A 57671-nucleotide genomic window follows, 5' to 3' on the forward strand; every position below is an offset into this window, starting at 1 on the left:
ATTTTAGCATCAAAATCCTTATGAGACATTGTTATTCTGTTTATACTATTTTGGATTTCTTCACTTTGTAAAAGCTCTATTGCCGCAAGGGCTACTGAGCAGGCTATAGGATTGGCAGAATAGGTATGCGCATGAAAAAAGGCTTTACCAATCGAATCATCGAGAAAAGCATCATAGATTTCCTGAGTACAGCTTGTTACTGCCATAGGAACGAAACCTGCTGTTAAAGATTTAGACATTGAAATAATATCTGGTTTGGTTTCTATATGATCAGAAGCAAATGTTTTTCCGGTTTTTCCGAAACCTGTCATTACCTCATCTGCAATGGTAATAATAGTATTGTCTTTACAGATAGCAAGAATTTGATCCAGATATCTCGCTTCGAACATATGCATTGCATTGGCTCCCTGTACCAGTGGCTCATATATAAAAGCAGCTACTTCATGAGTTGCAATACATTCTTGTAATTCTTTTATAACACTATCAATATTTTCAAAATTTGGAGTAGGAATACGTTTAACATTTATAAAAAAATCTTCAAAAGGACCATTATAAACCGATAATCCCGAGGCAGACATTGCCCCAAAAGTATCCCCATGAAAACCATCTTCAAAAGCGATAATTGTATTTCTTTTTTCACCTCTATTAAAATGGTATTGTAGTGCCATTTTAATTCCTACTTCATTGGCTGTAGAACCATTATCAGAAAAGAATATCTTTTCTTGATTATCTGGTAATATTTTGATTAATTCTTCAGATAATTTTATAGCGGGCTCATGTGTAAAACCAGCAAATACAATCTGATCCAGCTGCTGCATCTGATATTGTACTTTTTCTAAAATATAATCATTACAATGACCATACATAGCAGTATACCAGGATGCAATCCCATCAATATATATATTCTCATCTTCATCATAAAGCAAAGCTCCTTTTGCTTTTATAATTGGTAATGCTTCGGGATGTATTTTATGCTGGGTGAGCGGATGCCAAAGATGTTTTTTATCTCTTTCTTTTAAAGTCATACAAGTGTCGCTTCCGCGAAAGCGAAGATTTTTTAGTGAATATTAAAGTGATTTTAATTGATCTCTAAACAGTTCTGCATATTCTGAAACTACCATTTTATCAAAATAAGGTTCATTGTCAATTCTTCCTATAACTGGGACTCCTGTCATTTTTTTTATGATACTTTCAGTAGTTTTATGTGCTGCCCCATTAAAAATAATAGATACGTTATATCCTTTTTCTTTTAAAATCTGGATGGTCATTAAGGTATGATTAATACTCCCCAAATAATGCCTTGAAACTACGATAACATGGTAATCAGACTGTATTAGATCCAGGATCGTATTGTTATTATTTAATGGCACCAATAATCCTCCGGCACCTTCAATAATCAAATCATTATTGGTTTTGGGAAGTGTTATTTTATCGATTTCAATAGAAATCTGATCAATTTCTGCTGCAGCATGCGGACTCATCGGCGTTTTTAAGGCATAGCTATTGCTATGAAACTTAGATTTCGAATTAGACACCAATTCTTGTACTTTATCGGTATCCGAATATTCTAAATCTCCTGCCTGTATTGGTTTAAAGTAATCTGCCTGCAACGACTCGACCACAATTGCAGAAGCTATCGTTTTACCTACTTCTGTGCCTATTCCTGTAACGAATATTTTTTTATTCATTTTTAGTCAAATTTGTGATTACATTCTTCACATCTATATTTCGTTTTTTGATTAATTGGTAATAGAAGCAAAAGAAAAAGAACCAAACTTTTAAAACTGTCAATCGTCGAATCCAGAACTATTTTTTCTCCATTACATTTTGGGCAAGAAATAGATTCTCCTTGATCATCTATAGCATATTTTTGTATACTTTCTATAATCTGAAGTGCTTTCTGTTCGTCTTCTGCTTTTACTCTCAATTTAACACCTCCAATAGCATTACTAACCAAAGGATCGGTATCGATCGTATGCATATCCATAGTAAAAACCTGGATTCCTTCTGATTCTATTCTCCCTTTGATGATCAAAGCTTCTGCCGAATATTGAAAAACAGCAACCGTTTTAAATGTTTCGCTCATATGCGTACAAAAGTAGCAAGTAGTTCCAAGACTTCCGAGATTTCTTCTTTAGAATTATAAGAATGTAAACAAAAGCGCAATCGTTCTTTACCTTGTGGCACAGTAGGTGACAAAATTGGCTTGACATCAAATCCTTTTTCCTGGATTTGGTTTGCAATTTTTTTTACATTTTCATTACCCGAAATAATACAGCAATGTATTGCAGAATTACTTTTAATAAATCTTGATGTTAGATGTTTGGATTCAAGCTCTTGGGTAAAAAAAGTAATATTTTCAATAAGTTTTTCAATTTCAGGTGTACATTTAAGTTCTTCATACGCCATTTTGATGGTTGCAATAGAGTGTGGTGGTAATCCGGTAGTATATATAAAACTTCTACAAAAATTTACTAAGTATGTCTTTAGATCCTTTGACCCTAAAATCACTGCGCCATGACAACCTAAAGCCTTACCAAAGGTATTGATCCTTGCAAAAACCCGGTCTTCTAGCCCTAATTTCTGAAGTAGCCCTACGCCATAATCACCAAACGCACCAGTTGCATGTGCCTCATCTACAATAAGGTGGCAATTGTATTTCTGACAAAATGCTATTAAAGATTTTAAGTCTGCACAATCTCCATCCATTGAAAAAACCGACTCTGTAACGATATATATTTCCTGATCACTGCTCGCATTTCGATTTCGTTCAACCTGAAACTTTAGATTTTCTATATCATTATGCTTAAATTTATAAGACTTGGCATTACTCATATGCATCCCGTCTCTAATGGAGGCGTGAATTAGTTCATCATAAAAAATAACATCTCCTCGTTGCGGTACTGCAGAAAAAAAACCAAGATTAGCGTCATACCCAGAGTTAAAAATTAAAGCCTCTTGAGCATTATGAAAATCTGCAAGCATTTTTTCTGTTTCTACGTATAATTTATGATTTCCGGAAAGTAAACGAGAACCCGTCGCTCCATTTTTTTGCCTTATTTTTTTAACCAGTAATCGATGTGCTCCTTCAAAAATAGTTTTTGAAGACGCAAATCCCAGGTAATCATTAGACGAGAAATCGATCAACCCATTAGAATCGGTTAATAGCCGAAGAGAGTTGTTTTTGATACGATTATCTAGTTTTTGCTTTAGTTTTCTGGAAATCATGTTTCAAAGATACCACGAGGTTTTAGAAACCAAAAATTAAAAAATAGGTTTTTTTAATAAAAAATTATCGTTTATCAATAATTTCAATATATTTGTTATCGTTTAACGATAATAAAAATGGAAACAAAACAAGTTTTAAATGCAATGAAAATAATATCCTGGGTTATATTCATTGGTTTATGTATTAAGTTGGGAGCAATACTTATTTCGAGTACAATAAGTCTTTTTGTAAATGAAGAAGCTGCAGAAAATTTATATTTAGGTTTAGATTTATCAAACCTTTATAGCTTTTCTATTCAGTATTATATCATGCTTCTATCACTAATTATTTCTATACTGGCCTTTAAGGTTTATATGTTTTATTTAGTAATTAAAATTTTTTCAAAGATTGATTTTGATAAACCATTTACTCCTGCTGTAGCACATCTAATTTCCAGTATTAGTTACGTTTCATTGTGGATAGGTTTATTAGCCTATTTTGCAACCAGATATAGTAAAAGGTTATTAAAAAAAGGGGTGGTTTTTGAATACGATTTTGGAAGCTCAGAATTCCTTTTTATGGCAGGAATTATATTCATCATTGCATTGATTTTCAAACGAGGAATTGAAATTCAGTCAGAAAACGAATTAACAATATAATTATGAAAATGTTCGGAAAAAAATCAGTATCAACCCTATTATTTTATATCGCCAAAGCGACTGCCATCGGATACGGGATTTTTCTATTATTTATCGTATTTGCTATAGTAACTAATTCTTTTCTAAGTATCTCTGATCATAATTTTCAGATTAAAATTCCTTTTACCAACTCGGTAATAAAGGGAGCATACGAAATCAATACATTTTTGTCGATTATTATGTTTTTCTTGTTTTATGTATCATTTTTCTATGTCTTATCACTTGTTTTTAAAACTTTTAAAGCAGAAATCCTATTTTCAAAAAATGCAATACAGCATTTGACTTATTTTACAATTATAAATTTATTCTTTCCCATATTATATGGTAGTATTCGGTTACTTATTTTTCAAGGTGGAAATTTTAATGACTTTTATGCAGTCTTTTTACACATCATATTAGGTATTTTTGCTCTTTTTATTGCAACTATATTTAAACAAGGGGTTCAATTGCAGGAAGAAAACGAACTAACAATATAACTATGCCAATACTTGTAAATCTTGATGTGATGCTTGTTAAGCGAAAAATGAAGAGTAAAGAATTGGCAGAAAAAATTGGCATTACCACTGCTAATCTCTCGATACTTAAATCCGGAAAAGCGAAAGCTATACGTTTTTCGACACTAGAAGCCATTTGTAAGGTTTTGGATTGTCAGCCATCTGATATTTTAGAATACACAGAAGAATAAATTTATATCTAGAATTAAGTAATCTCAATTTTCTAAACCACTCATTATAGACAATGATCATATGTCATTGCCTAAGAAAACTATTGTCTAATCTTAACTCGAAACAAAAATGAAAAAGATTAAAAAATGGAAATTATTCCTACTTTATCCACTACTAGGAATACTTACTTTAATTCTCATAATTATAGTTTACAAACTAGATCAGAGTACAGTTATATTAACCAAGAATGGCATTTATAAAACACTTCAGGTACCAGTAAAGTCAAAATTCATCGAGTTTAATGCTAATTTGGCTGGTGCTGCAGACGGCCCAACATTTGATAATGATTTTATTGAAGGCCCAATTGTTACCTATCAAAAAGACAATACCATATCTGTAGATTGGTACCAAAACGATGAAACACATCACAAAACATATGATTCTTCTATTAAAAATTTCACTATTGACACTAAAAATCAAATTCTAAATTTCTCTCTACCAGAAATTAAAATACCCGTTACAGAAATTACCACTACTCCTGATAAGGTTGTCTTTATTAGTGACATTCATGGAGATTATGAATATATGGATACTCTTTTAAAAAACCTTAAGGTTATTGATTCTCTTGGTAATTGGTGTTTTGGAGAAAACTATTTGGTTATTGCAGGCGATATGGTTGATCGTGGAACTAAAGTAAGTACAGTACTCTGGAAAACAGTTCGGCTTTCGGAACAGGCAGAATTAGCTGGAGGAATGGTTCATTATCTACTCGGAAATCATGAACAGTATATTCTAAGAGGTAATTTCAGTCGAGTAAACCCTGCTAATTTGTTTGCCATTCAGCAGATGATGTCTTTTAAAGATGCTTTTTCTAATAAAACATATTTAGGACAATGGTTAAGAACACGACCTATACTACTAAAAATCGGAACCACTCTAATTACTCATGGAGGAATTAGTCCCGAAACTGCAGCAAAAAAATATACTATAAAACAAATAAATCAAGCTATTTGGGATTATTGGGATAACAAACCTATTGATGAAAATCTTAAGGAAATTATATTAGGAAAAACAGGAGTAACTCAATATAGAGGCTACATAAGACAAAATGATAAAATTAAAAAATCTTCAAAAAAAGAAGTAGAGGAGATCCTTAAAACTTATAATGTATCTCATATCATTGTCGGGCATACTAATGTACCTACTATTAAACCTCTTTATGATGAGACTATATACGACATTAATGCCATTGAAACATCTCCGCAGGCATTAGTATTTGAAAACGGAATCCCGAAAATCGTGAATACCCGAATTATAAAAGAAGAAAAAGCACCACAAGTATATTCAAGGGATTTTTCTTTTTTCAAAGCAAATGATTTGAAGATGGTAGCATTAACAATCAGAAATATTGTTAAACTTTCTAGTATAAGCCATCCTTATTAAAAAGTTATCTGAAAAGAATTATAATTAATACCTATATTTGAGTTTCATCATCATTTCACACATAAATCATAAGCCAATCATAATGAAACTAGTACAGTTATTAATTGTAATACTATGTGTTCAATTCAACTTCTCTCAATCAAAAAACCAATATCGCATATCTTTTGAAAATGCTGTTCATCATGAAGCTAAAATACAAGCTACATTTTCTGATCTAAAAACAGCCACTATTTCTTTGCGAATGAGCAGAACATCACCTGGGAGATATGCCCTACATGAATTTGCCAAGAATGTTTATGATGTAACGATTACAGACAGTCAAGGTAAAAAAGTTATGGTTACCCGCCCTAATCCTCATCAATGGGATGTTTCTGGTCATGACGGTACAATTAAAGTATCTTATACGCTATTTGCAGATCGTGGAGACGGGACGTATTCTCAAATTGATGAAACCCATGCACATCTTAATATTCCTGCTACTTTTATGTTTGCTCCAACGCTAAAAGACAGAGCTGTAGAAGTAACTTTTAATACTAGAAAAGATCTAAACTGGAAGATTGCCACGCAGCTTTTCCCTGTTGGAAATCATAAATATACAGCTCCTAATCTACAGTATTTTATGGATAGCCCTGTAGAAATTAGTAATCACTCACTAAAAGCATTTACTGTTAAATCCGAAGATTCAGAATACACCATACAATTTGCATTACACCACTTGGGAACCGAAGAAGAAGCTAATACTTATTTTGAAAAAGTTAAAAAAATAGTACTACAAGAGAAAGAAGTGTTTGGAGAATATCCAAAATTTGACAACGGAACCTATACTTTTTTGGCTTGTTATATGCCCAATGTGTCTGGCGATGGAATGGAACATAGAAACTCTACTATCCTAACCAGTACTCGCAGTCTTGCCAAAGAGGGAATGGATAGAAATATAGGAACTGTTTCTCATGAATTTTTTCATGCGTGGAATGTAGAACGTATACGTCCAAAAACATTAGAGCCTTTCGATTTTGAAGCCGCTAATATGTCTGGAGAATTATGGTTTGCAGAAGGATTTACCAGTTATTATACTGGATTAATTTTATGCAGAGCAGGTATCATAAGCCAGGAAAAATATATTGAAGGACTAGCCAGATCGTATAATTATGTATGGAATTCTCCTGCCAGAGCCTATTTTAATCCTACAGAGATGAGTTACCAAGCTCCTTTTGTAGATGCTGCAACATCCGTAGATCCTGTAAATAGAGGAAATACATTTATCTCTTACTATTCCTATGGCAGTATGCTAGGGTTAGCCCTGGATTTATCTCTAAGAAACTATAAAGACCATCTTACTCTAGATGACTATATGAAGCTTGTTTGGCAAAAATATGGAAAGACTGAAGTCCCATACACAGAAGAACATCTGTTAACTACACTACAGGAATATGCAGGAGAGTCGTTTGCTAATGAGTTCTTTACTAAATATATCAATAATAGCCAGGTTCCCGATTATAAAACTCTATTTGCTAGTTTTGGAATTTCAGTGGTTAACAATCCTAAAAAGGTCTACTTTGCAGGAGTACCCATAAAGTATGAAAATAACAATGCTTTTATCTCTGATTATCCCAAAAAGGAGTCTCCTGCTTATATAACGGGATTAGATAAAGATGATGTTATTCTAACGATAGATAAAGATGCTATTACAGATGAAAAACAATTAGCTGAGATACTAAAAAAGTATACCCCTGGCGAAAAAGTAACGATAACCTACAAAAGGTTAGGTAAGGAAGTAAAAACTGAAATGACTTTTACTGCACATCCAGATGTTGAAACCAAATTACTACAAAACGCTAGTAAAGAAGCTATAAATAAACGTGAAAACTGGTTAAAAGCTAAATAATATACAATGAATATAACGTACACTGTTATTAGTTCTGAAGTAGAATTGCAACAGATTTTAGTGCTTCAGCGTGATAATCTACCGATTTCAATTTCTCAAACAGAAAAAGAAGCAGAGGGTTTTGTTTCTGTGCAACATGATCTTGATATTCTAAGAAAAATGAATAGCAAACAACCTCATATCATTGCTAAGGACGGTGATAAAGTAGTTGGGTATGCATTGTGTATGTTAAAAGATTTTAAGGATGATATAGAACTCCTAAAACCTATGTTTTCTATCATCGAAAACCACTTAGATTCTTCGATATCCTATGTAATAATGGGACAAGTATGTATTGATAAAGCCTATCGTAAACAAGGGATTTTTAGAGGTTTGTATCAAACCATGAAAACTGAATTACAAGACAAATACAATCTCTTAATCACCGAAGTAGCCTCAAATAATTCACGTTCTTTACAAGCACATTATGCCATTGGTTTTAAAACATTAATCACTCATGAATCAAATGGTATAGAATGGCACCTTATTCATTGGAACTGGGCGTGATACTAGACGCTCTTCTATTCTCTAAACCATATCCTAAGTCTTTTCCTTTTTGTACTCTGGGAATACCCTTGGTCATCCATTTAGGAGCAGGCTCACCTTTTAAATAATAATCAAAAAACTGCATCATTCTGATAGAAAGGTCCTGCTTGTTTTTTACTTTTTTCAGATTATGGGCTTCCTCATTATACACCAGTAGCCATACCGGTTTTTGTAATCTGCGCATTCCCATAAACATTTCTATACCTTGATAATAAGGTACTGCCCCATCGTTGTCATTATGCATCATTAGTAATGGAGTTTCTATTTTAGGGATACCAAAAAGTGGTGAGTTTTCAATATAAAGATCAAATCCATCCCATAGATTTTTACCTAGTCTACTTTGTGTTCTTTCGTATTGAAATGCTCTACTCAATCCCGATTTCCATCTGATTCCTCCATAAGCAGAAGTCATATTACTTACTGGAGCACCAGCCATTGCTGCCTTAAACTTATTAGTAACGGTTACCAGATATGCCACCTGATATCCGCCCCAGCTTTGCCCTTGTATTCCTATATTATCTCTATCTATATATCCCAATTCTTCTAATGCTTCTACTCCCGAAACTATACAATTATATGCACTGGCTCCTGGTTTACCTTCGTCATATACGATATCAGGAACAAACATGATATAATCATTACTTACCAAATAGGATGGGTTTACAATAGAAGCACTGGGTCTGGGCATATGATAACTACGATAGCTATCGGATCGTTTTTCATAAAAATAAGTGATCAAAGGGTATTGTCTTGAAGGGTCAAAATCTTCGGGTTTATAAATAATACCCTCTAGTTTTTTACCATCGTATGTTTTCCATGAAAATAACTCTGCAGTTCCCCATTTAAAATCTTTTTGATGTGGATTTACTACTGTTATTCTCTCAGAATTTTGAAAAGTATTTGTAGTTATATAAAGATCAGAAAATGTAGTGAAGTTTTGTTTTCTATAGCTATACACTTCGGCATTCTTTGCTTTTTTATAAGAGCTAATACGAAATTCTGAAGGCCTGATTTTTTCAATCAATTTTCCTTTTCGCAAAGTATACAACCCAGAAGCTTTTGTTACTTTATCAAAACTCGTAATGAGTAATTCTTTATTACAATATGTTGCTTTGTTTTTTTGTTCAGGGTCCAACATTTCTGTTCTATACTCAACATTGTTTTTCCTTCCGTTTTGCGTAAGATTTATTGGTTTTTCTTTTCCAGAAAGAGAAACTTGCCAAATATCAAATTTATCATAAATCAATGCGTTTCCTCTTGAATCAAATCCCCCAAAACCATAAGGAGAGGGTAGAGAAGGATGATCATCATCTTCATCATAAAATGCTACATCCAACTCGTTGGTAAGGTTTGTTTTTTTCAATGCAGATAAATCAATCGAAAACCAATGTTTTTCTTTCATGTCATAATGCAAAGCATATTGTCCATCTGGAGAAAGAATAGGCTGTCTCCCTTTGTTTTTAAGAATCAAATGTTTATTTCCTGTATTGGTATTAATCACATAATAATCTTTTGTCCATGGATAATCCCACGACCGCATTATATCATATGGAGATGTTGTTGCCCCTATTATATATTGTTGTTCCTTATTTTTATCAAAATTTAGCGTTTCGATAGTGTGATCCTGAATATGAACATATTGGTTAGATTTGGTATCATAGTATGATAAAAATGCTTTTTTATTAAGTTGTTCAAACTTTGATTTCTGTTCTGGCTGAATCAATTTATCCTGCCAGTTCCAAACATCTACCTGTGGTATTTCATCTTTTAATAATGTAGTATCTTTTGAGTATACTACTTTTGGCTTTGAATAAAAATATAACCTATCTCCATTATCAGAGAAAAAAGGCGTTTGATCTTTACTCAATTCCCAGTTCTCTCTAAGGTTTTTATCCGGAGTATTTACAAGCTCTTGCAGTTTACTATTTTTATAATAATACAACTCAAACCTTAAGGAGTCTATTGCCGTAGAATCAACTGCAGATAGATAGACAAATTGATTTCCATCTTTATATACTGCCAGTTTATCATAAATATATTTTGTAGTATCAATAGCTATTTTTGCTCCAGACGTTAAGTTATACTCATAAACTCCAATATCTTTTTGTTTATCCTTTTTATTTTTTAACGTATAATAAAATGTTTTTCCTTTCTCGGGTAGAATAAAATCTTTTATTTGATGAATCGTATCTTTTTGTTTTGTTTTTAGATTGTAAACCAAGGCATAATTCTGTTTAAATGCCATTGGAGCATTGTTGTCTATACTATCGTTTTTTTGTTCGGATAGGTTTTTTTTCTTTCCTATTCTCTTTTTTACTTTTTTAAAATTTTCAACGACCAACCAACCTTCTTGTTTTTTAGGCATTTTATATTTCTTCACCCTTAAGATAGAATCATAAATAGTATTATTTTTTACATCATAGATAAACAATCCATCTTTAGTTCTATCCTCTTTTTTTATTTCTTTCTTTTTCTCTGTTCTGGTGAGTTGATATTTAGGTCTTTTCTTAAAAACTACATAGTTTTCATCTGAGGATATTGAAGTATCATATCCATTAGGGTACTTAAATTTAGTTTTATTTTGAGTATTATATATCTCTATATAGCCGTCTCCTCTTTTGGTATTGGTTTCAATAGTAGATACAATTAATTTCCCTTTATCTGATACTTTAACATCAGTAATATTTTTCCATAAATCGTAGTCAGCATGAGTCAACGTTTTTTTCTGAGCAGAAATCAATGAGGTGCTTAGTATAACTACAAAGGTGATTAGTCTTTGAATCATATGTAAGGTTTTAACATTAGAGTGATTAATATGCTCTCGAAAAGTATAAAACCTTTTTACCAAAAAAGGCTGTTTAACATAATTTTATCTAAAAATCAATGATTTAGATTAACTATCACTCAATTATTAATCATTTCCAAAAATTTACCTATATATTCTTTTTCGTAATCAAATAGTGCTTTAATATGCTTGCCCTTTACTTTCCAAAATTCGGTATTATCTTTATTTGAAGATTCGTATAGTTTTTCACCCAATTTATATGGAACTTGTTTGTCATTATGACTGTGTATTACCAATACAGGTTTTTTGATTTTTTTGATTTCTTTTTCTGCAGGAAAATCATTATTCATTAACAAAGGTACAAGTGCTTTAAAGTTTTCCATATGTAATGCATTTGCATATACTTTTCCGATATCAGGAAAGGAACTAAACGTACCTTCTACAATAAGACCATCTATTTTCTCTTGTCTTTCTGCGGCATTCATGATTGCAAAAGCACCTCCTAATGATTGTCCCCAAATAATGATAGGAGTGTCTACAACATCTTCATGCTTTATTATTTCATCAAAAACATAAAGAGCATCTTTTTTTAGTTGTACAGAATTATCTGCTGTTCCTGTAGATTTACCAAAATTTCTTCGCTCAAAATTAAATACCTGAAACCCCTTATTTAATATTGATTTATAATATTTCTGAGATGACATTAAATGCATTCCTTTTCCCGAATAATGTATAATTGTTCCTATAGGAGGAATAGAGGAATCTGGCTTAAAAAGCACTGCATGAATCTTTACATTTTTATCTATCTCATAATAATATTCTTGATGAGCATACTCGGTTTGAAAACTATCATATGCAAGCCCATTAGTTTTATATATCATTGTATCAGTAAATCTCGAAAATCGAATCCACAAAACAGTTATAATGAGAATAGAAATAATGGTTACCGCCAACCATTTTATTGTTTTTACTATTTTTTTCATAAGTGTAATTTTTAATTAATGACACAAATGAAAAGAACTCGGTATTCTGAAAAAAAATAAAGTTATCGCTACTTACTTTTTGTGGTAAACAAATACATTTTGGGGTGAAATACTATTAACTCTTGGCTAATTAATAGTGTTTTTTACAGATGTAAAGTATGTTTTTGATACAGGAATATAGTCTTCAATATTTTTTAACTGAAGTTTTGCATTTTGAGCATTTCCTTTTAATAAAATAATAAAATCTGGATTAATTAAATATGACCTATGTGCTTTGATTAAGGATGAAAGCTGTTTTTCTATATTTGTTAAGGTATTTCTAAGCATTTTCTCTTTCAATAATTCTTCTTCTACATAATATATATACACATAATTATCTTCAGATCTAACATAGACGATAGATGTTTCTTCTACAGAAAACAACTCCTTTTTTAATGTACCTTTCAACTTAATTTTTGATTGTTCGACAGGAGGTTTTCTCTTTTCTGACATCACATTATTCATCGATTTGTAATAGCTTCTCAATAAAACCGTGACTACAAACATAATGACACCAAATCCGAGAAACACCATTTTAAACCAGTTTAAAAACAAAATTAAAGTAAGTCGTTCTGGTGTTTTATTGATAATCACTTCTGTGTAGAAAAAAGCAATTATAATGGCGATAATTATAAAAAATAAGCAAAAAATCAGTTCTTCTATCCATTTCCAGATTTTGAAACGTAAGTAATATCCATTAGAAAAAATTACAGCAATCAAATAGGTGAAAAATATAATAACTCCATATCCTGTAAAGTAGAGGGTTTTAAAAGGACTTGTAAAATTATTAGATCCTAATGGGTGTAGAAAAACAATAATAAACACTACTATTATGCCTAGAATGGCAGCAATCAAAAAGTGGTATCTAAACGATATTGAATATGGACATGATTTATTTAAAAGCATAAAAAATCCCTATTAAATTATTAATAGGGATTAAATATATAATAAAAAAACCTTAATTAAGTACTGTGCTAATCTGCAAGTACAATAACCTTATTATCTTTCATTTCGATAGTTCCCGAGGTAATAGAAAGTAGTGTTGCTCCATTTCCACCTTTGGTGAATTTATCAGCAACTTCTTCTTCTAGATTCATCTCACCATACACTTTTACATCTCCTTTTCCTAGTAAAGAAACAATAGGTGCGTGATTATCTAACATCTGAAACTCTCCATTTATTCCTGGCACCGCAACCGAAGTTACTTCACCGCTAAATAATATTGCTTCTGGAGTTACTATTTCTAAATACATATTTTTAAGTATTGAGTATTGAGCAATTAGTATTTAGACAATAATGAGAAAGAAATTAATCTCACTACTCAATTACTAACTCCTCACTACTGTTTTATGCCTCTGCTAACATTTTTTCACCAGCTTCTATAGCTTCTTCGATTGTTCCTTTAAGGTTAAATGCTGCTTCTGGCAGGTGATCTAATTCACCATCCATAATCATTGTAAATGCCTTAATGGTATCTTTAATATCTACTAAACATCCTGGTATACCAGTAAATTGTTCTGCTACATGGAATGGTTGAGATAAGAAACGTTGCACACGACGAGCACGTCCTACAGCTAATTTATCTTCTTCAGATAGTTCTTCCATACCAAGGATAGCAATAATATCCTGTAATTCTTTATAACGTTGTAACAACTCTTTTACTCGTTGTGCACAATTGTAATGCTCATCACCAAGAATGTCTGCAGTAAGGATTCTAGAAGTAGAATCTAATGGATCTACCGCTGGGTATATCCCTAGCTCAGCAATTTTACGTGATAATACTGTTGTTGCATCTAAGTGGGCAAATGTTGTTGCTGGTGCAGGATCGGTAAGGTCATCTGCAGGTACGTAAACTGCCTGTACAGATGTAATCGATCCTTTCTTTGTAGAGGTAATACGCTCTTGCATCACACCCATCTCTGTTGCTAATGTTGGTTGGTACCCTACCGCAGATGGCATACGTCCTAGAAGTGCTGATACCTCAGAACCTGCTTGTGTAAAACGGAAGATATTATCTACGAAGAAAAGTACATCTTTTCCTTGTCCATCTCCAGCTCCATCACGGAAATATTCTGCTATAGTAAGACCCGATAATGCTACACGTGCACGCGCCCCTGGAGGCTCATTCATTTGTCCGAACACGAAAGTAGCTTTAGATTCTTTCATTACTTCTTTATCTACTTTAGAAAGATCCCATCCTCCATTTTCCATAGAGTGCATAAAATCATCTCCGTATTTGATAATTCCAGATTCTAGCATTTCACGAAGAAGGTCATTACCTTCACGTGTTCTTTCTCCTACTCCTGCAAATACAGAAAGACCACCATGTCCTTTTGCAATATTATTAATCAACTCCTGGATAAGTACTGTTTTACCTACACCAGCACCACCAAATAATCCAATCTTACCTCCCTTTGCGTAAGGCTCAATAAGATCAATTACTTTAATCCCAGTAAATAAAACTTCTGTAGAAGTTGATAAATCTTCAAATTTAGGAGCTTGACGGTGAATTGGAAGTCCTTCTTTTCCTGCTTTAGGAAGATCACCAAGACCATCAATCGCATCTCCAATTACATTAAATAGACGTCCATATACATCACCACCTATTGGCATTTGGATAGGAGCTCCAGTTGCAACTACTTCAATTCCTCTGCTTAATCCATCACTGGAATCCATTGCAATAGTACGCACAGTATCTTCACCAATGTGAGACTGAACTTCTAACACTAGTTTACTACCGTCTGTTTTGTTAATTTCTAACGAATCATAAATCTTTGGTAATTCAGTACCAGCTGCGAATTCTACATCGATAACCGGACCTACAATTTGAGATACTTTACCTGTAACTTTAGACATTATATAACTATTTAATGTTTAGTATTTAACTATGTTAAAAAAATCAAGTACTCAACCATACTGAATACTAGCTTTTTTCAGGCTGCAAATATAGTCTTTTAAAATGAAAAAAATAACTCAATTTCTTTAGTTTTTTTTAAGTAGTACTTTACTTCTTTTTTCTACTCCCATAACATCTCTTTTTTTATGGTTATATGGCAGGTTTGAATTGTTTGAATGAATTAGTTTTTCGAAATAAATATTTATCCTTATTTTTAGATAAAACTCATTAAATGGAAACTTATGCAACAGCATTAAGCTATGCAATACCTGGCTTTATTGTACTTATACTTATCGAATATTTAATTAGTAGATGGAAAAAAATACCAGTTAATGAAGGTATGGATACAATTTCGAGTATTAGTTCTGGTATCACAAACACGCTCAAAAGCCTGATAGGCCTTACTGTTATTATTCTAAGCTACGAATGGATGGTTGAACATCTGGCTTTAATAGAAATTAAATCTACAATTTTGATATATATCTTAACCTTTATCGGGTTGGATTTTGTTGGCTATTGGTCTCACCGTTTTAATCATACTATTAATGTATTCTGGAACCGACATATTATACATCACAGTAGTGAAGAATTTAATTTAGCATGTGCTTTACGTCAAAATGTATCGGCAATAGTTGCTATTTATTTTTTTCTATATATCCCATTAGCATTAGTTGGAATCCCTGCGCATATAGTTGCATTTGTTGCTCCTATTCATTTCTTTGCTCAATTTTGGTATCATACCCGACTAATTAACAAAATGGGGTTTTTAGAGCATATTATTGTTACTCCTTCTCATCACAGGGTTCATCATGCTATTAACGATGAATATCTGGATAAAAACTATTCTGAAATATTCATTTTCTGGGATAAACTTTTTGGAACTTTTCAAGAAGAATTACCAGACAAACCACCGATTTATGGTGTGAAAAAGCCAGTAAATACCTGGAATCCTTTTTTTATCAATTTTATGCACATTTGGGGAATATTAAAAGATGCTTGGAGAACCCGAAATTGGCTTGATAAAATTAAGATATGGTTTATGCCAACAGGATGGCGACCAGAGGATGTAAAAGAAAAATATCCTATACAAATTATTACTAATCCTTATTCCCGACAAAAATATAAAACAGAAAGTTCATTGGTACTAAAATTGTGGTCATGGGTGCAGCTTGTAATTACAGTAGCACTTATGTATTACTTGTTGATTAGTGTTGGAGATCTGGAGTTTATCCAAATTGTAAACTACTCTATCTTTCTAGGGGTATCAATATTTGCTTATACATCTCTAATGGATCGACATATAATTTCTTTGTTTGCAGAATGTATTAAGCTTGCAATGGGATTGTATTTTATACTTTACTATGGTAGTTGGTTTGATATTGATATCATTTTTCAGGGAGCTACATTTGTAGTTTTAGGATATATACTTATATCTTTTTTACTTTCTATATATTTTCAATTAATAGAAAGAAATTATAATTCTCATTCTATTCGGCAAACAGCATAAAAAAAACCCACTTTAGAGTATCTATAGTGGGTCTTATTATTTTAGATTACACGTTCTATTTTAACAAAGCCGAATAAAAAGTTGGGTAATCTACTGCTTTTACCATTGGCAGATTAGAACCGTATGTAGCATTTATAGACTCTATTGCTTTATTTACTAAAAAAGCATAGCCTCTAGCTGTAGGGTGTACTCCATCTAAAGAAAAAGCACCACCAAAAACCAAATCATCCTGTAGTAAAAAATCATCAAACATAACTCCGTTTTCTGAAGCTTCTTTAAGAATTGTATTTGCATCTACAAATGCTAAACCAGCTTGCTGTATTGCTGTACTTATTATGGTATTAAACGTAGTAGTTGCTGCAGATATTTCCTGTTGTTCTGCAGGTATTAACACCCATTTATCTTCTAAAGGAACTGAAACTCCGTTTATTAATAATGGATTTCCTCCAACGGTAGTACCGATAAAAGAAGAACTTGGTAATATTAATAAATCCTCTGCGGTAGCATGCCTGTAATTTGGCAAACCAGACCCGGTTAGATTTGTCAGACTTTCATCTTCGATTACAACTGCATTTTGCCCTGCTGCAAATTCGATTGTTCTGGCTTTTCTTTCTGCCTCATCAATTCCTCCAAGGCCTTCTATTTGCAACAAACCTGCATTATAGGCTGCATATCCCTGATTAACAGCTCCTGCTGTTGCAGCATCTAGAGGAACGGGGTTATAAGGTACAGTTGTAAAATGCGGTATAGATGTTACATCAGGAATATTAAACGCTACTCCTTTTGCTTGACCAGAAGTTAACGTGGTAACTATCGCATTATAAGCCTGTGTAAATATAGTTTCATCTGTAATCGGATCTGTACCATCTCCTCCCGACAAAGCATATCCCAGGACATCGTTATTACCGATCCACAATGAGAAAAATGTTGGATTCTGAGCCATAGCATCTCCGAGTACAGATGCTGTAGGGCCAGAAGCAATTCTCACAAAATAAGGATTAGCCATACTTGGTAACCCTGCCACGTTACCATATCCTGCTGCTGGCAAATGAAAACTTTTAGCTCCAGGAATTCCCATATTATTAAAAGGTCCTGATATTATATTTGTTATTTCTGTGGTAGGTATTTCTGGAGTATCATCCCCCGGAGTGGTTCCTAATAATCGTGGTCCCGATTCATTAGGCGGATCAGGATTTGGATCGCTATAAAAATAAAACCTCGGGTTTAAAGTAGGGGTTCCTGCTACCAGGGCTCCTCCTATATTATCATTCATTAAAGGCTGTGTAAATTCTCCTCCTCCTGCCAGAGCAAATTGCTTTGCCAAAATATTAGGCATCGAATTTTCCTGTCCAGCAATAAACAAGGCTCCATCGGTAAATCCGGCAGCCAAAGAATTTCCTAAGGAAACATATTTTGAAAAATCTGCATTCCCAGAGGTAATTACCACTTCTCCTCCTGTAGTAGAGGCATCATCATCTGATTCGCAAGAAATACATCCAAAAATTAACAGGAGTATTAACCATTTATATTGAGTATTCATTTGTTCTTTTTTTATTGTTTTTTAATCGTTGCCTACAAATTGTTTATTGACAAGCCTATGTAATACTGGGATCCAATAAATCCAGTTCCAAATGCCGTAAAATATTCATCTCCTCCAATATTAGTCGCGCCAACTTTAAGAGTAGTTTTCAGTTTTGGAATTTTATAATTTATCTGAGCGTCGATTACCGAGAAAGATGGTACATTACCATCCCCAAATGAAGCTTCCCACAAGTAGTTATCAGTCCAACGGTAACTAGTGTTAAACCCAAAATTTTCAAACAAATTTGTATGTCCAAACGTAGCTTTTACTTTATGCTTTGGTGTATTAAAATTAGTTCTGAAATCAGGGTCTTTATCTTTATCAAAATCCTGTTCGGCGTAAGTATAGTTAACACCTAAATCAAAATTTCCCGGAATCCTAGTATTTACACCAATTGTAGCTCCAAAAGATTTTATGTCTACATCTGAGTTTGTATATGCTTGATACACTTTAAAATCATCATTCTGTAATGCAAGAAGTGATAATGTTCCGTCTCCTACCTGACCGTAATATGGCACTAACACATTTTCGGTTGATATAAAATCTGTATACTGGTTATAATACCCACTTAAATCAATAACAAATTTCTTTATTTTACCACGATACCCTATTTCGAAAGCAGTAATTTTTTCTGGCTCTACAAGGGTTGCACCAGAAGCTTCTGGTGCTCCATTTGTCACAGAACTTGCCGAAAACGAATTTTCATAAGCTGCTCTACCTGTTATTGTAACAGCATCAGACCCTACAATAGTTTCACCTGCTCCGCTTAAATCATCAAATGATCTTACATCCCTATCTAAATTATCTCTTGCTGATCCAACCAATATTGCGCGTCCTACATCTAGACCAATATATAAATCCTGTGTAGTTGGGTTTCTAAACCCTGTTTGTACAGAGGCACGGATATTATGATTTCGCTCATTACCCAAGGTATATCCTATTGATAATCTAGGTGATAAATTACCATCAAATAATTCAGATTTATCATACCGTATAGATCCTGTTACTTTTACTCTTTCATCTGCAAATTTTTTCTGAATTTGTGTATATGCTCCATATTCAGAATACCTAATTGGTCCATCAAAATCCGTAAAGATTGTACCTGAAGAATTCAATTTATATTCTCTAAATGATCCTCCCACCTGAATATCTGCAAAATCTCCTGTAATATGACTTAAGTTATAGTTAACATCTACGTGTCTTAACTGAGAAGCGTCTTGAAATTTTGATCCTGTTAATAGATTGGGATCACTGGTTACTGCTTTAAAGGCTTGTTCGAATTCTGGTGTTCCTGGTATAAAACGACCTGTATCGGCTGTTTGTCTCCCAATAAGATGCGCTTGCTCTGGCAATTGGCCCGCTAATGTTGCCTGTACAAAAGCTCCTGCATATTCTCCAAACCAAGTTTGATCATCTTTCCATTTTCTATTAATATTAATCCCGGTAAATCTTGTATCATAAGAATCTCCCGCACTTTCATCTGTTAAATATCCTCTAACAAAAAAATTATTGTTTTTAAATTCTAATTTATGTTGTTGCAAGAAAAAATTACGAATCGAATATCGATTTGCTCCTTGATAAATTGTAGTTCCTCTACCTACTTTTCCGTTATAAATAACTTCAAAATCATTAGCAAATGGCCTATAGTGTAATGCTGCATCAAATTTTATACTTTCTGCTTTATTAGCATTTAAATCTTGCTCATTATACCCTGTTCTACTAACACTTTCGTCTGGCAGCAAGTTTTCGGCTCCAGCTGGTAAAATCCCTCTATTTACAAGAGCTTCTCCTACACCTCTTATATTTGTACTCACCTCATCACCATACACATTAAGACCGTCATAATTAGGGTCTGATCTATCTGTAATTGGATTTAAAACATTAACGGTATTGGTTGCAAACCAATCTGTACCTCGCAGATACGAGAAATTAGCTTTTGCGGCGAATTTCTCTGAGAACTTATGCGCAAGCCTAATTCCATAATCATAAAACTCATTATCTCCTGCTGCTTCTTGTGAGGTAATTCCTCCTTTAAAATATGCACTAATCCCATGATGATCAAATGGGTTTTTACTTGTCATAAACAGAATTCCGTTAAAAGCATTTGCTCCATATAATGCAGAAGATGCTCCAGGCAATAGTTCTACACTATTGACATCTAATTCTGTCATCCCTAACAGGTTTCCTAATACAAAATTAAGAGCTGGTGCTGTGTTATCCATTCCATCTACCAATTGCACAAAACGCGTATTGGCAAAATCTGCAAAACCTCTAGTATTAATTGATTTAAATGTTAAACTGTTAGTATTGATATCTACTCCTTTAAGATTTTCTAATCCATCATAGAAATCTACTGAAGGTGTATTTTTAATTTCTTTAATTCCGAAACGTTCAACACTCACTGGGGATTCGAAGATACGCTCTGGTGTTCTGGAAGCCGAAATAATTACCTCATCAAGCTCTGTACCTTCTTTCAAGACAATAGTTAAATCTGTAGTTTGTGAAGATATATCTATTGATGAGGATTCAAACCCTACAGAACTGGCTATTATTGTAAAAGGGGGTGATTCCTGGACTGTTAAAGTAAAAATACCGTCAAAATCTGTTACTGTTCCCGAAGATGAGTTTTTTAATGTAATATTAGCTCCAGGAATAGGCTGGTTACCATCATCAACAACCTTTCCGCTAATTGTTGTTTGTGCAGTAGCAATAATGCATACCATCATCATTATTACTAATGTAATTTTTTTCATGCCCCTAAGTTTTAATAGTTATGACAACAATATACGTTTTTTTAACAATCCATCAATAAAATAGCCAAAATTTTGTGATTTCATTATTCAAAAAACCATTATACAACATTATCATCATTTAGTAGTTTTTATCTATTATTCTACCTCTAATAAAAGCTAAAAACCCTATCCGAAAATTTTCAGATAGGGTTTCCATATTTTAATTGATCTCTATTTAAGAGAACTCTTTATTCTACAGTTACAGACTTTGCAAGGTTTCTTGGTTGGTCTACATTTTTATCCAACATTACAGCAATATAATACGATAATAATTGCAGCGGTATCGTTGTAAGAAGAGGTGTTAAAAATTCTTCTGTTTCTGGTATTTCTATAACATGATCTGCCAGTTCTTTCACAGTAACATCTCCTTCTGTAACAATCCCGATAATCTTTCCTTTTCTGGATTTAATTTCCTGAATATTACTTACCACTTTATCATAGTGTCCTTTTTTGGTCGCTATTACAACAACTGGCATTTGTTCGTCAATTAATGCAATTGGTCCATGTTTCATTTCTGCCGCCGGATATCCTTCTGCATGTATATATGATATTTCCTTTAATTTTAATGCTCCTTCTAAAGCAACAGGAAAATTATAACCTCTACCTAAATACAGGAAATTTTTTGCGTCTTTATAGGTATCTGCAATAAACTTAATATGATCATTAGACTCTAAAGTCTTTTTAACTTTTTCTGGAATTCGCTCTAATTCCTGCAGGTAATAATGAAAATCACTATTAGAAATTGTTCCTTTTCTCTCTGCTAGTTTTAATGCTATTAAAGATAGTACTGTTATTTGAGTAGTAAATGCCTTTGTAGAAGCAACTCCTATTTCTGGTCCGGCGTGGGTATAAGCTCCTGCGTGAGTTTCTCTTGAGATTGAGGACCCTACCACATTACAGACTCCAAAAACAAAAGCTCCATTTTCTTTAGCAAGTTTAATTGCAGCCATTGTATCTGCTGTCTCACCACTTTGTGATATTGCGATTACAACATCATCTTGATGTATTACTGGGTTTCGATATCTAAACTCTGATGCATACTCTACCTCGACAGGTATACGAACCAATTCTTCAAAAATATATTCTGCTACTAAACCAGCATGCCATGAAGTACCACAAGCAATAACAATAATACGTTTTGCATTTAATAGTTTAGCAAGATTATCATCGATACCTGCCATTTTTATAATCCCTTCTGCAACTCGTATTCTACCTCTATAGGTATCGCTAATCGCATTAGGCTGCTCATAAATTTCTTTGAGCATAAAATGATCATATCCTCCTTTTTCTATCTGCTCCAGGTTAATTTGCAGTTCTTGCAAATATGGATCTACAAGTTTATCGTCTTTAATATTCCTTACCTTAACTCCCTTATTCCTTCTCACAACCGCCATTTCGCCATCTTCGAGGTAAATTGCATTATTTGTATATTCTATGAAAGGAGATGCATCAGAAGCAATAAAAAACTCATCCTCACCAACTCCAATAGCTAGCGGGCTACCCAATCTTGCGACAACAATTTCATCTGGTTTTTGCTTATCAAAAATAGCTATTGCATAAGCCCCTATGGTTTGATTTAAAGCAATTTGAACTGCTTTACCCAATTTTACATTTTCTTTAGTTTTTACATCTTCTATAAGATTTACCAACACTTCTGTATCGGTTTCCGAAGTAAATGTATACCCTCTATTAATCAACTCTTTACGAAGAGCATCATAATTTTCTATGATTCCGTTATGAATAATTACCAGATTACCCGAGTTAGAATAATGTGGATGCGAATTCACATCATTAGGAACCCCATGTGTGGCCCATCTTGTGTGTCCTATTCCTATATTCCCTTTTGTAGGAATTTCTTTTGATAATCGCTTTTCCAGATCTGCTACTTTTCCTTTGGTTTTAGACAATTTGATGTCTTTCCCATCGTAAAGAGCTATCCCTGCAGAGTCATAGCCTCTGTATTCTAATCTTTTTAAACCTTTTAAAACAATTGGATAGGCTTCTCTATGCCCTATGTACCCTACAATTCCGCACATAATTTAAGTTTTTAAAATATTGTTAGTTTTCCTTTGATGATGTATAAAAAATATCAAGTTTTAAACGTTTTGATTCGGGAACATTTACTCCATTTCCGTAGAGCACTGTCCCTTCATGGGAAACTATTGATGAGGAGGGAATTATCTCATTCTTAGTTGTGGGGGTATCACCTATTGCGTTTGTTATTATGTTTACGTTTTGAGACACTGACAACCCTAGTTTAGCATTTTCAATTTCACCTTTTAAAATGTTTAGGATATGCTGTGTCATTTTTATTCTATAAAATTCTCCGTTCTTATCAGAATCACGACTGATTCTTCCCAAATGGTTAATAACAGAAGTCAAGGGAGTATCTAAATTAACGCTCCCATCCAAAAAATAATCGAGAAGAACTGCTCCTGTCTCAATATTAAATATAAAAATTCTTTCGGGTTCTGTATCTCCTCCTGTTACTTTATCCTGATCGATATAGAATTTTAGACTTGCATCGTTAATTAACCAATCTTGTCTTTTTAAGAAACTAAGTTCATTTTCCTCTTCGCCATTTTCATTAGTAACGTTGCCTCCAAATAAATCGATTACCGCATATGAACCATCACCTCCTTTTAGATACAAATTATCTTCTCCGTTTACAGTATCCTGATTTTCCTCTTTTAGCTCTTCAGCGATAGTTGGATCTAAAGTAGTTTTTATAGAGTTTATAAAAGTATTAGAGAAATTTAAATCCAGTTTATCTTGTTTACGAGTAGTTGTACCATTTGAAGTCTCATCAAAACTATAATGAAGGGTTATCTGAGCATTTCTTGTGTTAAGGTATATTAGATTTCCGTTATCATTAACAGGTTCTGCCTTAATATAAATTCCTCTAAAATAATTTCTAAAATTATTTACATTGCTAAGCTCTGGGCTACCTACTTTATCCAGGAACAATGTTGAAAACAGAGTTTTTGCTTCATCCGGAAGCTCAACTCTTAATCTAGGAGTCAACCTCTCCCTTTTGGTCGTAGTCTCTCCATTGGTATTAGTTTCAGTTGTTGTAATAACTTCTTTAGCTGAAGGAACAAAATTATTATTAGTATACAGTAATGTTTGTTCTACTTCTGCCCCAAAGTTAGTTTCGACATCATCAGAATAATAGACTTGTCTTTCATTAGATTCTGGATCAAAATCTCTTAAAAAGTAATTGGATTTATACAACGACAGTTTAAAAGGTTGGTTTCCATAAATTGAATCTAATCTATAGGTAGTTGCTGTCTCGGTAACATTACCTATTTGAACCGATGCTGTGCTTGTCGCGGTACTAAAATATGGTAAACTAAAAACAACACTATCTAATACTGCATTAGTCCCGAAAGTTGGATTTAATTTTGAGGGTTGAATCTGAGATAAAATACTATATACTGATTGTCCATATATAGGATCATTATAGACTCCTAACAAATTAGAATGGGTAGTTCCTCGTTGATCAATCGGCAAACTATTTGTACGTACTCTTTCGAATTTTTTACTATATGTTATTGGCACTGCAGAGTACTGTTTGTCTTCAAAATTAACACCTCCAACAACCTCGCTACCAACAGAATCAAAATCATCGTTACAAGACAAAAAGGTAAAAACAACAGCTACTATAACCGTTATTCTAATTAAAATATTCTTCAATTTCATAAATAATTTCGTCGTTTTGCTTATACCAATACCTCTGTCTGATAGAAGGTTTCATAGGCATCAGCAAATTCATCTGGTTTTTTATATTCTAAAACTGGTTGGTCTATTGTTTTTAAATGTTCTACAAGCTCAGATGGAATTTCTTCGGACCCCACAATAATAGCATCAGAATTATCAACAGCCACCTTCATAAGGTTACTATATGTTGGTTGAGCTAAATCATTTATTTTTTCTTCATCTATTCCGTCAAACTTCACTTTTTCCATCATATTCTTATCCAATATCCCGTCATAACCATTATTATACACAGAAGTAACAATTTTACTTTGACCAAAAAGAGGCTCATTAGCATAATAATTCTTTAAGTATAATGGCAAAAGAGAAGCTAACCATCCATGTACATGAATCACATCTGGTGACCAGTTTAATTTCTTAACTGTTTCAATCACTCCTTTGGCAAAAAAGATTGCTCGCTCATCATTATCCGGAAATAATTTTCCTTCTTCATCAGTTAACGTTGCTTTTCTTTTAAAATAATCCTCATTATCGATAAAATAAACTTGCATTCGTTCTTTTGGAATCGAAGCAACTTTAATAATAAGGGGCATATCCAGATCATTAATTACTAAATTCATACCCGAAAGCCGAATTACTTCATGTAACTGATGCCTCCTCTCATTGATATTGCCATATCTAGGCATAAAAATTCTTATTTGACCCCCTTTATTATTTACCATTCTTGGTGCTTCAAAAGACATAGATGAGATTTCAGTCTCTGGCAGGTAAGGTATTACTTCTGATGATACATACAATATCCTCTTATCTTTCATATAATCGATACTTTTATCGTCCTCCTTTTGGAATTAATTTTGCAAAATTACGAAAATTTATGCAGTCTGCCAGTAATATCTTATTTTTGCACGCCTTTAAGTTATACACCAAATGCGGGTACACGGAAAAAGACGAGATATACTAGACGATGTTGCAGCTTTTAATAAGCAGAACAAAACCATTGGATTTGTTCCTACAATGGGAGCATTGCATAAGGGCCATCTTGCACTGATAGAAAGAGCTCTCAAAGAAAATCAAAAAGTTGTAGTTAGTATTTTTGTAAACCCTACACAGTTTAATACTACCGAAGATTTAGTTAATTATCCTCGAACCTTGGATTCTGATATTGAGCTTTTATCAGAATTATCTAAAGAAATAATTGTATTTGCTCCTACGCCAAAAGAGGTGTATGGAGATGAAATGTTATCCATTAATTATGATTTTAGGGGATTAGAAAATGAAATGGAAGGCAAATACAGACCTGGTCATTTTGATGGAGTCGGGACAGTCTTAAAACATTTCTTTACTATTGTTAATCCGGATAAAGCCTACTTTGGCGAAAAAGATTTTCAACAACTTCAAATTGTTAAAAAATTAGTTGAAATTGAAAAAATGTCAGTTCAAATTATTGGGTGCCCTATCTATAGAGAAGAAAGTGGGTTAGCTTTAAGCTCTCGAAATAAAAGGCTTAACCAGAAACAACTTAGCGAATCTCCTTTGATTTATTCGACTCTGAAACAGGTAAAAAAAGACTTTGGCACAAAAAGTGTTCATACCTTAAACAAATGGGTATCAGAACAATTCAAAAACAATGATGAGTTAAAATTAGAATACTTTGAAATTGCAAAGGTATCTGACTTAAAATCCATTAAGCGAAAACAAAAAGACACCAAATACAGAGCTTTTATAGCTGTATTTGCAGGAGAAATAAGACTCATTGATAACATTGCCCTAAATTAAAAAATAACTAACTTTGTAACATGTTTGTACACGTAGTAAAATCAAAAATTCATCGCGTTAAGGTGACTGGTGCCGATCTTAATTATATCGGTAGTATAACAATAGATCAAGATCTAATGGATGCTGCTAATATTGTTGAAGGAGAAAAGGTACAGATTGTAAATAATAATAATGGAGAGCGTTTAGAAACTTACGCTATCCCAGGACCTAGAAACAGTGGTGAAATTACATTAAATGGTGCTGCTGCTCGAAAAGTAGCAAAAGGAGATGTATTAATACTAATCACCTATGCCATGATGGATATTGAAGAAGCTAAAAACTTCAAACCAAGACTTCTTTTCCCAAACGAGGAAAATAATTTATTAAAATAGATAGTGAACCCTAAACTTATAAAGTTTCTTAAAACTATACTCCCTTTAGCATTGGGAGTTTTTTTAATTTGGTATTCTATCGCTTCAGCAACCCCAGAAGAAAGACAAAAAACGCTTCAGTATATTACACAAGCAGATCCTAAATGGATTATTCTTTCTATAATTTTGGGAATTATCTCACATCTCTCAAGAGCATATCGGTGGAAATTTTTATTAGAACCTTTGGGATATCCTATCAAACTATCAAATAGTTTTATGGCTGTTATGGTGGGATACCTTGCGAATCTGGGAATCCCAAGATCTGGAGAAATTCTACGTGGCGGTACGATATCAACGTATGAAGGTGTTCCTTTTAAAAAAGCTTTTGGAACCATTATCTCAGAACGAGTTATTGATTTGCTTATGCTTTTATTAGTGATAGGTATCACACTACTTTTTCAATCAGAACTTCTTTTATCATACTTAGAAGAAAAAATTGCAAGCCCTTTTATCACTCTTGCTATTTTACTTGGACTATTACTTGCCGGAATAATGTTCCTGAAAATTATAAAAACTTCTAACAATCCAATACTTATTAAATTGCGAAATTTTGGAAATGGTCTTCTAGAAGGAGTAAAAAGTATTTCTAAGGTAAAACAAAAAAGAGCTTTTGTGTTTCACACTTTTCTTATATGGATACTTTATGTAGTGATGTTTTATGTTATTAAATATACGGTTCCCGAAACTGCCTCTTTATCAATAGGTCCTATATTGGCCACCTTTGTAGCAGGAACATTTGCTATGTCTACTACCAATGGAGGTATTGGTGCATTTCCTATCGCCATTGCTGCAATCTTATTACTTTTTGATATCGAAAAACCAGCAGGAGAAGCTTTTGGTTGGATATTATGGACCTCACAGACCGCAATAAATATAATCATTGGGGCGTTATCCTTTTTGTTTCTCCCTATTTTAAACAGAGAACAATAACGAAATAATTTATATATTGTCCCTTGCTTAACCTTAATCCTAATACTTATGAAAAAAAGTGTGACTCTTATTATAGCTTGTATTTTTGTTGTTTCCAGCTATGGACAAACAATATATGAGTCTTTCAGATCTATCAAATTAGACCAAAGTAGAGAGTTAAAAATTCAACTTCCGCGTAATTATAAGAAAAATGAAGACAAAATATATCCCTTGATTATTGTTCTTGATGGGGATTACTTATTCGAACCCGTTGCCGGAAACGTGGATTATTTTTCCTATTGGGAAGATATGCCAGAATCAATTGTTGTTGGTGTTAATCAAAGAAAAACCAGAGAAGATGATTGCAGATATGATACTGCAGAATTTTTACCTACTCTAAAAGGAGCAGAATTCTATGAATTTATAGGACAAGAGCTAGTTCCTTACCTAAATGAAAATTATCGCACCGCTCAACTTAAGATTATTGTTGGACATGATTATACTGCTAATTTTATAAATTACTTTTTATTTAAAGACAATCCTATTTTTCAGGGATATATATGCATTAGCCCAGAATTAGGACCACCAATGGGAGATCGAATTTCGAGCAAATTAGAGACTTCTTCTGATATTTGGTATTATCTGGCTACTGCAACTAATGACGCCGATAATATCAAAAAGAGTCTCATTGCACTAGATGAGAAGCTATCTGTAATAGAAAATCCTGAAATGAGTTATTTCTTTGATAATTTTGAAGAATCTTCTCATTATACTTTGGTTGGAAAAGCTATTCCTAATGCTCTCGAAGGTATTTTTGAAATGTATCGCCCTATAAGCAAGAAAACATATAAAGAAGTTCTTCTTACACTAGAAACTTCGCCCTATGACTATCTTGTAGATATGTATAAAACTACAGAAAAACTGTATGGTATTAAACGTAAAATAAGAATTAACGATTTTATTGCAGTATCTACTGCTCTCGAAAAAAAGGAAAACTGGTCAGAATTAGAACCTTTAGGTAAGCTAGCTATAAAAGAGCATTCTGATTTAATGCTGGGACATTATTATTTAGGTATGTTCTATGAACAAACAGGAGAACCCAAAAAAGCTATGAGAGCTTATGAAAGTGGTTTTCAACTCTCTGAAGTCGCTTTCTTAACCAAAGATTATATGCTGGATAAAGTCAATAAAATTAAAGAAGATTTTGGCTGGTAAAAATAAATTAGTTTTTATAACACATAAAAAGGAAGCTTGTCACTATATAGCGACAAGCTTCATAAGATTTTAATCTAAAAAATTCCTCGAAACTCTGTCTCGAGGATTATTACATTTATTAGCAGCAGCTCAAGCATCGTAAGTAACACACCCCAGAACTGTTCCCGGCGTTTATACATTCTACCATGCACTTAGTCTTATCCAAACTACAACAAGCAGAATTGGGAGAGCCTCCATTAATTTCTTTTTGAGCAATTTTACTAATTAGTTTTACTCCGGTTAATTTTAGAATTTTCATAATGGTATATTTTATTGGTTAATAAAAAATATTCAGAGATAGACCTCTGTATACTATATAAAGATACCACATTTCCTATTAAGAAGATTGATTTTTAAAATCCAAACAAAAATATTTGATGCTCATTTAAGAGTTCATTTTTGTTTACTGTATTATTAAAATAATAGTATTTTTACACTCTTATCAATCTTCTATGGCTAAGACCAAAACTGTTTTTTTTTGTCAGAATTGTGGAGCACAATATTCTAAATGGCAAGGACAATGTACATCTTGTAAAGAGTGGAATACTATTGCCGAAGAAATCGTTCAAAAAGCTTCGACTAGTGATTGGAAAAGTGCTACATCTAGTCCTAAAACAAGTAGAACCGCCAAGCCTTTACGAATTTCAGAAATTGACACTAGCCAGGAAGCCCGGTATAATACAGATGACGCCGAATTAAATCGAGTACTCGGAGGAGGGTTGGTACCTGGTTCTTTAACACTACTGGGAGGTGAACCAGGAATAGGAAAAAGTACATTGCTACTACAGATTAGTCTTAAATTACCTTATAAAACATTATATGTTTCTGGTGAAGAAAGCCAGCAGCAAATTAAGATGCGTGCAGAACGTATTCATTCTAAAACAGACAATTGCTTAATTCTCACCGAAACTAAAACTCAAAATATCTTTAGGCAGATTGAGGAAACTCAACCCGATATCGTTATTATAGATTCTATCCAAACTTTACATAGTGATTATATAGAAAGTAGTGCGGGAAGCATTTCCCAGATCAGAGAATGTACTACAGAATTAATCAAGTTTGCCAAAGAAACGGCAACGCCTGTAGTATTAATTGGTCATATTACAAAAGATGGCAATATCGCCGGTCCAAAAATCCTGGAGCATATGGTTGATACCGTACTACAGTTTGAAGGAGATCGAAACCATGTATACAGAATTTTACGTGCTTTAAAAAATAGATTTGGATCTACCTCTGAGTTAGGAATATACGAGATGCAAGGAAGCGGCTTACGAGAAGTTACTAACCCCAGTGAGATTCTGATCTCTAAAAAGGAAGAAGAACTAAGTGGCACCGCTATAGCTTCTACCGTAGAAGGCATGAGGCCTCTTATGATAGAAGTACAAGCTTTAGTGAGTACTGCGGTATATGGGACCCCGCAACGTAGTGCAACAGGGTATAACCTTAAACGTCTTAATATGATCCTGGCAGTTTTAGAGAAACGTGCTGGTTTTAGATTGGGAGCCAAAGATGTATTCCTTAATATTACAGGAGGCATCTCTGTAGATGACCCTGCAATTGATCTGGCAGTAGTTGCTGCCATATTATCCTCAAGCGAGGACATTCCTATTCCTAAAGATTTTTGCTTTGCTGCAGAGGTCGGTCTGGCAGGAGAAATACGCCCTGTAACCAAAGTAGAGCAACGTATACAAGAAGCAGAGAAACTAGGTTTCTCTACTATCTTTGTTTCTAAATACAATAAAATATCTCTGCAAAATACTCAAATTCAAATTCAGATGGTTACCAAAATCGAAGATGTAGTTGAGTTTTTATTTGGTTAAGGAGCAGGATTAGGATTATTTTCATGTATTGCCTCTATCTCATCTAAAATTGCATCAGAAAGCGTGATATCGATACTACCAATATTTTCTTTTAACTGATCCAGTGATGTAGCACCAATAATATTACTGGTTACAAAAGGGCGGTCATTTATAAATGCCAAAGCCATTTGAGTTAAGCTTATACCATGTTTTTTTGCTATCTCATTATACGCCCTTGTTGCTTCAAAAGATTTCTCGTTATGATATCTAGCAAATTGCGGAAATAAGGTTACTCTTGCATTTTTTGGGGTTTCCTCGAGGTATTTTCCCGTTAATTGCCCAAAACCAAGAGGAGAGTAAGGTAAATGCCCAATATTTTCGCGATGTAAAACTTCGGTAAGACCTACCTCATCTTTTCGGTTTAATAAATTATAAGGGTTTTGAACTGTAATCATTTTTGGTGCTCCTTTTCGAGCTTCTTCTGCATAGCGCATTACCCCATAAGGTGTTTCATTAGAAAGGCCTATTTGTCGTATCTTTCCTGCTGCAACAAAATCCTGAAGGTAACTTAATACTTCACCAAAATTATCCTCCCATCGCTCTGCTTCGTCATGTGTATAGCCTCTAACTCCAAAGAAATTAGTATTTCGTTCTGGCCAATGCAATTGATACAGATCAATATAATCAGTTTGTAAGCGTTGTAAGCTTTTATGTATCGCATCGGTAAATTCTGCTTTTGTAAAACCTCCTGTACGAATATGATTAACAAAATCTCTGGGGCCTACAATTTTTGTAGCAATAACTACCTCATCACGTTTATTAGTTTTTTTTAACCATGTTCCGATAATTCTTTCTGTGCTTCCTTGGGTTTCCTTATTCGCTGGCACAGAATATAACTCTGCCGTATCAATAAAATTAATCCCTTTATCAATGGCATAGTCTAACTGTTGGTGCCCTTCTTCTTCGGTATTTTGTTCTCCCCAGGTCATGCTTCCCAGGCATATTTTACTTACTCGTATATCTGTACCAGGTAATGTAGTGTACTTCATTCTTTTTGGCTATAAATTTTTAAGTTGAGAATAAAAAGGTTTAAACAAATTCATGACCAAAAGTAGAAACTCTTCTCTTAGTTAGTGTAAAAATTATCATAATAAATCTGATGAAAGTACAATCTATATTTCTGCATCTTTTCTTTTCTAAATGTGAAATAAATCCACAATCGGTATACCAGATCAACAGTTTTGAAATAATACGTTAAAAACACAAAAAACACAAACATCTAATAATCAATGTTTTAAATAGACATTGAATCATTTCATATTCTGGAATGATAATTTCTTTTTACATAGTAAAGTATAACAAAACTAATTCTAAAAAATATGAAAAAGATAAGTATCATAGCTGCTATCTGTGTTGTCCTATTTTCATTCCAAACCGTATCTGCACAAGAAGTCGAAGAAGCTCTACCCATTACCAAAACAGAAGCTTCTACCAATCAGCAAGATTATAAAGAAGTTAAAATAGACAAGCTTTCTGAAATCATTAAAGCTGCTGTAGAAAAAGATTTTCCAGAGGCTAGTATTTCTGAGGCCTATATCGACAAGATTGGAAATTACAAATTAATCCTTGCTATAGGTAACGACACTAAAACGGTATATACCAACGCTAGGGGAGAATGGTTTGATCCAAATAAAAAAGGATGATACCAAATTACTGACTTCTTCCTTATTTTAACCAGAAAAGAGCTTCTTATATAAGAAGCTCTTTTTTTAATCAAAACGGATACGACTACCCCTTGCCGCATCCGTTTCACACACTAAACCAACCTAAAATTATTCCTCCAACATCCATCAAATATATTTTAGGAATGAACCTATATCATCTTTTCTCTATACCTAAACACCACACTTCTTCCTTTCGAATTTTACTTTTTTACCCCTTGTTCCAAGTTTAGATACTAGATAAAGTATTTATATGCTCATTGGTTTACTCAAAAGTAAAGCGCAATATCATTTTACAAAACACAGAATGAGTGAACGGTAGTTTTGAGTTAGGGAACTCTTATTTTGAAGTGTTATGCCAAACAAATATCTTAGTTTAACATGAACTAGATGTAAGAATTTAGTTTAAAAAAGCCGTCAAATTGAGTGATTTTTCTCCGTTTCACTACGAAAAATCATATCTAAATTAGGCTTTCTGTTCATTTTCTTTGCTTGCCGAAAGAAAACGAACCAAAAGAAAAGGCACTTTTTTCAAGGTATTTTTCTGTTTCACTGAAAACCAGATTTATTTTGCGTGAAAAAAGATTTCAAAGCTCTGCTTTGGAACGTCAGTTTAAACACTGAATAAAATTTTATTGGATATCTCTGGCTGACGTGAATTTTCTTATATCAAACTCACACTAATTTAGTATTATTCTGCACATACTATATTTGCTTCCTGGATATAATGCTCAATTAGATAAGCAGCCAGGTTCGTATTTTTTTGTGCCCTATCCAATATCCAAGCATCAGAGCTTACTACAATATGTGCTGAGCTTGCCAATTCCTTATCTGGGTTATTAACCAAATCTATTGTCCAGGAAAAATGGTGTTGTTCTGCTAATTCTCGAAGCGTTGTTTTTAGTCGCCCGCTGTTAGAAACCGGAGCATCAAAATACCAGTGTACCCTACTTACTCCAAGTTTATCAAGTGTATTTCCTATTACTAGAAGAGCTTCTTCTGTTTTTTGAACTCGTTTATAGGTGCCATGAACACCAGATACATCGCGATAATACCCATCAAGTCCTTTAAAAATATATGCCCCAGACAAGGCACTTTCGAGAATAATCAATAAGTTAAATCCATCTATCGCTATGGTTTGCCCTTTTAACATTTTTGACGTTACCCTATTTTTATTACGAATCGCAATTTGTTGTTCACTACAACTCATACCATGCAAGGCTCTTTGTTGTCGTGCATTAAGGGTATAGCGATTTCCTACCAATTGTACAGATGATTTTTCTGCATAGCCGTGAGAAAGGAGATACAACATATCTTTTGCTGCTGCTTTTAATTTTTCTTGCATCGGCAACTCTCCAAACAATCGATCATCACTAGCCTCTCTTCCTCTATTGCGGGTAGTCATTTAGGTTTACTTTGATAAAATAGTATATAAATAAGTGGTGTATATAAACAAAAAAAGCGCTCTCAGCGCTATCTCTATGGCATTGGTAATATTTCAATTACCTTACCGTATACATTTTTGGTCCACCCGTTAAGGCGTCCTCGGTTATTACCGATCAGTAATCCTCGTTTAGCATTTTTTCCTTTGACCAAATGCGTAAAACAGTTCCCTCTCACTTTACAAAAAACAATATCTCCTGCTTCGCAATCTTCCCAATCTACGGGTTCAAGTACTACAGGTTGTTTTGATTTTAAGATGGGTAACATAGAATTACCAGGCTCTTTGGAGACAATAGTCTCACCATTCAATAGTTTTTGAATTTTCCAATTCATCATACATAGTTTTAAAAATTAAACATAAATTCATAAACTATGGAGTATGGTGTTTTATCCCAATTGAATTCCAAAGAACTTGTACAAAAGTAGGCATTTAACTTGAATTATCCATTCTTAATTCTCCTCCTATACAAAAACACAACCAAAAACATAACTGCGACTATACTCAATCCTAAAATCCAATATAGTTGAGTGTGGTCATTAAACTGCATTGCAGTAGTATCTCCTACCAGGTAAAATCCTCCCCAATAGAAAGGATCGGTACGATTGATATTAGCGGTGTTTAGGTATTGTAGTTTTGCCTGTTGTAAGGCTTTACCTTTATGCATCCCTGCCTTAAGATTGGTGTAGAAATATTTCATTAACTCTGGAGTCGTTTGATCCGATACCTCCCAACTGGTGAGCAACAAACTTTTGGTTCCTGCATACTGAAAAGCAGTCCCTAAACTCATAATTCCTTCTCCTTTGGCAATCTTACCACTACCGGTATTACAGGCACTAAGTACAGTGAGTTCTGCAGGGATATCCAGAGCAAACAGCTCATGGCTATAGAGCAGATTATCCTCTATAGTGTCTTTACTCTTGGTAAAATAGAGTTTAGAGTTCTCTGGGCGTTCGTTATCTACTTCACCATGCAATGCCAGATGTAGGATGTTGTATTGACTTGCATTACTCTTAAAATTAGCTTCTATAGCTTGTGATCCAAAATAGTATTGCCCATCGATGATATCAGAAATAGCTTTGATTTCTTTACGGGTTCCTGGTAGATCACCACCAGCATCTCTTAGAGTGGCCATACTTATTGTACGTGTCTCTGCAGTCTGAGTACTATCTGAAAAAGAAAACGCCAGACATTCTTGTAATGGTTTGGTATCCAGATCACTTTTAAAAGTAGTAAACAACAGGTTTGCAGAATTGGCATAAGTAACCGCATACTTTTTAAGTAAATACGATAAGAGGGCTGGATTATTAGAATCGTCATTCTGAGTTAACAGTAGATCAAAATTAAGATGCCATAGTGGTCCATCGGGGATTATGATCAATTGATTCCCAACTAATTTATCTTTAACCGGTGCTATAAGTGTATTATACAAAGCATATGCTTGTTGTTTATATGCTCCTGTGTTTTTGGCAATAATACTTTTACGAAATGCCTCGATTTGCTCGGTAAGTTTTGGAGTCGATAGTTCTTGTACACTAATATCATGTTTAGAAATCGTAAAAGCATAGGTGATACTATCTGCAGTAAAGTATTCTAATAAAGTAGTTTCTTGATCTATCTTTTTTTGAATATCGACAATTGAAATTACTTTGTCATTATACTTTAAATGGTAATATTTAGGGTAGTTCTTTTCTAATACCTCATTTAATGAATCTTGCTTCCTGTTTATACTAAATAATTTATTTTTGAATTCTATTAATTTACTTGATTCAGATTTTTCTTTTTGGATTTTTGATTGATAATAGGATCTGTCAATTTTTAATTTTTTTTCGAATTTTATTATCTTTTCAGGTAATCCTGAAAACCTTTTAGAATCATTATTAGTCAATTCTATTAAAGTGTTTGCTTTACTTTTTTCAGAAAAATAAAGAACATCTTGTAAATCTAAAATATCATTATTGTACAGCAACATTGATCCTTCTATTGCAATCTTATTAATATCTTTAGCCTTTTTAGAAAAAAATACTTTGTCCTTGTAATTCGTATTATGAAACCTTGCAAAACGTATCAAAGAATCCGAAATTTTACATTGTTTCTGGCTTTTCAAAAGGTTATTCGTATTCAAACTTTTTCTGTATGCCAATAAATATGCTTTAGCTTGTCCTTCATAAGAACTCAATAAAACATTATGATTCAAAAAATTAGAAAACTTTACTTCTGTTGAAGAATTAGATCTTTGGTTTGATTCAACTGCTTTTTTGAAGTTAGAAATAGCCAAAACATAGTTATCATTAGCCAAATTAGCATTTCCTATTAGGTTGTAAATATGAGATACTCTAGGGTTATTTTCTCCATATTCACTAATTCTTATTTCTAAAGCATCTTGAAGGTATTTTAAGGCAAGATCTATATTCTTACCTCTAGTATATAATTGACCTATTTCTTTATAACTATTGGCAAGAGATACATGACTTCCTTTATATCTTTTGTTTTTAATCTTTAGGGATTTCATGAAAAATTGAAGCGCTTTATCCTTTTCATCTTTAAGCATATATACTGTTCCTAAGTTATTATAACCATCTGCAATAGCGATATGACTTTCCCCATAAACTTTTTCTTTTAAATCAATTGACTTTTTTAAACACTCTATTGCTTTTATATAGTTATCCATTTCTATATAAATAAGCCCCATTTTGTTATAAATAAAAGCAAACTCTCTATCGTCTTGATTGTTTTTTTCTAATAGACGAATGATTCTCTGATTGAAGTCAAGAGCCATATTCAAACGCCCTGTAAAATAATATATACTGGCAAGATTATAATAAACAAGATAAAGGTCTAAGTGATCCTCTCCTAACTCCTTTCGGATCATTTTCGAAGTCTTCACTAATATTTCTGACGCCAGGTCATAAAACCCTTGTTCTTTGTATGAATTGGCCAGATTAACATTAATTTTTCTTAGTTTTAAATGGCCTTCACCAAAAAAAGATTTTTCAATAGCTAATACTTTATTTTGATACTTGATTGCAGTATCGATTTCTCCCTTAATATAATGATATATTCCCAATTTACTAATAGAAGAACTTGTTTGCAAATTGTTTTCGCCAAAATATTCTTTCCTAATGTTAAGACTTTTTTCAAAATTATCACGTGCTTGTTCGAAATTCCATTTTCGGAGATGATAATGCCCCTTTATATCATAGATATCTGCTATTTTATAATGACTAGATCCATGATGTTTAGTAATTAAAGCAAGTGCCTTTTCAACATTTTTTCTTACATCTTCATACTTACCTTTATAAATATTTATCCTGGCCAAATTAATATAGAAATTGTATAAATCTGAAGGGTATTGAAAAGCTAGTTTTTCTCGAATGTTTAATGCTTTTTTATAATATTCTTCGGCTTTTTTATTATTGGATTTTATGTAATAATAATAATCTCCTAAATTATCCAGAACTTTTGATTTTTGCTGATCTAATTTATGGGTATTACATAAAGACAATGCCTGTCGCATAGAAGACATTGCCTTTTCATCTTCAATTAAAAAGATGTAGTTTGATGACAATCCGTTATAACAAGCTACAACACGTTCCTGGGCTTTAGCTTTTTCATAAATAGACAAAGCTTTTTTAAAATAAACGATAGAACTATCTGAATACCTATGTACCAATAAAGAATCTGCTTTTTTATAATATTGAAAAGCTAGCAAAGTATCATTTGTTGCTTGTGCATGAGTAGCATATGGTAGAATCACCAAGAAAGTAACCCAAAAAAGAAAAACTGAAAAAGTCAATTGTATTTTTTGCATGGATAGTATATTTAGTTGATGGGTAAATTACCAAAAACGTTAGTGTAGCAGTTATAGTATTGTTATATTTATTTCGCGTGTCCTTTTATATAAAAAAAAATGAATTCGATTGTAGAACACTTAATCATAGATCCCAGTCCCGTTCTTCAACGGGATGATAAATTACTGGAATGACAACTCAAATAATTAAACAAACATCAAGCATTTTTTGTTCTCCTTCTATACAAAAACACCACCAAGAGTATAGCTGCTATAGCCCCCAATCCTAAAATCCAATACAGTTGGGTATTGTTGTTAAACTGCATTGCTGTAGTATCTCCTACCAGGTAAAATCCTCCCCAATAGAAAGGATCGGTACGATTGATATTAGCGGTGCTTAGGTATTGTAATTTTGCCTGTTGTAAGGCCTTACCTTTATGCATTCCTGCCTTAAGATTGGTGTAGAAATATTTCATTAACTCTGGAGTCGTTTGATCCGACACCTCCCAACTAGTAAGTAACAAACTTTTGGTTCCTGCATATTGAAAAGCAGTACCTAAACTCATAATTCCTTCTCCTTTGGCAATCTTACCACTACCCGTATTACAAGCACTAAGTACAGTGAGTTCTGCAGGAATATCCAGAGCAAACAGCTCATGACTATAGAGTAGGTTATCTTCTATAGTGTCTTTACTCCTGGTAAAATAGAGTTTAGAGTTCTCTGGGCGTTCGTTATCTACTTCTCCATGCAATGCCAGGTGTAGGATGTTGTATTGACTTGCATTGCTTTTAAAATTAACTTCTATAGCTTGTGATCCAAAATAGTATTGCCCATCGATGATATCAGAAATGGCTTTGATTTCTTTACGGGTTCCTGGTAGATCCATACCAGCACTTCTTAAGGTTGCTAAACTCATCGTGTATGTATCCGTAATCTGTGTACTATCTGAAAAAGAAAACGCCAGACATTCTTGTAATGGTTTAGTTTTCTGATCACTTTTAAAAGTAGTAAACAACAGGTTTGCAGAATTGGCATAAGTAATCGCATATTTCTTAAGCAAATAAGATAAGAGAGCTGGATTATTAGAATCGTCTTTCTGGGTGAGTAATAGCTCAAAATTAAGATGCCATAAGGGTCCATCGGGGATTATGATGAGTTGATCCCCGACTAATTTATCTTTAACTGGTGCTATAAGTGTATTATATAAGGCATATGCTTGTTGTTTATATGTTCCTGTGTTTTTGGCAATGATACTTTTACGAAATGCCTCGATTTGCTCGGTAAGTTTTGGAGTAGATAGTTCTTGTACGCTAATATCATGTTTAGAAATCGAAAAAGCATAAGTGATACTATCTCCTGTAAAAAATTCTAACAAAGTAGTTGTGTCATCCAGTTGTTGTTGGATATCTGATACACTTACAATATCGTTTTTATACTTTAATTGATGGTACTTGGGATAATTTTTTTCTAAAACCTGGGTTAATGAATCTTGTGTTCGGTTAATATCAAATAGTTTATTCTCATAATAGGTAACTTTTGAAGTATCGACCTCTTTTTCTGACTGCTCTTTTGTGACTCTGGATTGATAAAATGATCTATTGGTTCTTAGTTCTTTTTCTAATGTCACTAAGTCTTCAGGTAATCCTGCGAAGTTTTTGGCATTAACATCTATTAGTAGTTCTTTTAAAGTGTTAGCCTTGTTTTTTTCGGCATAATAAAAAGCTTTATCTAATAGTTCCGGGGCATTTTCTATTTCATACAATAATAATTGGGCTTCAATAGCTCCAAAACAAACATTCCTAGCATCATTAGAGTATATTACTTTATCTTCATAACTATGTATAGATTGTCTAATTTCACTTATTACTATATCCATTTTGTTATAAGTTTCTACGCATTCTCTTAAATGTTTAATTTTATTTTTTTTTTGATATAGTACCTTTAAAGTACGTGCCATCCCTTCTAAACTTGTTACTAATCTATTTAGGAAAAAAAAATGACCAGGGTTAAAATTATTTTTCTCAATTTTTGCTTTATCATATTTTGAATTAGCTTCAATAGCCTTTCTATAGTATTGCAAAGAATTATTATACTTTTTATTCTTGAAATAATTCATGGCAGTATAATTATAAGCACTTGCCAGAACAGAACTTCTTGACCCCATATTCTTCCTATAAATATCCTGTGATTTCAAAAAATAATCAATAGAAATTTCAAACTCTTTTAACCCCTCATAGGCTTTTCCTAAATTATTATAGGAACGAGCAACAAAAGAATGCTTATCATCATAAAAATTTAAAATTAATGACTGACCTTTCTCAAAATATTTAATGGCCACATTATACATTTTCATATCATTATAAGTAACTCCAATATTCATATAGATAGGAATGAGTTTATAACTCCTCTCTCCAAATGTACTCAGATATATTTTTAAAGCTTTTTGATGATAGTCTAGAGCTCTACAATTTTGTTTTCTATTCTTCAATAGAACACCAATATTCATATAAGAACTACCAATGAGCGGATGGTTTTCTCCAAATATTTTTATTCTAATATTTAAAGCTTTTTGATAATATTCTAAAGCCTTATGATATAATCTTTTTTCTCTAAATGCAGAACCAATATCATTATACACTTTTGCCGTATTCAAATGTTCTTCTCCAAATAAATTTTTGTTAATTTTTAAACATTTTTTGAAAAACCATATTGCTTCATCATAACTACCTAATTTAAAATGAGTTTTTCCAACATTGCTATAACTTTGGGTAATTAACATATCATTTTTCAACAATACTTTTAATCTAGAATTCAATACTTTTTCATAATTATCTATAGCATTAATATACTCTGACTTTTTAAAATAATACTCTCCAATATTTTCATGCGCGTTCGTTTCTTCTAAACTATTTTTTTTCAAATACGTAGTACTAATCTCTAAAGCCTTTTTAGCACTAGACAGCGCTTCTTCAAGTTTTCTATTCTTTAATTGATTTTCAGAAATTCTATTATAACATGCTGCCAAACGTTCCCAAGCTTGGGCTTTTTTATACATAGGTAACGCTTTTTTAAATAACTCAATAGATTCATCATATTTCTTATCTATCAACAAAGAATCTGCTTTTTTATAATATTGAGCAGCTAACAAAGTATCATTTGTTGCTTGTGCATGAGTAGCCTGTAACGATAAAACACACAAAATAATAGAGAAAAAGGAGGTTAGAAAAACCGATGCTAATTTTTTCATAAGAGAGCTTTGATCAATAAACGAAATTATAGTTTTATATTTTATCACATACATAGTTCTATCTCTCTAAAGAGAAATGTACTGTGCTAAAAAATAGATCATCCAATAAAGCATGTTCCTTTTTAGATGATCTTTGGGTAGGATTGATAACAAAGATATAAGTTTATATCGTCTTATTACTTATTTTTTATTCTTTGCTTGCCAACAGATTCGATGTAGTGTCTCCTTTATAATATGTGATTTTCGATCGAAAATTGTACTTCGACCAAGCTTAGCAGAGCTATCGAAGACAAATGAATTTTTCATCAAAAGCCTAATTTCGATACAATTTTTCTCCATTTCATTCTGAAAAACCACTCAATTTGACGGCTTCTGATTAGCTTAAAAGTTATATCGGACTCACATTGCTAGGATTAACAAAATATATAAACTTAGGACGACACCCCTTTACAACACCTTTCAAAGCGTTACTGAAGTCCTTCGAAGCGTTACTAAAGTCCTTCGAGGCCTCCCTTTATGGCCTCGAAGCCCAAAAACCATCACTTTTACCCCTCCTCTCAAGCCCTTTATGCCATATGATATCAGCTCGAAGCCTGAATGTATCCTTTCGAAGAGTCATCATCACCCCTCGAAGCGTTAAATTATCAGCTCGAACCACCTTTTGATAGGGTACCCCCCATATCGACAAGGGGGTACTCTCTTGTCGTGAAGGGTTGTATTGTTCAAAAAAACATTTGAATCTACATTGGTTCTCGATACATTTTGCTTCACTATGTTTCACAAAACACTCGAACAGACAATATCACTTCAATCATCACAATGTACACTACTGTCTCTTCGAGTGGTTTATTTGTAGTGTAACGGAAAATAAATTGTATCGAGAAGCGTTTTAATTTGTAATCTTACCAAGGTGAAAATTTATTACGTATATATATTAAAATGCTCGGATAAAACTTATTATACAGGAGTGACTTCTAATCTTGAAAAAAGATTATTTCAGCATCATTCAGGATGCTATAAGAATTCTTATACCTCATCAAAAAGACCAGTACTTTTAATCTTTTACTGTGAGTTTACCAATATTAATATCGCTATTGAAAAGGAAAAACAAATTAAAAAATGGTCTAAATCAAAAAAAGAAGCATTAATAAATAATGAGTATGATAGGCTTCCTAATTTAAGCAAGAAGCATTTCAATAAGTGATCTGTTCTCGATACATTTTGCTTCATTTTCATTTCGAAAAAACACTCGATCAGACAATATTCTATTGATTAAGCTTACGCCAAATACCAACCCTAGGTAAAAAAATTATCACAAGCCTTAATTCAATTGTTCTTTTTTAATCTTAGTCATATCTTTTTGCATCAGTTTATCGATTAATGTTTGGTACATCTCTTTTGGTAATCCACAAGCGATAAGATATTCTTTCATAAGGTTCTCTTCTTCTTTTTCGATAGCTCCATCGGCCAATAGTACTACAGCTGCTTGTGCCAAAATATTAATTAGCGCTTCTGATGATAGTTCATTTCGTGCTTCATTAAGAAAATTAAAGACCTGGTTATCCTGATTACCAGTTGCTTTTATATTTTGATGTATCGCCATTAATTCTTCCTTCATTTCTGGGAACCCCTCTATAGCATCCATAATTTCGCGCTCTTCTTCTGCAGCAAAATCTCCATCGATAATCGACATATGTGTCATCGAGGCTATAAGTGCTTTGGCAAATACTAATTTTGCTCGTTTTTGATTCTCGTTAATCTCATCCTGCGAGCGTTGTAAGATCGTTTTTATATTTTCGTTATAGGCACTTTTACAGCTATCGCATTGATAAAATCGATCTACTACATCCAGTGGAATCATGGGGATAAAAAATAAGGTAAACCATCTGCGATAGAGCTTATTTACGAGATTTCCATTATTGCAATTTGGACATGAATTTGATAAAACAGGACTTTCACTCACGGTGTGTTTTAGTCCTCTTGTTCCGAAGATAATAAACATAACTATGTAGGTATTTAATGATTTAAGGTATTTTAAAGATACTATAATATTCTAAACCTCCTAATAATCAAATTACTATCCCTGTATTGCCGAACTGCTTATGGTAAAAATTAAGCCTGGAGTAGCAGAACGAGGTTATGCTTTTCGTCAATATATTGAGATAATACCACCTGTGACTCGAATTTACTGGAATATAGAAACAGTTCGTGCTATACCTTATTCACTTTTTTTAGCGATACCGCATTTTCTCCGAACAGTTCTTTCGGCGAGGGCTGCGACATTTCTGGCACGATCCTCAGAGCCTCCACCTTTAATAACCTCATTATATACTGTTTTGTTTTCTATAAGACCACGTAGGATACAGGTAAACCCTGGGCTGTCTTTACCTTTGAAAGGATTCTTTTTTTTGGGTCTTGCAATCAACTCCCCGAACAAGCGATCTTTTAATACTATATCTTTTTGCACTTCTACTACCAACGTATATAGGACATTTTGATCTTCTGGATCCATATCATTTACCTTATCCAAGGCATTGGAATATTCATCATTGGTGAAATTAAAATATGCATAGATATCAAAGTAGTTGTTTTCTCCTTTTGCATCCTCCTGCACCTCTTCTTCACTTTGTATTTCTTCTTCATTTTGGTACTCTTCTTCGCTTTCCTGGCTTACTCCTTTGAACACGGATACTAGTAATATTACAAAAATGGATAGCCTCTTCATTTGTTCTATAGTTTTAAATTAATTTGGGTATAATACCATTTCCAATTTAAATTTACTCAATAAAACCGCGTCTTTTTGTCTAATATTTCAAAATAAAACACAACCGTAGCTCTGCTATGCTTGAATTTTCTTTTTCATCTAAGTCAAAAATCCATCATTTTTCTTATGAGTAAATTTAAATCAGAACTGATATAATAAACGTTTGGCAACGCCCTTTTGTTATCTGTTTTTCTTATTTTTATACTTTTATAACTCATTGTGCATTTTGATAAAATTCTGTCAATTCGAGTGAATTTTACGATTAAAATGAGTAAAATATGTATCGAGAATAAGAATTTTAACCTTTAAATGGGTTCTCGATACAACTTTTTTATCAAAAAGTCACTCGAACTGACATTTTGAAAACTTTTTTAGCTCAAAATGCACAACGGGTTTTTATATAAAAAAACAGTGTGCTTTTTCATTATATGCATAATTAAGGATTTTATTTTTTGTTTACTAAATCCGTGGCACGCTTTTTGGTTTTTATCAAATAAATTACCTATTTTGAGGCAATTTTTAAGGTTATTTTAACAATAAAATAAATTTTATCGCGTTCTGATAACCGGTGTAATTAACCTATAAACTATAATACATTATTTAACACCCAAACATTATGAAAAAATTATTTCTACTTCTATTTGTGCTAGGCGCAGGATTATCAACTCAAGCTCAAGTAACTTGGGAAGAAATGAGCAAAATTTATGATGAGGAATTATATCCTCTCGCAAAAGATGTTTCTGAAATGACAGATAAAGTAATTGCTAATGGCAATGTTGTTTCTATTGTGAAAGATACTGGTACAACTTCTGTTCAGAAGATACAAGATAAGTCTGTACCTGTTAAGTATTTTGACTACTACCTTCTTACTGCTAATGGCAGAAAAATAGGTCCATTAGAAGCTATGCAAGCTCACAAAGTGGTACATAAATTCTTAGACGTACTAAAACGAGTTAAAGAAAATGCATCCCAAGATAATACAAAAGAAATTGAAAACATACTTAATAGTTTATAAGTAAAATAAACTCAAAAAAAGCGACCAAAATGGTCGCTTTTTTTATGTTTTATAATTTCTGTAAACTTAAATATCATTCAACAGTTTAGTGATTTCATCCAATTTTGGAGTTAGGATCACTTCGATTCTTCTGTTTTTACTTTTTCCTGTACTCGTATCATTAGATGCTACAGGAGCAAACTCTCCTCTACCAGCCGCAGTGATGTTTTGTGGGTCAATTTTCTGGTTTTGTAACAAAATATTGACAATTGCAGTAGCTCTCTTGGTAGACAAATCCCAGTTGCCAGATAGTTGTCCGTTACCTGTATAGGGTACGTTATCGGTATGCCCTTCGATCAAAACAGCAATATCGGTATTATCGCCCAATACTTTACCGAGTTGTCTTACTGCTTTTTGTCCTTGTGCTCCTACTGCCCAACTACCAGATTCAAACAGTAGTTTGTTTTCCATAGAGATATAGACTTTGCCATTGCGCTCTTCTACAGTAAGGCCTTTTCCTTCAAAATTTCGCAGTGCTTTGGATATTGCACTTTTAAGTGCCTGCATTTTGGCGTCTTTGGCTGCAATTAACCCTTCTAATTCATCTATTCTCTTAGAACGAGAAGCGAGGTCTCGTTGTAATGCATCCAAACGATTACGTTCTTCGGCCAGCGCTCTTTCTTTTTCCTCCAGTTGTTTTAGCAGTTCTCTGTTTTTCTTACTATTGGCCGCAATCGCTGCCGAACTGTTTTTCTCTAATGCATCATACGAATCTTTTAAGTTTTCATAATTAGCCTGTGCTGCATTATATTTTCCTTGCAAATCATCTCTCTCGGCTTTAACCTTTTGATATTCGGCATCTAATTGTTCTAATGCCTTTCTATTGGCATCGCTTGTTTTTTCTAAAGCTGCTAATTCGTCTTTGGTTTTACGATTTTCTCGCTTCAAACGAGCATACTTGCTTTCTAATTCTTTGTACACTTTAGAAGAAACACAAGAAGTCATAAGAGTACCAACAAGTATAACAGATACTATTCTTTTTATCATTTTATGTTGTTTATGGGGTTGTTCTTTTTTACGTTTCTATTTATATTCAAAAAACTTATTCTCGATACACTGCAACTGAAAGCGCAGCACTTGAATTGACAGTCTTTATTCTATAGACTACTTAGATGTAACAGTATTACATTGAGGTAAAATATCACTATCCTATACGCATCTATACATCTAATTCGACTACAATAGGGCAGTGGTCACTATGTTTGGCTTCTGATAGAATAACGGCTCTTTTTAAATTATCTTGTAAAGGCTGAGATACCATACCATAATCCAAACGCCATCCTTTATTATTCGCTCTGGCATTAGCTCTATAACTCCACCATGAATATTGATGTGGTTCTGTATTAAAATGCCTGAAAGAATCTATAAAACCGCTATCGATAAAATTACCGATCCACTCACGCTCTACTGGTAAAAATCCTGATACATTTTTATTACGCACCGGATCATGAATATCGATTGCTTTATGACATATATTATAATCTCCTAATATCACCAAATTGGGGTGTTCTTTTTTAAGTTCATTAATATAGGTCTGAAAATCTGCCATATATTTTAGCTTATGCTCCAAACGATCTATATTGGTACCACTAGGGAGGTATAAACTCATTACCGATACTCCATTAAAATCAGCTCTTAGATTACGGCCTTCAAAATCCATATAATCAATCCCGGTACCATACTCTACATGATCAGGTTTTGTTTTAGAAAGAATAGCAACACCACTATATCCTTTTTTCTGAGCACTATACCAGTAATTATGTGGATATCCGGCTTCTGAAAACAGATCGAGATCCAACTGTTCTTTATTTGCTTTTATTTCCTGAAGACAAATCACATCTGGGTCGGTTTGTTTCAACCATTCTAAAAACCCCTTGTTTATTGCTGCTCTAATTCCGTTTACGTTATAGGAGACGATTTTCATACTCAAAATACTATTTGGTTTACATAATTCAAACAATGTCGTTTAGTTAAGGGATAAGATTTAAAATTTCTTGTCACACAGAGCCTGTCGAAGTGCTTTCAAATCTGCATTTTCAAATATCTTCGACAGGCTCAGACTGACAACTAAAAGCTTAACTAAACGACATTGATAATTCAAATCTACCAATTATTAAAGAAAATGAAGCGTCATATCGATACATTTTAATCATCAATTATGAATTTAAATTGACGTATAAATCCCATCATATTCTAATAAATTTTTATGATCTTTATAGTAAACAACCACAAATCATGAAAAACATGCTTAAAACCGCCTGCTTACTTCTACTATTTAGTGCATATAATTGTGTTCCCGCCAAAGGGGTAAATTCTGAAAGCGCTGCAACTTCAAAAAATGATATTCAAATCTCGACATCAAAAGAAATGATAGAAAAAGGATTTAGTAAAGGTACTATAGTAAGTAGTAAATCTGAAGGCTGTCCTTATATTCTAAATGTTGAAGAATATAAAGATAACCTGGACCCTATTAATCTTGAAGAATTCTTCAAAACCAAAGTCCCTCAATACGTTTGGGTAAAATTTGGCAGTCTTAGAATGGCTAGTAGATGTACTGATGCCCGCCCTGTTTCTATTACAGAAATCAAGATGCGTAAAGAATAAGTGTATTATTTATTGTACTATAAACTTTGTAGCATCTGCTTTTCTTTTGTTACCAAATCGTGCAAAATAGACTCCTGATCTCGCATAGGACATATCCAGATCGTATACAAATCTACCATTGGCATCTTTTCTCACTATATTAGAAACAATGACTTGTCCCAGAATGTTAAAAATATAAAGTCTCGTTTCGGTTTCTGGGCCAGAGTCTGATTTGGTAATCAAAAATTGGTTATCTGGTTCTGTGATTACAATCAATCCTGTATTTAACTCTTCATTTTCTCCTATCTCTACGGTATAGTCATGAGTTGTTCCAAAATCCATTGAACCACAAGGATTATTAAGGGGAGCTCCACTATTGGTATTAACATCTCCTGCACGAATCCTAAGCAAATGACTTCCTAACACAGCATCAGTAGCAATTGAAACTGTAAAGTCCTGATCGGTATTAGCAGCTTCAATAATCTGATTATCAACCAACAATTCTGATTCTTCAAAAACGATATTGTCATTAAAATCAATCCACATAGATACCCTCTCGGATCCATTATTATCTGCAAATCCAGTTTGCACAGTTAGTGTATAGGTGCCTATAGACCGATTTAAATTGATGGTAAAGTCATTCGTAAAATCCTCATATCCCGTATCACAGGTAATTTGAGCATTAGTAACATTTGCCAATTCGAAAGACTTAATTCCATCTCCAAATCGCGTACAATTTGCTGTTGGTTTACAAAACGCTCTTTCTATTGTTCTGGTAATTGTGTCGTTAGCTGTATTTTCATCTGTAGCCAAAGCCGTTCCTAATTGAAACTCGAAAGTCCCTGTTCCTGTAATATCTACCAGAGTGGTAAATGTATAACTTGCTTCTGTTTGCGGTTGCAGGGTACCCGTAAAAACTTCTTCTACTCTGGCTCCATTATTTAAAGTATAAAAAACCGGAATATTGGTTTGCGCAGCAGAACCAAAATTATATAGCGTAACAACAACGGCCTCTGAAGCAGCTGTAATACCACTATCGAGGGCAGGAGATGTTAATTCTGCCACTCCCACATCAACAGAAAATAAATTATTGAGTGTTACCTCGCTACAATCATTTTCGGGATTGATATCTCCCGCTGCATTAGTTTCTGCTGTTATAGTATATACTCTTTCTGTACTAAGATCTGCATTGGTAGCAAATGAAAAAGAAGCCGTTCCTAACGGCGCTATAGGACCTGCTAATAACTCATTTACTACGGGTCCTCCATTAATAGAATATGTAACCTGGATATTACTTTGAGCTGTAGATCCAAAATTCTTAACGGTTACGGTAATGTTTTCAGAATTGGTAAAAGTGGCATCACCCCCTGGCGTGTCTATACTTACTACTCCTACATCGGTTGTAACCGCGCCAGCCACTTTAAAAACTCCTACAACATTTCTTGAGTTGTCTCCTGTGTTTTCAAAATATTCTGCAATATGCCAAAATGTTTGATCATCTACAGGATCTACGGTAAGTTGCGCATAATCTCCGTATCGTTGTGGATCTCCTTCGCGTTGTATATCGGTTCCTATTTTGATATCTTGTTCTGCTACGGTCATTGTTCCTAATGGGTCACCTGCAAGTCTACCTGTATATCGAATTGAAGCAAAACTATCTGCACTTGCCCCGGTACTTGTTGTACCCATTGTAGTATACCCCATACCAATATTACCATAAATATCCATAGCCATACTTCCACACCAGGCACTTTTACCATCGGGAGAAGTATAGGTTCCTTCCTGAAATACAGTCCAGGGTTGACCATCTCCACTTTGTCGTAATTCGTACCAGCGTATACCTGCTACATCATCTGCATCTGCATCTATATCTACTACATGATTAAGTACTACAGAATTATAATTACAAAACCTCCTATAATTACTGGCAAACATAACTGCACCTTGCAATGCATCGATATTTCGATCGCTACCCGGTTGTGGTAAGTTACCAAAAGATCCACCATCAAAAGTAGAGTCAAATGCTGTTACCGTAAGTTCTTCTGCTTCTGTAATTGTAGATTGACTGGGAGAAACCCAGTCTACATCAATTTTCCATAGTTTTAATATATCCTGATCAACACCTTCCCACTCATCATCCTGAAAATAAATAATTCTGGCATCACCGTCGGGAGGTAATGTTTTTCCTAAAGCATTAAATGATGCCGGACTATAAAACCCACCTATTCTAGCTCCAGGAAGTGGAAATCCTACCATTTTTACATTTTCTTGTGCTGCTCCCTGTAGCATTTTTTCTCTTTCGATTACAAATACGATTTCGCTGGTTTGTACCGAGTTTTGATCTTTATTAGCCGTTACATAATATCCATCAGACCAAATTGAAAATTTTGTGTAATCAGGGAATCCTTCTGTGTTAAATCGATAGGTATACCATCCGTCATTTACAGGATCTGGCCCTTGTCCTACAGCTACCAGGAATCCGTTCGGAGTATTAGAGAATTGAGTGATTACAAATCGATCTGCAAAACTATCATAAAATACAATTGGATCTCCAAGGGTTTCTCCCGGAAATATATTGGCTAATGACGAGGAAGCTACTAACTCATTACCACTTCTATCGTGTATTGCAAAAGCAAAGTTTTTGGCACTTACATAATGATTAGGGCCAACGGCCCCTGTAGGATCCGAAGGAGCTCTATTGCTAGAATTTGCCTCGAATGTAAGAGAAGGAGCTTTACCAGCTCTCTTCACCTGATTGCTCTTTTGTTTGGCAAGTAAAGGATCCATTCCTTTGGGAAGACCTTTTCCCGGAACAATTTTGTTGGCATCTGTTCTTCTAGGATTAATCTTACCTTCTCTTGGTTTACCAGGTAATAATTTTTTTCCTGCCAATGGTTCTATTGCCCTCATATAAGCAGCAGTAGTTACCATACTGGCATTCATGGTTTCTTTCTTTTGTGAAAATCCAATGGTAACAAAAAACAAAAAGGAAACTACTACAATTTTCTTTAATAGCATAAGCAACAATTTATATTAAGACCTGGCTCTTTACTTAGAGACTAAAATACAACTAAACTTCAAAATAAGACAGCCATAAGGCACTTTATCCTAAGTATTGATAAAAAAACGGTTAATTTTAAAAAAAATTATCAATGATTGTCAATGATTATATCTTATCCATATGTTTATTAAAATAAAAAAGCTGCCTCATAATGAGGCAGCTTTTACCAGGGAAAAACTATCCCAAAATTATTTTAACCAATACTCGGCATCTGTTTTTTCAGAAATGATAGCCTTAAGCTCTGTAATCGCCACTCGTTTCTGTTCCATAGTATCTCGATCTCGTATGGTAACTGTATTGTCTTTTATAGTATCGTGATCTATTGTAATACAAAATGGAGTACCATTAGCATCTTGTCTTCTATATCGACGTCCAATAGCATCTTTTTCGTCGTAAATAACATTAAATTTCCATTTTAGGTCATCAACAATCTGTTCTGCAATCTCTGGCAGGCCATCTTTTTTAACCAAAGGAAGTATTGCTGCTTTTACAGGAGCAACAACTGCTGGTAATTTTAATACTACTCTACTCGAACCATCTTCTAATTCTTCATCTTGTAATGCGGTAGAGAATACAGCCAGGAACATTCTATCTAACCCAACCGAAGTTTCAACAACATAAGGAACATAGCTTTCTTTTAACTCGGGATCAAAAAACTGTAATTTCTTACCTGAGTGTTCTTCATGAGCTTTAAGATCAAAATCTGTTCTGGAGTGAATTCCTTCTAATTCTTTAAATCCAAATGGGAAATTAAACTCAATATCGGCTGCAGCATTTGCATAGTGTGCTAGTTTATCATGATCATGAAAACGATAATTCTCTTTACCTAATCCTAGTGATAAATGCCAATGTAATCGGGTTTCTTTCCAGTATTCATACCACTTCATTTCTTCGCCGGGGCGTACAAAGAATTGCATTTCCATTTGTTCAAACTCCCGCATTCTAAAAATAAACTGGCGCGCTACGATCTCATTTCTAAATGCTTTTCCGGTTTGAGCAATCCCAAACGGTATTTTCATTCGTCCTGTTTTCTGAACATTCAGGAAATTCACAAAAATACCCTGAGCGGTCTCTGGTCTTAAGAACAAATCGGTAGCAGACTCTGCAGATGCTCCTAATTTAGTGCCAAACATTAGGTTAAATTGTCGCACTTCTGTCCAGTTTTTAGAACCAGTATCCGGGTCAGCAATTTCTAATTCTTCTATCAGTGCTTTTACATCTGCAAGATCTTCGTTATCCAAAGATTTTGCCATACGCTGTAAAATCTCTTCTTTTTTAGAAAGGTATTTTACCACTCTTGGATTGGTAGATACAAATTGCGCTTCATCAAAATCATCTCCAAAGCGTTTTTTGGCTTTAGCGATTTCTTTTTGAGCTTTTTGATAAAGCTTCTCTGCATAATCCTCGATAAGAACATCGGCTCTATATCTCTTTTTAGAATCTTTATTATCAATAAGTGGATCACTAAAGGCATCTACATGACCCGAAGCTTTCCAGGTTGTAGGATGCATAAATATTGCAGCATCAAGACCAACAATATTCTGGTGCATATTAACCATGCTTTTCCACCAATATTCTCTTATGTTTTTTTTAAGCTCTACTCCATTTTGACCATAATCATATACCGCACTTAATCCATCATAAATTTCACTAGAACCAAAAATATACCCATACTCCTTAGCGTGGGCAATAACCTTTTTAAATTTATCTTCTTGCTTTGCCATTGCGCAAAAATAACTGAATTTAAATGAATTGAAAACGAATCTGATTTTGTTTTTTATAAAATCTTCATCTGCTGCTAATGCAGGGATTACTCATCGAAAGTAATTTCTGACAAAAGTATAAAAAAACCGCCATATTTTAAGCAATATGACGGTTATAATTATATATCTAAAAATTTATTTTAGTTCAAACTGAGTGTTTGAGATCATTTTTGGTCCAGAGAATACATTCACAATATAGTTTCCTTTAACTAATTCTCCTTCTGCCGTATCTACTAACACACAAACATCTAGTGCCTCATTTTCATAGAATACTTTATTAGTCCCACTATAAGTAAGTGTTGCACTATCAAAGTTTACAGCTATTTTATCTCCTATCAAAACATTACTAGGATTAACTACCTGTACATAAAGATTTTTATCTCCTTTTTCGGTTAATTTATTTGGTGCAAGTGTAAAACAAACTCTTACTTTTTCGGCTCTTTTTGCTCTAGTAGTAGTTGATATTTTACCACTGCTACGTACACGTACTCCTTCTGCTTTAATATTTGCTGCCGTAAGTGCCGAACCTCTTTCTACAATATCAGCAAGTTTGCTGTTTTGAGTCTGTAAAGAGTCTGATAAGATTATTCTTTTATTTAATGCAACAGAAGTACTATCTAAATCTGTAGCTAATTGTGTATTTGCAACTGTTAAACTATCTGCAAGCTTAAATAATCTTTCACGTTCTTTCTTAAGTTTACCTACTTCTCTTCTGTAACGAGAGATCAAAGCCAGGTTAGCATCATTATCTTTTACGCTATCCAATAGAACTACGATACGTTCTTTGGCCTTAAGTAAATGATCATCCATTACTTCATTAAGAGCAATAGCATTGTCATACTTTGTTATCAATTCTCCTAATTCACTTTCAATAAGATCCTTTTCTTGTTGCAAAATTGCTTTATTTTGCTTCTCTTCGTTGTAAAACTTATACGTAAATATCCCTAGAATAAGTAACAGTGCTCCTAGAACACCGATAAGGATCTTAAGGGTTAAGTTATTGTTTTGAGTTGTCATAATTAAGATTTATAATTTTTGATGGTTATTTTAATAGCTAAATATAATAATTAATGTTAATCTCCCTAATAAAATGCTAAGAGACTTAGCGTATTTATTCTACCCTATATATTGTGCTGCCTGTGACAGTCCTTTATATACTAATGAAAGGCTACTGTGTACTTCTTGTAGACACGAGCTTCCTTTGGGCAATTTTCATAACGTAAACGCAAAAAAAATTGAAAAAGTATTTTATGGTCGTGTCAAAATTGAAAATGCTACTGCTTTATTTGTATTTCATAAAGATAGCTTAGTACAAAATTTAATTCATAATCTAAAATATCGCGGAAGAGAAGAAATAGGAAAAGAACTGGGTAAATGGCTTGGCCAGGAACTAATTCAAACACCTGAATACCAGCTTATTGATTCTGTAATTCCAGTTCCTTTACACAAAAGAAGATTACGGGAAAGAGGATATAATCAAGTAGGAAAATTCGGAGTCGAAATTGCCAAAAAACTAAATGCCGAATATATTGATTCTGTTTTGAAAAAAATTTCCTACAATAAAAAACAATCCAAACGCGGAAGAATTAGCAGATGGATGAACACTGTTGAAACATTCGGAATTCAAAATGAGTCCTTACTTATAAATAAGCATGTTTTGTTGGTTGATGATATTGTTACGACAGGGGCCACCATAGAATCTTGTGTAAATGCATTAAAATCTATTCCTGGCATCAAAATAAGTGTCGCTACAATGGCTATAACAGAATAATTAGAATAAGGTTTGATATAAAACATATTAGTGAATTTATATTCAAAACCTCGTTATATAAGCGAGTTTGATTCAACAAACTTCTATTTATAAGTCAATTTTAAATTAGCTATTAAATAGACTTTTATTAAGTTTTTTGTTTTTTAAATATAGTTGTTTCTTTGTGTCCTAAAATTATTGCGGAGATATGAGCAAAAGAATACATATGATATTGCTTACCTTGGTATCACTTGTCATCGTGATTAGTTGTGCCAAAAAAGGTTCTATAACCGGTGGTCCTAAAGATGAGACTCCCCCGGTTTTTATAAAAGCTATGCCTCCCAATTTCTCTACAAATTTCGACAAAAAAGAGATCAGAATCTATTTTGATGAATATGTAAAATTAAAAGATCCTCAAAAGCAAATTATCGTTTCTCCTCCTATGGATCCTAAACCAACCATTACTCCTTTGGGAGGAGCTAGTAAGTACATAAAAATTAAATTTCTCGATACCTTATTAGAAAACACAACCTACAGTATTAATTTTGGCGAAAGTGTAGTAGATAATAACGAAGAAAACCCTAATCCCTTTTTTAGGTACGTTTTTTCTACAGGAGATTCTCTTGATTCATTAAGCATAAAAGGTACTGTTGGTGATGCTATTCAAAAAAAGCCAGATTCTTATATTACGATAGCGTTGTACGAAATTGATGAAAACTACTCTGATTCACTAGTATACAACACTGTTCCCAGATATATCACTAATACTTTAGATAGTTTAGCTTTTAGTTTACATAATCTGAAAGAAGGAAAATTTAAGCTCATTGCGTTAAAAGATATTTCTAATAACTATACCTATGAGCCTAAACAGGATAAAATAGGATTTTATGAAGAGATAATATCACTTCCTGAAGATACTGCCAAAGTTTTTAACCTTAACATATTTAAAGAAGTTTTGGATTTTAAGGCACTAAACCCTAAACAGGTCTCGAAAAACAAGTTTATTTTTCCATATGAAGGTGAAGTAGACAGTATGAAAGTCAAGTTGCTAAGTGAAGCACCAGATACATTTGAAACTCGAATCTTTCCTGATAAAGACAAAGACACATTACATTACTGGTTTAGACCATTTTTTGAAGCCGATTCATTAATATTTGAAGTAACTAATGTCAAAAAATATCGAGACACTGTCCTTACCCGGTTTAAAGATCAGTATAAAGATTCTCTTGTAGTATCCTCAGATATCGGAGCTACACTTCCACTTAATAAGGATTTTGTTTTTACCGCAAATACTGCTTTGGATAGCATTAATGAGCAATTAATCTCTCTAACCGATAAGGATACACTCGAAGTTCCTTTTTCTATCAAATTAAATACTGCAAAAAATGAAGCGCAACTAGCTTTTGAAAAAGCCGAGAGTAATGCCTACACTTTACAGTTCTTACCAAATGCTATTAAAGATTTCACTGGCAACGTTAATGACACTATAAAAATCAATTTCAGAACAAAGAAATTAACAGATTATGGAACTATTTTCTTAACACTTCAGAAAGTAGAAGCTTATCCGATTTTGGTTCAAGTCACTAATGAACAAGAAGAAGTGATTTCAGAAAAAGTTGTGCAACGTCAGGAAACTTTGGTTTTCGATTACCTCGACCCGTCTAAATATTATATTAGAATCGTTTTTGACAGTAATAATAATGGCAAATGGGACAGCGGTAATTTTTTAAAAGGGATACAACCCGAAGAAATCCGTTACTTTGCAGAACCCATTGATGTTAGAGCAAATTGGGAAATAAAGCAAACCTTTACATTAGATTAATTTAAAATCATCTTTATCGTCGAGAAAAGGCAATTTATTTCTTATTTTTTTGACATGAGAAATGCTTAATGTTGCATACAAAATGGCTTCTCTCTCGATAGGGTTTTCTTCTAAAACCGAATTTCCCAAAACATCATATACTCCAGAATGACCATTGTATTCATATCCTTTACCATCTAGACCTACGCGATTTACCCCGATACAATAACACATATTTTCGATAGCTCTGGCTTTTAGCAATGCATCCCATGCATCAATACGAGGTTTTGGCCAACTGGCTACATACAATAATACATCATATCCCGAAGTATTCCTCGCCCATACCGGAAACCTGAGATCATAACAAATTAGTGGTTTAATTTTCCAACCTTTATATTCTATAATTACATCTTTTTGCCCTGCAGTAAAAACGTCCTGTTCTTTAGCTAGTGTAAATAACTGGTGTTTATCATACACCTCACAGGCCCCATCAGGAAGCATAAAAACCAATCGATTATAATAGTTCCCTTTTTCTTCAACAACATAACTTCCTACAATTGCACAATCTTTCTCTTTAGACATTTCCTCAAGCCATCGCAATGTATCTCCGCTCATGGTTTCTGCTATTTCAGCAGCATTCATTGTAAACCCTGTAGTAAACATTTCGGGTAAGATAATTAGATCTACTTCCTGGGATATCGAATTTATTTTTTGAGTAAAAGCTGCACGATTCTGTACTGGGTTCTCCCATGCCAGATGAGATTGGATTAATGCGATATCGAGAGTTTCTTTCATCTATTTATACTGTATTTAGAGATCAGACCTGTACTGAATAGATCTGTATAAAATCACAAGGAGTTATTTCATCGCCTAAAAATACTAAAATCTAATCGCTGGCAAATGATTTTAAAAAGAGATCTCATTATTCGGCATTATATAATTGTTTATTTCAAAATAAATTTCAGTAGTATTGGATGTATTTTCGATAAAATTCAATGAAAAATTGAATTCTTTGTTAAAAAATCATATTTACCTAACAATTATTTCATATCACATTCCAAATTCCCCCTTCTTTTTTCCAGAAAATCCTTATTTTCGCACACTTAATAGAAAGAACGATCAAATGAGCACGAAGTTTCCTGAATATAAAGGACTTGACTTACCTAAAGTAGCCGACGAAATACTGGATTTCTGGCAACAGAATACCATATTTGAAAAAAGTATTAGTGAACGAGATGGAGCAAAACCGTTTATCTTTTTTGAAGGCCCTCCTTCTGCAAATGGGCTACCTGGAATTCATCATGTAATGGCTCGTGCAATTAAAGATATTTTTTGTCGATATAAAACACAAAAAGGATATCAGGTACAACGTAAAGCCGGGTGGGATACACACGGACTTCCGATAGAACTTGGTGTAGAAAAAGAATTAGGAATTACCAAAGAAGATATTGGTAAAAAAATCACTGTAGAAGAGTATAACGAAGCTTGTAAAAAAGCCGTAATGCGTTATACCGATATCTGGAATGATCTTACACAAAAAATAGGGTATTGGGTAGATATGAGCGATCCATACATCACCTATAAGTCTAAATATATGGAAAGTGTATGGTGGTTGCTTTCTCAGATCTATAAAAAAGGATTATTATACAAAGGATATACCATACAACCGTACTCTCCCAAAGCGGGTACAGGACTAAGCTCACACGAACTTAATCAACCAGGTACATATCAAGATGTTACCGACACCACAGTTGTAGCTCAA

Annotated in this window: 47 protein-coding genes (2 of these 47 cut by a window edge); 19 read left to right on the forward strand and 28 right to left on the reverse strand. The window is 33.4% G+C overall.

Features of this window, described 5'->3' with window-relative positions:
• The 4 genes in view from bioA to Z053_RS0107970 are tightly spaced (at most 42 nt apart) and all read right to left on the reverse strand, a layout consistent with a single transcriptional unit that may run on beyond the window.
• Positions 1–1025, reverse strand: the 5' portion of a protein-coding gene (bioA, locus tag Z053_RS0107955) for an adenosylmethionine--8-amino-7-oxononanoate transaminase (RefSeq protein ID WP_025664505.1). The gene continues 241 nt to the left of window position 1, outside the view; the window shows 1025 of its 1266 coding nt (coding positions 1–1025); the start codon lies at positions 1023–1025; its stop codon lies off the left edge, out of view.
• Positions 1026–1067: 42 nt separating this feature from the next.
• The gene (gene bioD / locus Z053_RS0107960) at positions 1068–1688 is read right to left on the reverse strand and encodes a dethiobiotin synthase (protein WP_025664506.1); all 621 of its coding nucleotides are present in this window, start codon (positions 1686–1688) and stop codon (positions 1068–1070) included.
• A 2-nt stretch (positions 1689–1690) separates the two neighbouring features.
• Complete coding sequence (locus Z053_RS28100) at positions 1691–2086, reverse strand: putative signal transducing protein (RefSeq protein WP_035095451.1); 396 nt, start codon at positions 2084–2086, stop codon at positions 1691–1693.
• The gene (locus Z053_RS0107970; protein WP_025664507.1) at positions 2083–3228 is read right to left on the reverse strand and encodes an aminotransferase class I/II-fold pyridoxal phosphate-dependent enzyme; all 1146 of its coding nucleotides are present in this window, start codon (positions 3226–3228) and stop codon (positions 2083–2085) included. Before Z053_RS0107970 ends, Z053_RS28100 begins: the two co-directional genes overlap by 4 nt.
• A 117-nt stretch (positions 3229–3345) precedes the next feature.
• On the opposite strand from Z053_RS0107970, the gene Z053_RS0107975 reads away from it, so the two are divergent.
• The 6 genes from Z053_RS0107975 (at position 3346) to Z053_RS0108000 (ending at position 8445) form a co-directional block, all read left to right on the forward strand.
• Complete coding sequence (locus Z053_RS0107975; protein WP_025664508.1) at positions 3346–3867, forward strand: DUF2975 domain-containing protein; 522 nt, start codon at positions 3346–3348, stop codon at positions 3865–3867.
• A 2-nt stretch (positions 3868–3869) separates the two neighbouring features.
• Positions 3870–4382 (forward strand): DUF2975 domain-containing protein, encoded by a 513-nt coding sequence (locus Z053_RS0107980; RefSeq protein ID WP_025664509.1) that lies wholly within the window; start codon positions 3870–3872, stop codon positions 4380–4382.
• Positions 4383–4384: 2 nt separating this feature from the next.
• Positions 4385–4591 carry a helix-turn-helix domain-containing protein gene (locus Z053_RS0107985; protein WP_025664510.1) on the forward strand — a complete coding sequence of 69 codons (207 nt, stop codon included), beginning with the start codon at positions 4385–4387 and terminating at the stop codon, positions 4589–4591.
• A gap of 109 nt (positions 4592–4700) precedes the next feature.
• Positions 4701–6014: a metallophosphoesterase gene (locus Z053_RS0107990; RefSeq protein WP_025664511.1), complete on the forward strand. Its 1314-nt coding sequence runs from the start codon at positions 4701–4703 to the stop codon at positions 6012–6014.
• 82 nt (positions 6015–6096) lie between these two features.
• Positions 6097–7899, forward strand: a complete 1803-nt coding sequence (locus Z053_RS0107995) for a M61 family metallopeptidase (RefSeq protein WP_025664512.1) — start codon at positions 6097–6099, stop codon at positions 7897–7899.
• A gap of 6 nt (positions 7900–7905) precedes the next feature.
• Positions 7906–8445: a GNAT family N-acetyltransferase gene (locus Z053_RS0108000; RefSeq protein WP_025664513.1), complete on the forward strand. Its 540-nt coding sequence runs from the start codon at positions 7906–7908 to the stop codon at positions 8443–8445.
• On the opposite strand, the gene Z053_RS0108005 is transcribed toward Z053_RS0108000, so the two are convergent.
• From Z053_RS0108005 to atpD, 5 genes are all read right to left on the reverse strand, one after another.
• The gene (locus Z053_RS0108005; RefSeq protein WP_051476003.1) at positions 8423–11269 is read right to left on the reverse strand and encodes an alpha/beta hydrolase family protein; all 2847 of its coding nucleotides are present in this window, start codon (positions 11267–11269) and stop codon (positions 8423–8425) included. The genes Z053_RS0108000 and Z053_RS0108005 overlap by 23 nt on opposite strands.
• 119 nt (positions 11270–11388) lie before the next feature.
• Positions 11389–12252 (reverse strand): alpha/beta hydrolase, encoded by an 864-nt coding sequence (locus Z053_RS0108010; RefSeq protein WP_025664515.1) that lies wholly within the window; start codon positions 12250–12252, stop codon positions 11389–11391.
• Between the two features lie 126 nt (positions 12253–12378).
• Positions 12379–13197, reverse strand: coding sequence for a LytR/AlgR family response regulator transcription factor (locus tag Z053_RS0108015; RefSeq protein WP_081748232.1), 819 nt, complete (start codon positions 13195–13197; stop codon positions 12379–12381).
• A gap of 68 nt (positions 13198–13265) precedes the next feature.
• On the reverse strand, positions 13266–13544 hold the full coding sequence (locus tag Z053_RS0108020; RefSeq protein ID WP_025664517.1) for a F0F1 ATP synthase subunit epsilon: 279 nt from the start codon (positions 13542–13544) through the stop codon (positions 13266–13268).
• Between the two features lie 94 nt (positions 13545–13638).
• Entirely contained in the window at positions 13639–15147 is a 1509-nt protein-coding gene (gene atpD / locus Z053_RS0108025) for a F0F1 ATP synthase subunit beta (RefSeq protein ID WP_025664518.1), read from the reverse strand.
• Positions 15148–15419: 272 nt separating this feature from the next.
• Here atpD and Z053_RS0108030 point away from each other — a divergent pair, with 272 nt between their 5' ends.
• On the forward strand, positions 15420–16694 hold the full coding sequence (locus Z053_RS0108030) for a sterol desaturase family protein (protein ID WP_025664519.1): 1275 nt from the start codon (positions 15420–15422) through the stop codon (positions 16692–16694).
• Between the two features lie 55 nt (positions 16695–16749).
• Here the strand turns inward: Z053_RS0108030 and Z053_RS0108035 are convergent, their stop codons facing one another.
• The 5 genes from Z053_RS0108035 to Z053_RS0108055 all read right to left on the reverse strand — a co-directional run bounded on the left by Z053_RS0108035 (position 16750) and on the right by Z053_RS0108055 (position 25600).
• On the reverse strand, positions 16750–18234 hold the full coding sequence (locus tag Z053_RS0108035; RefSeq protein ID WP_025664520.1) for a hypothetical protein: 1485 nt from the start codon (positions 18232–18234) through the stop codon (positions 16750–16752).
• A gap of 32 nt (positions 18235–18266) precedes the next feature.
• The gene (locus Z053_RS0108040; RefSeq protein WP_025664521.1) at positions 18267–21029 is read right to left on the reverse strand and encodes a TonB-dependent receptor; all 2763 of its coding nucleotides are present in this window, start codon (positions 21027–21029) and stop codon (positions 18267–18269) included.
• A 227-nt stretch (positions 21030–21256) separates the two neighbouring features.
• Positions 21257–23104, reverse strand: a complete 1848-nt coding sequence (gene glmS / locus Z053_RS0108045; protein WP_025664522.1) for a glutamine--fructose-6-phosphate transaminase (isomerizing) — start codon at positions 23102–23104, stop codon at positions 21257–21259.
• A 22-nt stretch (positions 23105–23126) separates the two neighbouring features.
• Positions 23127–24770, reverse strand: coding sequence for a DUF4270 domain-containing protein (locus tag Z053_RS0108050; protein WP_025664523.1), 1644 nt, complete (start codon positions 24768–24770; stop codon positions 23127–23129).
• 20 nt (positions 24771–24790) lie between these two features.
• Positions 24791–25600, reverse strand: coding sequence for a glycogen/starch synthase (locus tag Z053_RS0108055; RefSeq protein ID WP_025664524.1), 810 nt, complete (start codon positions 25598–25600; stop codon positions 24791–24793).
• A gap of 112 nt (positions 25601–25712) precedes the next feature.
• Between Z053_RS0108055 and panC the strand changes: the two genes are divergently transcribed.
• The 4 genes from panC to Z053_RS0108075 are packed head-to-tail and all read left to right on the forward strand — an operon-like array spanning position 25713 to position 29095.
• On the forward strand, positions 25713–26561 hold the full coding sequence (gene panC, locus Z053_RS0108060; protein ID WP_025664525.1) for a pantoate--beta-alanine ligase: 849 nt from the start codon (positions 25713–25715) through the stop codon (positions 26559–26561).
• Positions 26562–26581: 20 nt separating this feature from the next.
• Complete coding sequence (panD, locus tag Z053_RS0108065) at positions 26582–26932, forward strand: aspartate 1-decarboxylase (protein WP_024768330.1); 351 nt, start codon at positions 26582–26584, stop codon at positions 26930–26932.
• Between the two features lie 3 nt (positions 26933–26935).
• Complete coding sequence (locus tag Z053_RS0108070; protein ID WP_025664526.1) at positions 26936–27901, forward strand: lysylphosphatidylglycerol synthase transmembrane domain-containing protein; 966 nt, start codon at positions 26936–26938, stop codon at positions 27899–27901.
• A 48-nt stretch (positions 27902–27949) separates the two neighbouring features.
• A complete protein-coding gene (locus tag Z053_RS0108075) occupies positions 27950–29095 on the forward strand; it encodes an alpha/beta hydrolase (protein ID WP_025664527.1) in 1146 nt (381 codons plus the stop codon).
• Between the two features lie 118 nt (positions 29096–29213).
• On the opposite strand, the gene Z053_RS31050 is transcribed toward Z053_RS0108075, so the two are convergent.
• Positions 29214–29393 carry a hypothetical protein gene (locus Z053_RS31050; RefSeq protein WP_152538274.1) on the reverse strand — a complete coding sequence of 60 codons (180 nt, stop codon included), beginning with the start codon at positions 29391–29393 and terminating at the stop codon, positions 29214–29216.
• A gap of 193 nt (positions 29394–29586) precedes the next feature.
• On the opposite strand from Z053_RS31050, the gene radA reads away from it, so the two are divergent.
• Complete coding sequence (gene radA, locus Z053_RS0108080) at positions 29587–30954, forward strand: DNA repair protein RadA (RefSeq protein ID WP_025664528.1); 1368 nt, start codon at positions 29587–29589, stop codon at positions 30952–30954.
• On the opposite strand, the gene Z053_RS0108085 is transcribed toward radA, so the two are convergent.
• Positions 30951–31982: an aldo/keto reductase gene (locus tag Z053_RS0108085; RefSeq protein ID WP_025664529.1), complete on the reverse strand. Its 1032-nt coding sequence runs from the start codon at positions 31980–31982 to the stop codon at positions 30951–30953. The genes radA and Z053_RS0108085 overlap by 4 nt on opposite strands.
• Before the next feature lie 330 nt (positions 31983–32312).
• On the opposite strand from Z053_RS0108085, the gene Z053_RS29935 reads away from it, so the two are divergent.
• Positions 32313–32636 (forward strand): hypothetical protein, encoded by a 324-nt coding sequence (locus tag Z053_RS29935; RefSeq protein WP_025664530.1) that lies wholly within the window; start codon positions 32313–32315, stop codon positions 32634–32636.
• Positions 32637–33345: 709 nt separating this feature from the next.
• On the opposite strand, the gene Z053_RS0108095 is transcribed toward Z053_RS29935, so the two are convergent.
• The 4 genes from Z053_RS0108095 to Z053_RS0108110 all read right to left on the reverse strand — a co-directional run bounded on the left by Z053_RS0108095 (position 33346) and on the right by Z053_RS0108110 (position 41133).
• The gene (locus Z053_RS0108095) at positions 33346–34059 is read right to left on the reverse strand and encodes a DUF434 domain-containing protein (protein WP_025664531.1); all 714 of its coding nucleotides are present in this window, start codon (positions 34057–34059) and stop codon (positions 33346–33348) included.
• A gap of 74 nt (positions 34060–34133) precedes the next feature.
• A complete protein-coding gene (locus Z053_RS0108100; RefSeq protein WP_196909463.1) occupies positions 34134–34430 on the reverse strand; it encodes a phage repressor protein in 297 nt (98 codons plus the stop codon).
• 107 nt (positions 34431–34537) lie between these two features.
• Positions 34538–37906 (reverse strand): CHAT domain-containing protein, encoded by a 3369-nt coding sequence (locus Z053_RS0108105; protein WP_025664533.1) that lies wholly within the window; start codon positions 37904–37906, stop codon positions 34538–34540.
• A gap of 197 nt (positions 37907–38103) precedes the next feature.
• Positions 38104–41133 (reverse strand): CHAT domain-containing protein, encoded by a 3030-nt coding sequence (locus tag Z053_RS0108110; RefSeq protein ID WP_035095460.1) that lies wholly within the window; start codon positions 41131–41133, stop codon positions 38104–38106.
• Between the two features lie 910 nt (positions 41134–42043).
• Between Z053_RS0108110 and Z053_RS0108120 the strand changes: the two genes are divergently transcribed.
• Positions 42044–42337 (forward strand): GIY-YIG nuclease family protein, encoded by a 294-nt coding sequence (locus Z053_RS0108120; protein ID WP_025664536.1) that lies wholly within the window; start codon positions 42044–42046, stop codon positions 42335–42337.
• Positions 42338–42454: 117 nt separating this feature from the next.
• Here Z053_RS0108120 and Z053_RS29940 read toward each other — a convergent pair whose 3' ends face one another.
• Positions 42455–43135: a TerB family tellurite resistance protein gene (locus Z053_RS29940; protein WP_051476004.1), complete on the reverse strand. Its 681-nt coding sequence runs from the start codon at positions 43133–43135 to the stop codon at positions 42455–42457.
• Positions 43136–43351: 216 nt separating this feature from the next.
• Positions 43352–43858 carry a hypothetical protein gene (locus Z053_RS0108130; protein WP_035095463.1) on the reverse strand — a complete coding sequence of 169 codons (507 nt, stop codon included), beginning with the start codon at positions 43856–43858 and terminating at the stop codon, positions 43352–43354.
• Positions 43859–44513: 655 nt separating this feature from the next.
• On the opposite strand from Z053_RS0108130, the gene Z053_RS0108135 reads away from it, so the two are divergent.
• Positions 44514–44912, forward strand: coding sequence for a hypothetical protein (locus Z053_RS0108135; RefSeq protein ID WP_025664539.1), 399 nt, complete (start codon positions 44514–44516; stop codon positions 44910–44912).
• Positions 44913–44978: 66 nt separating this feature from the next.
• Here Z053_RS0108135 and Z053_RS0108140 read toward each other — a convergent pair whose 3' ends face one another.
• Both Z053_RS0108140 and Z053_RS0108145 read right to left on the reverse strand, forming a co-directional pair.
• Complete coding sequence (locus Z053_RS0108140; protein ID WP_025664540.1) at positions 44979–45938, reverse strand: OmpA/MotB family protein; 960 nt, start codon at positions 45936–45938, stop codon at positions 44979–44981.
• Between the two features lie 172 nt (positions 45939–46110).
• A complete protein-coding gene (locus tag Z053_RS0108145) occupies positions 46111–46875 on the reverse strand; it encodes an exodeoxyribonuclease III (protein WP_025664541.1) in 765 nt (254 codons plus the stop codon).
• A gap of 311 nt (positions 46876–47186) precedes the next feature.
• Between Z053_RS0108145 and Z053_RS0108150 the strand changes: the two genes are divergently transcribed.
• Entirely contained in the window at positions 47187–47555 is a 369-nt protein-coding gene (locus tag Z053_RS0108150; protein WP_025664542.1) for a hypothetical protein, read from the forward strand.
• Positions 47556–47564: 9 nt separating this feature from the next.
• On the opposite strand, the gene Z053_RS0108155 is transcribed toward Z053_RS0108150, so the two are convergent.
• The 3 genes from Z053_RS0108155 to Z053_RS0108165 all read right to left on the reverse strand — a co-directional run bounded on the left by Z053_RS0108155 (position 47565) and on the right by Z053_RS0108165 (position 53375).
• Complete coding sequence (locus Z053_RS0108155) at positions 47565–50552, reverse strand: GEVED domain-containing protein (RefSeq protein WP_025664543.1); 2988 nt, start codon at positions 50550–50552, stop codon at positions 47565–47567.
• A 231-nt stretch (positions 50553–50783) separates the two neighbouring features.
• Positions 50784–52319, reverse strand: coding sequence for a glycine--tRNA ligase (locus tag Z053_RS0108160; RefSeq protein WP_025664544.1), 1536 nt, complete (start codon positions 52317–52319; stop codon positions 50784–50786).
• 174 nt (positions 52320–52493) lie between these two features.
• Positions 52494–53375 (reverse strand): hypothetical protein, encoded by an 882-nt coding sequence (locus tag Z053_RS0108165; RefSeq protein ID WP_025664545.1) that lies wholly within the window; start codon positions 53373–53375, stop codon positions 52494–52496.
• A 73-nt stretch (positions 53376–53448) separates the two neighbouring features.
• On the opposite strand from Z053_RS0108165, the gene Z053_RS0108170 reads away from it, so the two are divergent.
• Positions 53449–54129, forward strand: coding sequence for a ComF family protein (locus Z053_RS0108170; protein WP_025664546.1), 681 nt, complete (start codon positions 53449–53451; stop codon positions 54127–54129).
• A 187-nt stretch (positions 54130–54316) separates the two neighbouring features.
• A complete protein-coding gene (locus tag Z053_RS0108175; RefSeq protein WP_025664547.1) occupies positions 54317–55930 on the forward strand; it encodes an Ig-like domain-containing protein in 1614 nt (537 codons plus the stop codon).
• Here Z053_RS0108175 and Z053_RS0108180 read toward each other — a convergent pair.
• Complete coding sequence (locus Z053_RS0108180) at positions 55922–56704, reverse strand: nitrilase family protein (RefSeq protein WP_025664548.1); 783 nt, start codon at positions 56702–56704, stop codon at positions 55922–55924. The genes Z053_RS0108175 and Z053_RS0108180 overlap by 9 nt on opposite strands.
• Before the next feature lie 328 nt (positions 56705–57032).
• Between Z053_RS0108180 and ileS the strand changes: the two genes are divergently transcribed.
• Positions 57033–57671 carry the 5' end (the start) of an isoleucine--tRNA ligase gene (ileS, locus tag Z053_RS0108185; RefSeq protein WP_025664549.1) on the forward strand. Its footprint extends 2766 nt past the window's final position, so 639 of the gene's 3405 nt are visible here — the first part of the coding sequence; the start codon lies at positions 57033–57035; its stop codon lies beyond the right edge, outside the window.

This window comes from Aquimarina megaterium XH134 (genome assembly GCF_000520975.1).
In the GTDB taxonomy this organism is placed as follows: domain Bacteria; phylum Bacteroidota; class Bacteroidia; order Flavobacteriales; family Flavobacteriaceae; genus Aquimarina; species Aquimarina megaterium.

Excerpts from the sequence above, each read along its gene's own strand:
- bioD (WP_025664506.1), bottom strand. The coding sequence starts at position 1,688 with ATGAATAAAAAAATATTCGTTACAGGAATAGGCACAGAAGTAGGTAAA.
- Z053_RS28100 (WP_035095451.1), bottom strand. The coding sequence starts at position 2,086 with ATGAGCGAAACATTTAAAACGGTTGCTGTTTTTCAATATTCGGCAGAA.
- Z053_RS0107970 (WP_025664507.1), bottom strand. The coding sequence starts at position 3,228 with ATGATTTCCAGAAAACTAAAGCAAAAACTAGATAATCGTATCAAAAAC.
- Z053_RS0107975 (WP_025664508.1), top strand. The coding sequence starts at position 3,346 with ATGGAAACAAAACAAGTTTTAAATGCAATGAAAATAATATCCTGGGTT.
- Z053_RS0107980 (WP_025664509.1), top strand. The coding sequence starts at position 3,870 with ATGAAAATGTTCGGAAAAAAATCAGTATCAACCCTATTATTTTATATC.
- Z053_RS0107985 (WP_025664510.1), top strand. The coding sequence starts at position 4,385 with ATGCCAATACTTGTAAATCTTGATGTGATGCTTGTTAAGCGAAAAATG.
- Z053_RS0107990 (WP_025664511.1), top strand. The coding sequence starts at position 4,701 with ATGAAAAAGATTAAAAAATGGAAATTATTCCTACTTTATCCACTACTA.
- Z053_RS0107995 (WP_025664512.1), top strand. The coding sequence starts at position 6,097 with ATGAAACTAGTACAGTTATTAATTGTAATACTATGTGTTCAATTCAAC.
- Z053_RS0108000 (WP_025664513.1), top strand. The coding sequence starts at position 7,906 with ATGAATATAACGTACACTGTTATTAGTTCTGAAGTAGAATTGCAACAG.
- Z053_RS0108005 (WP_051476003.1), bottom strand. The coding sequence starts at position 11,269 with ATGATTCAAAGACTAATCACCTTTGTAGTTATACTAAGCACCTCATTG.
- Z053_RS0108010 (WP_025664515.1), bottom strand. The coding sequence starts at position 12,252 with ATGAAAAAAATAGTAAAAACAATAAAATGGTTGGCGGTAACCATTATT.
- Z053_RS0108015 (WP_081748232.1), bottom strand. The coding sequence starts at position 13,197 with ATGCTTTTAAATAAATCATGTCCATATTCAATATCGTTTAGATACCAC.
- Z053_RS0108020 (WP_025664517.1), bottom strand. The coding sequence starts at position 13,544 with ATGTATTTAGAAATAGTAACTCCAGAAGCAATATTATTTAGCGGTGAA.
- atpD (WP_025664518.1), bottom strand. The coding sequence starts at position 15,147 with ATGTCTAAAGTTACAGGTAAAGTATCTCAAATTGTAGGTCCGGTTATC.
- Z053_RS0108030 (WP_025664519.1), top strand. The coding sequence starts at position 15,420 with ATGGAAACTTATGCAACAGCATTAAGCTATGCAATACCTGGCTTTATT.
- Z053_RS0108035 (WP_025664520.1), bottom strand. The coding sequence starts at position 18,234 with ATGAATACTCAATATAAATGGTTAATACTCCTGTTAATTTTTGGATGT.
- Z053_RS0108040 (WP_025664521.1), bottom strand. The coding sequence starts at position 21,029 with ATGAAAAAAATTACATTAGTAATAATGATGATGGTATGCATTATTGCT.
- glmS (WP_025664522.1), bottom strand. The coding sequence starts at position 23,104 with ATGTGCGGAATTGTAGGGTACATAGGGCATAGAGAAGCCTATCCAATT.
- Z053_RS0108050 (WP_025664523.1), bottom strand. The coding sequence starts at position 24,770 with ATGAAATTGAAGAATATTTTAATTAGAATAACGGTTATAGTAGCTGTT.
- Z053_RS0108055 (WP_025664524.1), bottom strand. The coding sequence starts at position 25,600 with ATGAAAGATAAGAGGATATTGTATGTATCATCAGAAGTAATACCTTAC.
- panC (WP_025664525.1), top strand. The coding sequence starts at position 25,713 with ATGCGGGTACACGGAAAAAGACGAGATATACTAGACGATGTTGCAGCT.
- panD (WP_024768330.1), top strand. The coding sequence starts at position 26,582 with ATGTTTGTACACGTAGTAAAATCAAAAATTCATCGCGTTAAGGTGACT.
- Z053_RS0108075 (WP_025664527.1), top strand. The coding sequence starts at position 27,950 with ATGAAAAAAAGTGTGACTCTTATTATAGCTTGTATTTTTGTTGTTTCC.
- Z053_RS31050 (WP_152538274.1), bottom strand. The coding sequence starts at position 29,393 with ATGAAAATTCTAAAATTAACCGGAGTAAAACTAATTAGTAAAATTGCT.
- radA (WP_025664528.1), top strand. The coding sequence starts at position 29,587 with ATGGCTAAGACCAAAACTGTTTTTTTTTGTCAGAATTGTGGAGCACAA.
- Z053_RS0108085 (WP_025664529.1), bottom strand. The coding sequence starts at position 31,982 with ATGAAGTACACTACATTACCTGGTACAGATATACGAGTAAGTAAAATA.
- Z053_RS29935 (WP_025664530.1), top strand. The coding sequence starts at position 32,313 with ATGAAAAAGATAAGTATCATAGCTGCTATCTGTGTTGTCCTATTTTCA.
- Z053_RS0108095 (WP_025664531.1), bottom strand. The coding sequence starts at position 34,059 with ATGACTACCCGCAATAGAGGAAGAGAGGCTAGTGATGATCGATTGTTT.
- Z053_RS0108100 (WP_196909463.1), bottom strand. The coding sequence starts at position 34,430 with ATGAATTGGAAAATTCAAAAACTATTGAATGGTGAGACTATTGTCTCC.
- Z053_RS0108105 (WP_025664533.1), bottom strand. The coding sequence starts at position 37,906 with ATGCAAAAAATACAATTGACTTTTTCAGTTTTTCTTTTTTGGGTTACT.
- Z053_RS0108110 (WP_035095460.1), bottom strand. The coding sequence starts at position 41,133 with ATGAAAAAATTAGCATCGGTTTTTCTAACCTCCTTTTTCTCTATTATT.
- Z053_RS29940 (WP_051476004.1), bottom strand. The coding sequence starts at position 43,135 with ATGTTTATTATCTTCGGAACAAGAGGACTAAAACACACCGTGAGTGAA.
- Z053_RS0108130 (WP_035095463.1), bottom strand. The coding sequence starts at position 43,858 with ATGAAGAGGCTATCCATTTTTGTAATATTACTAGTATCCGTGTTCAAA.
- Z053_RS0108135 (WP_025664539.1), top strand. The coding sequence starts at position 44,514 with ATGAAAAAATTATTTCTACTTCTATTTGTGCTAGGCGCAGGATTATCA.
- Z053_RS0108140 (WP_025664540.1), bottom strand. The coding sequence starts at position 45,938 with ATGATAAAAAGAATAGTATCTGTTATACTTGTTGGTACTCTTATGACT.
- Z053_RS0108145 (WP_025664541.1), bottom strand. The coding sequence starts at position 46,875 with ATGAAAATCGTCTCCTATAACGTAAACGGAATTAGAGCAGCAATAAAC.
- Z053_RS0108150 (WP_025664542.1), top strand. The coding sequence starts at position 47,187 with ATGAAAAACATGCTTAAAACCGCCTGCTTACTTCTACTATTTAGTGCA.
- Z053_RS0108155 (WP_025664543.1), bottom strand. The coding sequence starts at position 50,552 with ATGCTATTAAAGAAAATTGTAGTAGTTTCCTTTTTGTTTTTTGTTACC.
- Z053_RS0108160 (WP_025664544.1), bottom strand. The coding sequence starts at position 52,319 with ATGGCAAAGCAAGAAGATAAATTTAAAAAGGTTATTGCCCACGCTAAG.
- Z053_RS0108165 (WP_025664545.1), bottom strand. The coding sequence starts at position 53,375 with ATGACAACTCAAAACAATAACTTAACCCTTAAGATCCTTATCGGTGTT.
- Z053_RS0108170 (WP_025664546.1), top strand. The coding sequence starts at position 53,449 with ATGCTAAGAGACTTAGCGTATTTATTCTACCCTATATATTGTGCTGCC.
- Z053_RS0108175 (WP_025664547.1), top strand. The coding sequence starts at position 54,317 with ATGAGCAAAAGAATACATATGATATTGCTTACCTTGGTATCACTTGTC.
- Z053_RS0108180 (WP_025664548.1), bottom strand. The coding sequence starts at position 56,704 with ATGAAAGAAACTCTCGATATCGCATTAATCCAATCTCATCTGGCATGG.